The sequence below is a fragment of the Segatella sp. genome (assembly GCF_977051555.1).
On sequence record NZ_CDRSSE010000014.1, the window covers coordinates 1 to 57,671 of the forward strand.

The window sequence follows — 57,671 nt, forward strand, 5'->3', positions numbered from 1 at the left end:
ACAAAATAAAGAAGAAGACTTCTTGACAACTGAATACCATAATAATTTGATTCATGCTCAAAAGGAAGGAGGTAATCATGAATAATGGAATTTATAGAGTTATCCAGGAGGGAACTTCTCTTATGGGTAACCAATATCTAAATGAGGCAATGGTTAGAACATGGCTTGAATACTCATTGAAAATGCTTGATTTAGTTTGTGGCAACACTTTTACAAAATATCAATATTCTTCGTTTGCTTTTCAAGTAATGAATTCTCCAATTACGCCTTTTGAGAAATTGAGCAAGTGTGTGGAGTACTTGATTAAATTAGCATCGATGATTTAAGTAAAGGGCTAAATATTAAGTTAATAAGTCTTTCTTCAGATGATAATTTATGAAAAAAAATGATATTATAGAAAATACAGGGCATGATGCAAAAGGAGCAAAAGGTTTTGATTATCAGTTCCTTTATTTTATAAATCGGCTGTTGAAAATGGTCGAAAAAGGAGATGTCGTTTTCTACGAAAAGTATGATGATGTTTCTATGTCCTCAGATGAAGGCCTTGTATACTTCCAGTTGAAACATACTATTGGAGGTAGTAATCAAAAAACTGTTAATCTTAGCTTGCGTGATCAGGACTTGTGGAAAACCATAGCGGTTTGGATAGATATAACCAACAAACAGGATGAAGATAAGCGGATTGACTTTTTGGAAAGTAATAGTTTTGTCTTGGTAACAAATAAAAACTCCGTAAACAATTCTTTCTGGATGGAATTGCAGAAATATCAAAATGGTGATATTTCCTTTGATGATTTGAAGAAATTTTATACAAAAGTCTATGAGGAGACAAGAGAATCCAAACGAAAGGATGTAAATGCCCAAAAAGGAAAGACGACAAAGGGTTATATAAAATGTCTCATTGATTTTGATTATGCTGACCAATTATTGAAATCTATGAGTATTTGTTTTGAACCAGATTTGAAAAGAGAGATTCTTGAGTCATTGGAACTCAACAAGAATATTCCCCACAAAAATGTGGAAGAGGCTTATCAAGAGCTCCTTGGGATGATTAGAGATAAATACTATTCAGACCAAAAGGATTCCTATACTAGGGAGGAATTTTCCAAGGTTTTTGACAGAATCTGTCAAAAATACAGAGAACGTAAGTTTACTTTTAAGAGGAATACAATGACGAAGCTTCCTCCTCATTTGGAAGATCAAGTATTCATAAAGCAGTTGATGGATGTAGAAGATATTTCTCTTGAAGATGATCCTTTAATTGTTGAATACACAATGGAAAAATTTGATTATATCAATAGTATTAGAGTTGCAACTAAAAATGATGATGTTTCGGAAGAAGAAGTTGAATACGTCAGAGCTGATGCTGTAAGATATTGGCGTCAGAAATATCATCATTATATGGGACGTATCAATCCTGATGACAATGACAAAATTATAGAGAAAGCAAGCGACCTCTTAAATGATATAAGGGACAAAAATATATATTTTGTAGAGAAAGAAATAGAATCATATTTCTCTAATGGTTGCTTTTATTATCTCTCAGACAAAGACTCAGAACATGAACCGCAAATTGGCTGGCGACCTGGATGGGAGGAAAAATACAAAAACAATGGATAGACTATATAATAATGAGGCTATAGTGGGAAGTGTCATTTTGTTGTTGCTTAATAGCGGCGATATGGAGATGGCACGATTGAGCATAGTGGTTCCCATGATTATCAATGATAAGCTAAGAAATCGTTTATCAAGGTATACGGATAATACAATCGTTGAAAATGTAAAGCATTGCTATGCAGATTTGACATTGAACAGAATTTACCAAGAACTGCTGATTATTGAAATCAACAGTTTGGTTATGTTGAGTCAAGCTGATTTGCTTTTGGTGACAAAAGACAAGATTTCATTAACAGATAATGGTAAGGAGGTTATAAAAGAGATTAGAAAGAACAATAGTAAACGCTTGAAACGTATACTTAAAGTATATAATTTGATTTTGAATCGTGTAAATCAAGTAAGCACAGAACAATTGTATAAATCATTAAACATAAAGCTATGAATTTTTATATAAGGCAAATAAAATTATGGTTCAAACAAAATGTGGAGCCAAAGGTCTATGAGTTTGTACCTAACAAGATAAATGTAATTACAGGAGATTCTTCAACGGGCAAGTCTTCGATTTTGCGAATCATAGACTACTGTCTGTTGTCGGAACGCTCTACTATTGTGGAGGATGTAATCAATCAGAACATCAAGTGGTATGGGCTTGCTTTTTCTTTGAATAATGTTGATTATGTGATAGCTCGAAAAAATCCTCAAAATGAAACTGCAGAGCAACAAATGTTTTTCTCAGAAGGGAAAGAATTCCCTGAGGAGTTACAGGCAAATACCAATCGAGGAGAGTTGTTGTTGAAATTTAATGAGTTATTCCAAACTCCTAAAGCTACATTTAGAATAGATAAAAAGAAAACTGAAGTGAATTTGAATTTCCGTCATTTTCTGATTTTCTCTTATCTTACAGAGGACATCATTGCTACGATGAATACTTACTTTGATTCCAATTTCTTTGGTTCAAAAATTGATTTTGATTATTTTCTTGATGATTTCATCAAAATAGCTTTGGGTATAGAGGATGCAAAACAGGATGAACTCAAGAAAAAGTACGCAGAAGAGAAGAAAAAGATGGAGGCTGAATACAAGAAACGAGAGGACTATGCAAAGAAAAAGTTGACGTATGAAAAAACGCTTCTTCGTTTAAAAGACAAATTTGTATCTTTGGGTTTGGGAGAAAACAGTTTCTTTAATGATGTTGACATAATGCTCGGAATCGTGAAACAGGGCCTTCAGAAATTTGAGCAGTATAGCGATAATGACAAAATAATGAAGGATTTGGATGCTCTGAAGGAAAAGCGAAAGACGTTAACTGCCCAAATCGCCAAATACAATAGTTTGAAGAGAGAATATGAGCGTTATCAAAATCTTTCCAAAGAGCAAGGTGATAGTTTGGTGCCATTGAATTTTCTGAATAAACATATTGAGGAAGTGTTGGATTATGAAGATACGAAATTGCTTGTGCAGAATCTGAGAGACTCCTTGCTGAAAATTAAAGAAACCTGTGAACAAAAAATTGAACTACCTGAAAACTTTGAGCAGCACTACAAGGATTTGATAGCGCAAAAACAGGCTGTTGATTCCAAAATTGCACGGATGGACAAGCTGTCAAAAAATACCGCTAGTGTGAGATGGATGCATGAGGCTGTGAAATTGAGAGTAGAATTTGAAAATTTGAAGGAGCCAAAGTTCAAGGGATTAACGGATTCAGAATATATCAATTTACAGGATGAGGTAAATGACTTAAGCGATAAGATATCCAGATTTATTTCAAATAAATCCGAAATTGAAGCAGGTTTGGATGATGCTATCAACAAATACTATGGCTCGCAAATAGGTATATCTGCATCCTATAATTCTTGTCGTCCGCATTTTAATATTGAAGAGCGAATGTTGATGTTGAAGAGCCCGGATTCAAAATTCTATAAGCGCAACGTGGGTAGTAAATCAAACTATATGTTTATGCACTTATGCTTCTTTTTAGGACTTCATGACTTCTTGTTGCAGCAGAACAATGAATTCGTTCCGAATTTTTTATTTATAGACCAGCCAAGTATTCCTTATTATGCAGATAAAACCAAGCATAATGAAAATATCCAAAATGATGATGAGAAGAAGTTGCGTGATGCCTTCTGCTTAATGAATCGTTTTATGGATACTATTGTCGGCTTGAAGAAACTGAACTTCCAGATAATTATGATAGAACATGCAGACAGTAAATACTGGGATAATTTTAATTATTTTGAAACTCGATATGGGTTTACTGAAGACAAAGACTTTGGTTTAATTCCTGAAATTTTAGCACGAAAATCATGAAAATTAAATTAGGTAATATAGCGTATGCTGTTGTTCAGATGGTTGGCAACAAAACGAATGGTGAAGGTGTTGCATTCTCATCAGAAAAGATTGATTTGTGTGATATTAAAAATATTCTCTTTGAATTATTTGATAAATCGCTGAAATATGATGACCTAAAGCGTTTGGACTTTGTTGGCGGAGTGCAACTAAATCCTGTTTACAATTTCGTGTCATCCATTTTTGAAGACGAGAATTCTTTTATACAAGAAGCTAATAATTTAGCTACTTATCTCTATCAGCAAAGCCTCCATCCTTCAATCAAGAATGGAGAGTTTTACGTGATGAAGATTAATGATTGTATAGTAGATGGGGACAAGGTTGATGCCGTAGGTTTGTTTAAATCGGAACTTCATGATACTGTTTTAAAAGTTGTCAATAATGGCAATGGAATACAGATAATCCCAGAAAACGGAATGAGTTTGAAGAAACTGGATAAAGGTTGTGTTGTTTTCAATAAGAACCGCAATGACGGCTACGTCGTTGCGGTACTGGATAGCAATACTCATGATGCCAATTATTGGACGGAAGCTTTTCTTCATGCCGTATCATGCAAGGATAGTTATCATGATACAATGAACTATATTGACTTTTGTAAAGGCTTTATGGCAAGTGAAACTATGGAGACCGTATGCAAAGCAGATAAGGCTATTATGATGAATAAGGCTATAGAAACATTGAAAAGTTCGGAAGAATTGGATTTCTCGTCTTTTGTCAATCAGGCTTTTGGTGAAAAAATGAAAGGCCAGATAGACGCATTTAAAGAAGACTATGAACTTTCTCAAACAAAATTGCCAGATACCATATTACCTTCAAAAACAGCCGTAAAGAAACAGGCTACAACTAAAATTACTACAATAAAACTAGATAAGAACTTTGATATTAAAGTCAAAGGTGTCAAAGACTTGTTGGAGCAAGGCTATGATGAAAATAGAGGTATGAAATATTATAAACTTTATTACGAAGAGGAAAAGTAAAAAGTATTATGCTGAAATTCAAGTTGATAGATAAATGTTGGCAGAATGCAGTTGGGGAGTCAACTGATGGGGCAGATTTCTTTCTAGAAAAGAATGAATGGGATGATTATGGCTATCATACCATGTATCATTTGCACGCAACGAGTAAGTTGACCTCGGAAGGTCATGTTTATCTTGGATATATACGTATCATGAAACATGGACAGGAAGAACATGATATTTATCTTTTAAACAAACAACAAGGAAAACAGATTGTATTTTCAGAGCTTCCTAAAAACTTTGTTTCCTTGACAACATCTATCGATGTATTTAAGGGGTTGAACAAATATTTGACGCAAGAAGGAAGGCTACAATTTATTAAACAGATGCACCTTATACTAGATGAAGAGTCGGAATATTATAAATTGGTACATGAGGATGATTGTTTCACAGTTTCTTTGTTGCGAGACACAACAATGGACAATTACTCATTAAAGAAAGGTATTTCTTTGCTGATGGATAAAGCGACATATTATAATCTACAGCAACAATCAATAAAGATAAAGTTTGCAAATGTGGACGAATTTACGCCTCTGAATTTCTCATGCTTACCGAATTTTCAATCCAAAAACATTCCGAATGGAGTCATAACGTTCATAGGAAAAAATGGATCGGGTAAAAGTACCTCTATTTACAATCTTGCCAAATTGATGTATGCCTATCCCGACCAACGGTTTAGGCTGAATGAAAAAATCGGGAAGGTTGAACCTAATGATACAGGTATCAATAAATTGTTTTTGCTGTCATATAGTCCATTTGATAATTTTGTTCTCCCTGGTATTGGAGGAGAAGATTATAGAGTCATTCTTGAAGGGTTGAAAAATAATGATGGGCGTTTTGTCTTTTGTGGTATAAGGGATGTGGAGAGTGAGTTTGAAACGATATTGAAAAATCCTCAAAAAGAGACTTATGAAAAACTGTTTGAAGATACAAGATTGGACGCAACCTCGCTAAAGCCAATAAATGTTTTGGCAGACGAATTTATTCAAGCTATGAATGCTTTAGAGCATGATGTAAATCGAAACAAAATATGGGATGATATTGGGAGAAAAAGCCGTAGAAACTTTCCTGAAATAGAAGAATTGATGGATGCCTTTTTTATACTCGGTGACGAAGTTAGAAAAGATAATTTTCTTCATTTATCTACAGGATATAAATATTTCTTTCATTCCTTAGCTCACATCATTGCCTATATAGAGGAAGATAGTCTTATCCTGTTTGATGAACCAGAAAACCATATTCATCCTCCAATGTTATCGTTTATGATAAGCTCTTTGAGGAATATTTTGTCAGAATATCAATCGGTCATGTTGATTGCGACACATTCGCCTGTAATTGTTCAAGAAACTTTTGCCAAGAATGTTTTCGTTGTAAGACGATATGATGGTAAGACCGTTATATCACATCCGCAGATAGAAACTTATGGAGCAAATATTTCTGAGATAACAAGTGAAGTCTTTGATTTGACTACCGATATAACAAAGTATTATGATGCGTTTGAAAGTATTTATGACAAGTTGAAAGGTGAAGAAAATTGGCAGTCTGTAGATGATATGGTAAAGAGTATCGAAAAGTATTTGGATGGAGCAATTAGCTCTCAGATGCTTTCTTATCTTATAAACCTATATATTCAAGATCATACAAAAGAATAACAAAATATGTGGAAATTACACAAGCCAAAGCTTTCTGACGCAAAAAACGACATTATAGTTGTTGTCAGTCATTGTAATAATCTTGAAGAATCGGACAAAAGGAAAATGTCAAAGTTGTATGAAGATTATGATGTAGGTAATGGAGAAGTTTCTCCTCTTCAGCTACAACCATTAGAGGGGAAAAAAGAAATTATAAGGAGACAGTATGTAAAGACATCAGGGAAGCTACAAAATAAAGATGAGGACAATCATTTAGTTTACATAAGAAAAGAATTGATGAGAAATGTGGATAAATGTCCATATTGTAGTATCAATGCTCCTCAACAGCTTGACCACTTTATGGACAAGGCTCTTTATGGTCAATTGGCCGTTTGTCGATTAAATCTAGTTCCGTTATGTGGTACATGCAATCATAAGAAAGGAGAAATTTCATATAAGGAATTTACTCATCCGTATTATCAGAAATTCCCCCTGGTCCATTTCTGAAGGCTGACTGTCTGATTGTCAAAGATAGGGTTATGGTAAAGTTTTCTATAGATTCAAGAATTATAACTGATGCCGTATTGCGTAACAGACTGGAAAAACAGATGCAAAATTTAGATTTGTCAACTCGTCTAGGAAAGGCTGTTAATGAGTTCCTGTCTCAACTCTGTTTTAACATTTTGGTAGATAAACAAGAAGAAATTCCTATATATTTGAAAATACAATTGAAGAATTACGAACGGCTGTATGCAATGAATGACTGGAGATGTGCTACTATTCGTGGATTGATAAATTGTCCACAATTTAATATTGATGTAATCAATAATTATAAAAAGATAAAAGAACCTATAAACGGAATTGGTGCTTAAAATAAACTGAACGTTTTTAACAGAAAAAAAGCTATGATACAATCCTACGCAAAATACAAACAATTCAAGTCCTTGGTGGATGCCAAGGAGAATGGGAAAGCTGTGAGAAGCGGCTTGGACTTTCTGCGCTTCGTGGCAGAGGAATACTGCCGCTTGGAAGTGTATAACAACCAAGAATGTGATGGGGATGATTTCTTCACTTATCAAGTGGAGAAAGAACTGGCACAGGTGTTGAGAGACGAGGCTACTCCTATTGAATCTGTTGCTAAGGCACAGAAAGAGATGGCTGAGATTGAGAAGATGGAGGCTTACGATGACTATTGCCTTTGCTTCTTTGACCATATCCGTGAGGCTATCAACTTCAGATTGGCGGATGCGGATACTTATCTCGCTGACCTTGACAAGCAGATAAAGCATCATACATACGAATACAAGAGATTGGTGAATGACGAAAACTTTGACCAGTTGAGTTCTCTGTTCAGATTCGAGGAGTTGGGCAAGTTGCTCATCAAGAAGATAGAGTATCTGCGGACTCACGATAGAGAGAATGAAGAGGGTGCTATCTTGGAGGAATACAAGTATGTACCTGATGTCTGCTCCTTCAAAATCAATGAACTTCTCGAAAAGGGATTGGAGAATGATGTCTTGAAAGAGATAGACAAAACGATTGCAGTATATGGCGATGATGGATACAATACCACTGAACCTTGGCATCTGCAAAAGATAGAAATCTTGGAAAGACGTAATGACAAGGCTAGCGTTATTGAAGAATACCGCAGATTGTTCCGTCAGTTCTTGGTGGACAAGCGACCTTACTTCGAGAAATTGAAAGAGTTGGTAGCCAAGGAGGATTGGGATGAGTTTGTTGTGAAACTCTTTGGGGATATTCCACATATCACGGATGATGATTGTGGCGAAGTGTGTAACATGATTGTGGAGGAAAAGAAGTATCAGTGCCTCTTGAAGATTCTGATGGACAACAGAATGTCGTTCAGCCGAGTGGAACTCTTCAAAAAGTATGCGCATTATATGAGCGAGGAAGACCAAGCTACTTATACTGAGTATGTTATTGATGATTTGCGTAAGCACTTGAGTTATGCAAAATCGAAGAGTTATGGCTATATCGTGGATGACATCAAGGGTATGTACACTTGTTGTGATGTTTCCAAGAAACTTATCTTGGATTTTGTGGAGGAGGTAGAATACAATTATGGCAATCGTCCTGCTTTGATGCGATTGCTGAGAAACTGATTATTTTGATTTAAAACATATACTATGGTTATACTAAAGAATTTACCATTTAGAGATAAGCTTGACTTGGTTGCGATGATAGCGTATGATACCAAGAGAGTGATTCAAGAACATGCAAAGTTGATAAATGTGAGTTTGCCATCATCCTATCGCAAAGGTGAAATGGCGGAAGGACTTGCTACATTGTTTCAGCATGATCCTTTCTATACGGTCAACCAACTTCCGATGGACGAGCAGAAGTTAATAGCCCAACTCATCAATCTGAAATTTGACGAGTGTGTTGAAGTGCCAAGAAATAACGAAAAGCATCTTATGATGCAGAAAGTTCATTTGGTGGTGACATACGAGGATGGCAATACTTGGAAGTTATTTATGCCTGATTGCGTAAGGACAATACTAAGAGATACTACGGAAAGCCAGATAGGTGATATTCCCGGCATGATGGAATACCGCAAAGTATTGGAGAGTTTGACGGAATGTAACATCATGTTGCAGGAAGTGATGGACAAAGAGGCTGGCAAGATACCTATGTCACAAGCTTCCAAGCTGATTCTGAACCAACTGGAGAAGCAATATATAGAGAAGCGTGAGGAACTTCGCAAAATTCAAGCGAAATACTCATGGGCTTCTGATAAGAAAAATCCTGTACAGCAGAGTATCGCTGATGCCTTGATGTATATCGGATTTATGAAATTGGTATAACATCATTATTGGTTCTTAGACATTGTTAATGAAGGAAATCAAGCTTTTTGAACGATTCTACGACCGAAGCGAGTAGAACCGTTTTTGAGGGAACATTCCAATTGTCATGTTTGGATTGTTGCCCATAGAAGGGAGTTGGTTTCTCAGATAAAAGACACTTTGAATAAGTTTCTTTTGAATTTCAGTTCTTCGAAAATCACCCCGTCAAATCTTCTAAAATCACCCCGTCCCTCTTTACCCTTAAAGAGGGCTCCACCTCTCACCCCGACCCTCTCACCCTCAGGGGAGAGGGAGGAAACCGCCCTACTCGGTGCTCGGAACCGCTTCGCTCTAAGGATGGCGGACCATCAAAGGTCTCGCCAGATTGGGCGGGATGGGACCGCCTGGGGACTTTAAAAGGTAAAAAGGTAAAAGAAATCTGCGTCATCTGCGAAATCTGCGGAACGATCATGTCAGAACGAAATGAGAATAGGAGAGACTATTTTTGTATAATTTGCTGATAACTTGCAGATTTCTTGTGATTTTCTTGGTGGTTTCGAGGAAAAAGCGTAATTTTGCGGTAACAAACATAAAATGCAAAAATATGGAAGAAAATATATATGATATAAAAATGGTGGCTCGTTATATTGCTTTATCTTTGTTGACGAAGCAGATGACTGTTAGCCCTTTAAAACTCCAAAAGTTGCTTTATTATGCGCAAGCTTGGAGTATGGTGTTCTTTGGTCGCCAAAGACAACTGTTTGCAGATGTTCCTCAAGCATGGGTAAATGGTCCGGTTTACCCTACTATATATAATATGTGGAAGAATAGAAACATGTGTGAGCATCTTACGCCAGCAGATTTTGAAACAACAGAGGATGTTATGGATGAAGCTCTCGACGAGGTTACTAAGCAATTAGGGCTTGGCGATGATGAAATCCAATTGTTGGAACAGATAGTACTGAAATATGGTAGCAAATCACAGAATTACCTCATATTCTTGACTCACTCTGAATTGCCGTGGTGTGAGAAACGCGAGGGGCTGAAACCTTTTGAACGCTCGATAAATCCTCTGTCATTGGACACGATGTATAGCTATTATGCTGAGCGTCATGCCAAGAATGTAGAACGCAGAAAAAGTACGGTAACGGCATGAGTATAGAGATTTTTGATGATGACATCGAACAGTTGCGAGATGATTTATCTGTAGAACCTTGGAGTGTCATCAGTAATGATGACGTCAGGAATTCTTGTCAGTTACCGATTCGCATCAGCTATGAATTTGTTGATATGGGAGATTCAGAATATGGTTTTAATCAGAATTTCTCCGAAAAAGATACCTTTGAGTATTTTGGCTGTATGAAATATATTTCTGGTCGAACCATTGATGAACTTTTGATGGATGATGACTTTCGCTTACGTAGGCATTCTGCTTCACACAAGCCTTTGAAGTCGGCATTGGATAAATTGGAACTTGGTATAACTGATGGACAGCCAATCATCTTTCATTTTGGACTATATACGGATAAGAAGCAAATGGCTTCAAGAGAAAGTGGTGTTCGTTCGCCCAGAATATACTTTATGCAAGGGTTGTATGGTGTAATTTATCCTCTCTTCTTCGACCCTTATCATGAAATTACAAAATAGATTAAAATCCTGCACGGATAGAAAGTGGTATACACTTTAATTGCCTAATATCTGGAACACACAAAAGGTTTAGATTTTAAATTTTAATTATATACGATAAGATGGGTTGAGTTTTGAATAAAAGCTCGGCTCATCTTGTTGGCTTATTGCATTTTCATATTTTCCTATTTTACTCTTCTTTAGTCCCACAGATTGCACGGATTACACTGATTGTGGAATTGTGCGGGTGGGGACTGTTTGGGAAGAAATAATTTCTTTTGATGAAGAAAATCAAGCTTTATGACTACCAGCAGAAGATGCTGGAGGACATCATCAACGTGCTGACTTCTGCAGCTACCAGTACATTTTACAATGAAAATGGTAAGAAGGAGAAGGTTGGCAGTTCGGTGATGGTGCAGATGCCGACAGGTACGGGAAAGACCTACGTGATGGCGGCTGTGGTGAAATGGTTTCTTGATAACCATGACACGGGCGAAGTGTGGATTGTTGCGCACCGCCGTGAACTGGTGGAACAGATGCAGCAGACGCTGGACAGATTCTGCCTGGACTATGGGGAGAAGGAAATGGAGCTGAAAGCGAAAGTAAGGATAAGGGTGCTCTCCATTCAATGGTTGAACAGACATATCAGCGAACTGGAAGGGGCGGAGTGTACGCCTGGACTCATCGTAGTGGATGAGGCGCACCACGCCATAGCAGACTCCTATCAAGATCTGTTTAACAGGAACAGAAAGGCTCTGAAAATTGGTATGACCGCCACTCCATGTCGCATGAATAAGAAATCCTTCAGCAAACTGTTCGAGATATTGCTGAAATCTCCCTGTACCAACGACTTCATCCTGCGTGGTTATCTGGCACCCTACGACTACGTGGTTATCGGCAAGTACTCCAACGATCAGATGACCGTGAACCAGCTTAAAGGACGAGGCAGTGATGGCGACTATGCCATCAAGGAGATGAACGAGAAACTGAATATTCCGCAGACCATCCAACGCCTCTACGACAGCGTGAAGAAATATGCTGACGGCAAGAAGGGAATCGTATATGCCATTGACATTGTGCATGCCCAGGCGATAGCTGCCTGTTATAATGCGCTCGGAATGAAAAGTGTGGCACTGGACAGCAAGACGCCTGCCAAGAAACGCAAGGAGATGGTGGAGGCTTTCAGACGCAGCGAGATAGACTGTCTGGTGAACGTGAACCTCTTCGACGAGGGGTTTGACTGTCCGGACGTGGAGTTTATCCAGATGGCCCGTCCTACGCTGTCGCTAGCCAAGTATCTGCAGATGGTGGGGCGTGGGTTGCGCATCAACAAGGAGAACAAGGATAAGGTGTGCATGATTATCGACAACGTAGGTAACTACCGCAAGTTCGGCTTGCCTGACAAGCCTCGTAACTGGGAGAGTATGTTTGCTGGGTTGAGGGCTGGCAAGGGTATCATCCCAACCTATGTGAAGAAGATGCAGAACATCATTGCCGTGAATGATGAGATGATAACGGTGAAGAAGGCGAATACGGCAAGGAAGAAGATGACTGTCAAACAACTGAATGAATATCTGAAGAATGTAGAGCCTTTCCAGCAGGATGGCAGATGGGGACTGAGGGTGATGGACGACATCATCGTGAAACCCATTTATGCGTATATCTCTGACTTCGAAGGTGATTATGCCGAATGCAGAATAGGCAAAAAGAGATGTTTGTATGGTCTATTGGACAGGAGGGGTAATATCATCCTGCCTCCAGAATATAAAGACATATACGGGTGGAACGAACATTCGGTTGAAGTAAAAGGTAATGATGGTTACAGCAGGACCATTGAATTGTAACCGTAAACGGTATACCGTGATGGAGCGGTAGAATAAATAGAAAAGCCCCTGATGCGTGATGCATCAGGGGCTTTTCGTTTATTCTTCTGCCAGTTCTTTCATTGCATCGTTCAATGTATTGAAAAGAACGTTGATGTTTTCTTCTTCATTCTTGCACGCCTCCTTGAAGAGGGCAACAGGATCTTCGGTGCTGCTCTTGAGCGGAGTCTCGTTGAGCAGGATGTTGACATTGTTCAGCAGCATGCCGTGAAGGGTAGGCATGTGGAGCTGGTGCTGCTCGCCCTCCTTGCTGCCACACTTCAAGCCTGCGGCGTATGCCTTTACGATGATGCGGACCAGGAGATGGATGGCCATCGGCTCGTCGGCGAGACTGATCAGAATGCCGTGGGTATAATCGCGTACATGCTCTTCAAGAGTGGTAAACTTGCCTTGCAGAAGCCAGGTGAAGTTACGCTTGTATTCTGACTCCATCGCCTTGTACAGCGGGTTCGATTTGCAGGCTATGCGCAAGTAGTCGAGCATGGTTGGCTCAAAGGTCGGGTCAGCCTGTTTCATGCTGTCGAAGTTCTTCTTCATGCGCTCGTTGGCTTCCTCGGCAGTCTTGTAGTTGAGGCGTACGAGGATGGAGAACATGATGTCGAAGAAGTATTGGTTTACCTCGCCATAGTGCTCCAGCATCATCTGCTTAATCTGTTTCGGATCGTTCTTCTTGCTGAAGTCATTGCCTTCGATGGTAGCATCGATGATGCCACGTGCGTAAGCCTCGAAGAACCCTCTTACAAATGCAGCTACCGCCTGATAACTGTTGATTCTTTTGCTCATTTCTTGTCTGTGTTTATTGGCTGTTCCTGTTTGGGATTAACAGCATCTTATTCAAAAGTCTTAAATTCATACCCCTGTTCCAGGAGCCATTCTATAGCCTGAGGGAGCGCTGTCTTCAGCTTTTCAATGCTCTTCAGCGAGTCGTGGAAGGTGATGATGCTGCCATTGCGGGCATATCGCTTCACATTGTTCACCACATCTTCTGCCGTCATCCATTTGGAATAGTCGCGCGTCACCACATCCCACATAATCACCTTATAAGTGCGGTGTAGCCACCAATACTCACTTGGTCGCATCCAGCCGTGAGGTGGACGGAAGAGATGGGCATGGATGATGTCGTTAGCCTTGTTGGTGTTGAGCACGTAGGAGATGACACGGTGCTTGAAGGCACCGATATGGTTGAATGTATGGTTGCCTACCTGATGGCCCTCTGCCACAATCTGGTTGTAGAGGTCATGATGGCGCAATACATTCTCGCCTACCATAAAGAAAGTTGCCTTGATATTGTACTTTCTCAGGGTCTCTAAGATGAATGGCGTTGACTCAGGAATCGGACCGTCATCAAATGTAAGATAGACTGAATGGTCTTTCTTGTCCATTCTCCAGATGGCCTTTGGATATAACCATCTGAGCCATTTGGCTGGTTGCTCTATGAACATGGATAAAACAGGTTTATATGAATAATGAAAAGTTTGGTGTCGTGTTTCGCGACACCAAACTTTTTTCTATTTTTTACTGATTGCCTTCCGGCATTCTGCCACCTCTGCCATGATAGAGACGGTAGAGGTTGTTGAGCTGCTTCTCATACTTCTGCTCCAACTGTGGACTCACCATTCCGGCAGCCTCGCAGATGCTCTGCATAATCATAATCTGACGGATGCAGTCGTGCTCTGCCTGGAGGAAACGGTCGTTTGGCAGTGAGAGATAGTAGTTGAGGTATTGTGAAGCATTCTTCCATACCGCTTCAACATATTCCTTACCCTTGGCTTTCTGACCGGTCATCAGCCAGCCGCGAGCCATATCCAAGCCACCGCTCATATAGTCGAGCGTAACATTATAGGCAGGAATCTCGGTATCAGCCTTTTTCAGGATGTTGATAGCCTTCTGCTTCTTGCCTTCGGCGATGAGCTGCAGGGCTGTCTGGGCAAGCAGGCGACGGTGTGTATAGCACATGCGCATGGTTGTCTCGTCGATATAGAGTCCCTTCTGCTTCAGGTTGCCGAACTTGAATCGGGTCATGATGTTGTGGTAAGCCTTCTCTGTATCGAAGTTCTTGGCACCTGGCTTGTTGGTGGTGAACGGAGTGATACGGTTGACAAGTCCCTCCTGTACGAAGTTGTCGCCGAGGTTCATATAGTTCTCTTCGCCTACGGTGAGTGCCACGTAGAGCGGACGGGTCCAGTTGCACTGTGCCAGCATCTCGAGCATCATGAGGTCGCCCTTGTAGAGTGCGCTCTTGCCAGCAAGCGAGATGACCATCTTATCAGGTATCGTATCGGCAGCCATCAGCATGCCGCTCTTCTTTACAGCCTCCTTGTCGATGGTGACATAGAGGGTATCTGTAGGAATGAAGTGCATGTCAGGGTTCTTGCTGCGTACCCAATTCTTCAGGATGTTCTTGAGCTCGAACGGTTCGTCACCAAACTGCTTCTTGGCATTCTCTGGATCCTGCTTGTAGAAGTCGAGAATCTGCTTCTTTGCCTCAGGCTCAACAGATACATATTCGTTGGTACCTGAACAGAAGTCGAGACGTGGCCAGGTGATTGGCACGGATGGTGAGTTGTATGCAGGACGCATCATCTGATCGATATACCAGTCGGTCTGCAGGTAGCTCAGGTTACATACGCGGGCATCGGTTCCAACGCCTTCTACCTCCTGGTTGTACCAGAGTGGGAAGGTATCGTTATCACCATTGGTAAAGATGATAGGGTTGCCCTTCTCCTGGAGTGACATCAGGTAGTTCTGACCGAAGTCACGGCAGGTGTAACGGTTTGAGCGGTCGTGATCATCCCAGGTCTGTGATGCCATCTGGATAGGTACGAGAAGTGTTACTACAGCTACGATGGCTGTTACGGCAGTACCGCTGAGCTTCATCTTCTGCTTCAGAAGGTCGATGATGGCGAGTACGCCGAGACCGCACCAGATAGCGTATGCATAGAATGAACCGGCATAAGCATAGTCACGCTCACGTGGCTGCATAGGTGTCTGATTCAGGTAGATGACGATGGCAAGACCTGTCATGAAGAACAGGAAGAATACAATCCAGAACTGCTGGATTCCGATAGGGAGGAGTACTTCCTCTTCCTTGCCGTTTTTCATTACCTTCTTCTTGCGGGTATACCAAGCCTGCCAGAAAAGTCCGATGAGACCGAGAATCAGCGGCATGCAATAGAATACATTGTGTCCCTTGTTCTCCTTCAGATCGTCTGGCAATTTGCTCTGGTCGCCATAGAGTGAATCATCGATGAATGAGAAACCGGTAATCCAGTTACCATGTTCTGGCTCACCATTGCCCTGGATGTCGTTCTGACGGCCGGCAAAGTTCCACATGAAGTAGCGCCAGTACATGAAGTTGCACTGGTAAGAGAGGAAGAAGCGGATGTTGTCAAACTGTGACGGCATCTTCACCATCATGCTCTCGCCGCAGCGGTCGTATGGAATCTGTGTGCCTTCTACACCGCCCATCCAGTCTTCGTATGCCTGGGCATGAGCCGAACTGTACATACGAGGGAAGAGCATGTTCTGGGCATAGATATACTTATTCTTGTGACTTACTACGAAGTAAGAGTCCTTCTCATCAGCCGAAGCTTTCTCCTTGCGCTGGTAAACCGGTGCGCCTTCCTTCATAACAGGCTTGCACATGTTGCCGTCTACTTCGAGGGCTACCTGTGATGTATAAGCCTGCCCATAGAACAGAGGACGGTCGCCATACTGGTCGCGGCTCAGGTAACTTCCGAGGGTAAAGATGTCCTCAGGAGAGTTCTGGTCCATAGGAGGGTTGGCAGATGAACGGATCACGATGAGTGCATAGCTGGAATAACCAATCATCAGCATCAGCATGCAGAGCAAGGCTGTATTCTTGACGCGTGCTGAGATGAGAGGCAGGAGCTGCATCTTCTTCTTGGCGATGCCTGTAGCTTCGTCAACGCCTGCAACTACTTCCTGCTTGCGCTTGTAGTTGAGCGCGAACCAGAGGATAACCAGCACGATGATGCCGGTGATGGCAGCAGTCCAGCCATATCCGTAGAATGGGATGCCGAGCATGCCGAAACCGAGAACGAAGGCGATATTCTGCTTCTTCTCGTTCTTCTCTGATGCATTGCAGGTCTCGTAGATACCCCAGATGACAGAGGCTACGAGGCAGATGATGTATACGATTTCACCGGTATTGAACGGACAGCCGAGGGTGTTGACAAAGAACAGCTCGAACCAGCCGCCTACGGTGATGATACCTGGAACCACACCATACAGTACGGCTACCACTACGAGGAATGATAGGAACAGCGCCAGGAGCGAACCCTTGAGGTTGGCATGTGGCACCTTCTTGTAGTAATAAACCAATACGATGGCTGGGATACAGAGCAGGTTGAGCAGGTGGACACCGATACTCAAACCGGTCATATAGGCGATGAGCACAAGCCAACGGTCGCTATGAGGCTCGTCAGCATGGTCTTCCCACTTCAGAATCAGCCAGAATACCACAGCGGTAAAGGCTGAAGAGAACGCATAAACCTCACCCTCGACAGCAGAGAACCAGAAGGTGTCGCTGAAGGTGTAGATGAGTGCGCCCACCATACCGGATGCCTCGATGGCTATCAGCTTGCTGGTAGTCAGTTCTTTCCAGTCACTGATGACGAGACGGCGTGCCAGGTGGGTGATGGTCCAGAAGAGGAACATGATACAGACGGCACTCAAGAGTGCGCTCATCGTGTTCACCATCTTGGCTACCTGGGTGGTGTCGCTGGCGAAATGTGTGAAGAAATTGCCTAAAAGCATGAAGAATGGTGCCCCTGGTGGGTGACCGATCTCCTGCTTGTAAGCAGTCGTAATAAACTCAGGACAGTCCCAGAAGCTGGCTGTCGGTTCAATTGTGGAACAATAAGTGAACGCCGCAATGATGAATGCGACCCATCCGAAGATATTGTCCACTAATCTGTACTGTTTCATTATTGTTTAAACTTTAATGTATTATATTTCTTTCTGAATGCTTTCTCCGTTTCTGAATGCTTTCTCTGTGCCTTTCAAGGAAGGCACATTCCAGTTGCAAAGATAATAAAAAGATGAGATAATATGGATTTTTGCGCCTGTTTTTTAGGCATTATTATATAATAAGCCTATACATTTAAGAAATGCTCTTCCAGTTTCTCTCTCGGCATGTCTGCCGTATCGTGATAGTGGAGATGATGATTTACGCAGGCAATGTGCTTTACGTTATTGAGCACTTCGGCTACGTCATGGCTTACGATGATGATGGCGCACTCCCGGTTGATCTGCTCCAGCATCTCGTACATCTGCTTCTGGAAACGGCGGTCGATGTAGGTGTTGGGCTCATCCAGTATCACTACATCGGGTTTGGAAACAATGGCACGGGCGAGGAGTACTCGCTGCAGCTGTCCGCCGCTCAAGGCTGCGATATGGCGGTCTTTCAGTTCCGTCAGCTGCATCTGCTCCAGACAGTCGAGAACCTGGCGGTGCTGTGCCTGGGTGTATTTCGAAAAGAGGCTCTTGGTCTTGCTGAGTCCTGAGAGTACCACTTCATAAACGGAGATAGGGAATTGCTTGTCGAGGGAGTTGTATTGGGGCAGATATCCCATGCTGATTTCCCTTACTTCCTCTCCGTCTTTATAAAAGCGGATGCTGCCGTCTGTGGGTTTCATCAGTCCCAGAATGAGGCGCATGAGGCTTGTCTTGCCACCACCGTTGGGACCGATGATGCCAAGATAATCGTCTTGATAGACGGTGAGATTGATGTCATTGAGCACCTGCTTGCTGTCGTATCCGGCGGATAGATGCTCTATTTTTATAATTGGAGTCATATTATTGAAGTTTTTACTTCCCAACCACTATTTCCTTGCCTTGCACTGCGGCTGCCGCTTCCTGCATCGCCCAGTTCCAGTCTCCCTGCAATGGGTTGATATTCATTGCCTTGGTTTGGCTTTCGTTGATGAAAGTATTGGTGTTGCGGTTGGCAAATTCGGCCTGAATGAGACAATATTTTATCTTTTCTTTCCTTGCTCTCTCTATGAGGCTTTTCAGTTGGGCAGCGCTCGGCTCCCTGCCTTCCTCCTCAATGGCAAGCTGCTCCAACTGGTAATCACGGGCGAAGTAGGTGAGGATAGGGTGATAGATCACAAACTTGCGAACCATCTCGGGATGATCCTTGAAGCCCTTTCTGATGGTGCTGTCCCGCTTGTCGATGATTTTCAGCAGCGACAGATAGTTCTTCTCAAAGAACGGCTTGTTCTTCGGTTCCAGATTGCAGAGCGCCTTGAGGATGTTGCTCGCGATGATGCGGGCATTCTGACAACTCATCCAGACATGCGGGTCGATGTTGCCACCCGGAGTCTTGGCTGGCTTGATTCCCACGGAAGTATCTATCACCTTCATATCCGGAGCATTGTCCTGCAGTTTCTTCATCCAGGTCTGCTCAAAACCGATGCTGCCCACCTTCAGATAAATGGCACTCTTCGAGAGTTCCATCATCTGCTGGGCGTAAGGCTCGTAAGTTTCAGGATTGTTGCCGTTGGATACCATCACGTTGACATCCACCTTATCTCCGGCAATCTTATCAACGAAGAATTTGTAGGGAGGGATGGTTACGGTAACAGTAGGCTTGCCATCGCTGTTGGCGACAGATTCCTTTCCGTTACTTCCTGCGGTGTTACCTTTCTGCTGGTTGCCTTTACAGCCCGCGAAAACCACGCATAATATAATAAGGTATAAATACTTTCTCATAAACAGTCAATCTATATGAATCAATTCTTTGTTTTCTTCAAAGCTGGTTTAGAAGATGAAACTCAGTCCGTAAACTAGCAGTACATATCTCAGCACCTTTCCGATGGTGATGCTGATGACAGAAATCACGATGTTGGCTCTGGTCAGTCCCAAAACGATGGTGATGGCACTTCCCAACAGGGGCAGGAAGGCGAAGAATCCCATCCATGCGCCTCTGCCTGCCATGAAACGTTCCGCCTTATCCAGGCTTTCTTTCTTCACATGCAGGTATTTCTCTATCCATTCCATCTTACCCATTCTGCCCATACCGTAGTTGAACATGGAACCAAGCACATTGCCGATGCTACCGTAGATAACGAGGGGGAGAGGCTCTAGTCCGGCTGCCTGCAAGCCTGCCATGACAGCCTCGCTGCTGAATGGGAAGAAAGAACCTGCCAGAAAAGCTGCAGCAAGCATGCCCCAATAGCCCCAGTCGATTAAGAAACTGATAATCCAACTCATAGTAATATGGTTTCTGGTACGAGTATGTTATATGTCATGATAAGTACCAGCATGATGAGCAGCAGGATGAAGATGATGTTGGTAAACTTACCTCGGGTGAATGTGATGAAATGGGCGATAAGCGGTGCTGTGTTCACTATCAGGATGCTGCCCAGCTCCTGTATATGCTGAGGCTGCAGGATGATGAAGATGATGCTGGCAACCGAGATCATGATAAACGTTTCGTAAATCATGCGGGTTCGTATCTTGTCGCCGTAGCTGGTGCGTATGAAGTGGATGGAACCGATGATGGTGAGCAGGGTAACAAAACTCAGATTCAGTACCTGATGGTCGGTAACCTGCGAATAATCAAAGAGTTCGCTGTAGTTGATGAATTCACAGAAGTGATCAACCAACCCCTGTATGTTGTCGGTATAGAAGAAATAGCCGGCTGCAAACCAGTAGGGCACGATGAGACCTACGAGGGAAGCAAAGAATGTCTTTACGCTAAACGAGAGGGTAAACACCATCATCATGATCCATAGGATAGGCATGAAATAGCCTATCTGCACGAAAACCATCGATGCCAGACCGATGCAGGCAAAGGCGTAGAAAGTCCAGCCTGTTGAGCGTTTATGCTGATAGCAATTCCAGATAATGAGATAAAAGGCGATGAAACACATCGTCACAATACTGCTTTTTAAAGAGAGGTGGGGGAGACCTGCCATCGTCAGTAATGCCAGGAAACTGCAGGATACCATTCGGCTGTAGGTACGCATCAGGGCATTACGGTTGTTCAGTTCCACCATCAGCAGGGTAGACATGGCTGTGAAAGCAAATTCTACCCAGATATTGGATACCAATAAACCTACTGCAACCCAAACCAGTGTGGCAAGGGTTGCAGTAATAGGTAAAGAGTAGCGGCTAGCCGCTACTTTATTTTGAAAAGTTTTCTTTCGTAACATCTAATTCAACATTAAAAACTAAAGGTCCTGTCCGATATCAGAACGGAAGTACTTGTCGGTGAACTGGATCTTCTGTGCCTCGGCAAAGCTCTTCTTCAAGGCTTCTTCCTTATCCTTGCCGTAGCTGCTTACGCAGATGACACGACCACCGTTTGTTACTACCTGACCATCCTTCATGGCAGTACCGGAGTGGAATACTACTGAGCCTTCCACATCATCGATGCCCTGGATAGGATAACCCTTCTTGTAAGCCTCTGGATAACCGCCGCTTACGAGCATCACGCAGACTGCTGCACGTTCGTCAAACTCGATGTTGCGCTTGTCCAAATCGCCTGCTGCTACACCCTCGAAGAGGTCTACGATGTCGCTCTTCAGACGGAGCATCACACTCTCTGTCTCTGGGTCGCCCATACGGCAGTTGTACTCAATCACCATAGGCTCGCCTTCTACATTGATCAGACCGAAGAAGATGAATCCCTTATAGTCGATATTCTCCTCAGCAAGTCCTTCTACTGTAGGACGGATGATGCGCTCGTCCACCTTCTGCATCCACTCCTTGGTAGCGAATGGTACAGGGGTAACACTACCCATACCGCCGGTGTTCAGACCGGTATCGTGCTCGCCGATGCGCTTGTAATCCTTCGCCTCAGGCAGAATCTTGTAGTTCTTGCCGTCGGTCAATACGAATACAGAGCACTCGATGCCGCTGAGGAATTCCTCGATGACTACGCGTGCTGAAGCGTTGCCGAACATACCGCCGAGCATCTCCTTGAACTCCTTCTTAGCCTCTTCCAGGGTAGGGAGGATGAGAACGCCCTTACCGGCGCACAAACCATCTGCCTTCAGTACGTAAGGAGCCTTTAGCGTCTCCAGGAACTTCAAGCCTTCCTCTACGTGCTCGCCGTCGAAAGTCTCATACTGGGCAGTAGGGATGTTGTGGCGCTTCATGAACTTCTTGGCGAAGTCCTTGCTGCCTTCCAGTACGGCGCCAGCCTTTGATGGACCGATGACAGGGATGTTCTGGGTGCGAGGATCGTTCTTGAAGTCATCGTAAACACCCTTTACCAATGGGTCTTCCGGACCAACTACCACCATATCAACGCCATTCTCGACTGTGAAGTTCTTGAGTGCTTCAAAGTCGTCTGCCTTGATATCTACGTTCTCGCCGACATTCTGTGTACCGGCATTACCAGGAGCGATGAAGAGTTTCTCACACTTCTCGCTCTGAGCGATTTTCCATGCTAAGGCGTGCTCGCGGCCACCGCCTCCTAACAATAAAATTTTCATTTGCTGTAAGTTATTGTTTGTTATTGATGTAGGAGTAAACTCCCCTTTTCGGGTGGATGTTTACTCCTAGATATTTACTTGAGATAATCGAAGAAATAGTTGCTGATGCGCTCATGCAGATGAGTGCTCTGATGACCTCTCATGTTGTGAGGCTCGCCAGGATAGACGAAGAAGTCTGGCTGGGTGCCTGCTGCGATACAAGCCTTGAGGAAGGTGAGGCAGTGCTGTGGCACTACAGTCACATCGTTCAGGCCCTGGATAATCTGCAGCTTGCCCTTCAGGTTCTTTGCCTGATAGAGCAGGGAGGTCTTCTTGTAACCCTCTGGGTTGGTCTGTGGAGTGTCCATATAGCGCTCGCCATACATCACCTCGTACCAGTGCCAGTCGATTACCGGACCGCCTGCTACGCCTACCTTGAACACATCAGGATAGTTGGTCATCAGCGAGATGGTCATGAATCCGCCGAAGCTCCAGCCATGTACGCCAATCTTGTCGGCATCCACATAAGGCAGAGTCTTCAGATATTCCACACCCTTCATCTGGTCCTTCATCTCCACCTGACCCAACTGGCGGAAGGTAGCCTGCTCGAAAGCCTTGCCACGGTTCTCGCTTCCACGGTTGTCGAGGATGAAGAGCAGATAGCCCTTTTCTGCCATGTAGGTTTCCCAGCCACGGCTAGAGTAGTTCCAGCGGGCGTCTACGTTGTGGGCATGAGGTCCACCATATACATATATGATGGTAGGATACTTCTTGTTAGGGTCGAAGTTTACCGGCTTCACCATTCTCCAGTAGAGGTCTGTTTCGCCATCGGCAGCCTTGATGGAACCGCAGCTGTACTCTGGCACATTGTAGCCTTTCCAAGGGTTCTCGGCAGTGAAGTAAGCGGTGCGCTTGCCGTTCTCGGTGTTCACGAGGGCTATCTTGCGAGGCACGGTAGGAGTAGAGTAGTTGTCGAAGACATACTGTCCGTTCTCGCTCAAAGTGGCGCTGTGCCATCCCTTGCCGCAATCATCTACCAGCGTACGTTTGCCGGTCTTTGTATCTACGGCAAAGATGTTTCTCTGGATAGGCGATTTCTCGTTGGATGCGATGATGATACTCTTGCGCTTGCTGTTGAAGCCGAGCACTTCCATCACTTCCCATTTACCGGAAGTCAACTGCTTGATTTCAAGCGATTCTGTGTTGCTTGCCATACGGCTGCCGTGCTTGCCCAGGGTGCAGATGTAGAGATGGTTGTAACCATCCTTGCGGGTCTGCATGATGAAGCTGTTGCTGTCCCAAGGCAGGAACTGGATTGGGTGGCAAGGTTCTACATATTTCTCATCGGTCTCGCGATAGAGTTCGCCTGTCTTCTCGCCGGTTTCTGCGCTGTAGGCAGTCAGACGGCAATCGTTCTGGTCGCGGTTCAGTTCGAACATATAGATGGTCTTGCTGTCCGGACTCCATGCGATGTTGGTGAAGTAGCAGTCGGTTGGATCGCCAGCCTTCAGATAGATGGTCTTGCCGGTCATGCAGTCGAACACGCCTACGGTTACCTTGTGTGAAGTCTCGCCTGCCATCGGATACTTGTCTGGTGCAGGTGTAGCGATGCAACTCTGTGTTTCAGGATGATTGAAACCGATTTCCGGGATGTCGACCTGCGGATAGTCGGTTACCATACTCTGGTCCATGCGGTAGAAGGCGAGCAGTTCGCCGTTCGGACTCCAGAAGGTTCCCTTGCTGATACCGAACTCATCGCGGTGAACACTCTGTCCATAAACGATTTCGCGGCTTCCGTCGTTTGAGATCTGGAAATCGTGCGATTTCTTCTCTCTTGTCAGGGCGTTGCCGGTTACATCGAAGGTACGCACATAGAGGTTGCTGCCCTTCAGATAGGCGAAGGCGTTCTGCTGGGCGTTAGCCTCCAGGAGGTTGTCGCCGTCAGCAAAATCCATCTCGCTCACCAGCTTATGCTTCTTGAAGTCTACGGTATAAGTCTTGCTGCCGTTGCTTACCATCACGATGCTCTTGCCTGCAAAAGGGAAGAGAGCATTGTAGAGGGCTCTTACCTTGATGTCCTTGGTAGGAGCAATCCACTGGTTGATGTCGTTGATGCTGAAGAGTTTGGTCTCCTTGCCAGTCGCCTTGTTGACGAGATAGCAGGCGTCCACATCCTGGCGAACGAGCTCATTGCCCCACCAGGTGCACCAGCGGTTCTTAGCCACCATGTTACGATAGTTGTTGCCGCCGAAGTTCAGGTCTTCCAGCGTAAAGGTTTTCTCGCCTTTCTGGGCAGGAACCACGCCCTGAGCCTGTAAGTCGGTTGCATTCATAGCCATCATAATCATAGCAGCAAAAGATAATTTATAAATTGAATTCTTCAGATTCATTCTATTCTTTCTTTATCGGGGTAACCCCCATACGTCGTGAAACACGACGCATGGGTCGATATGTCTTTAATCCTCGTCGTCGAAGTCAACGCTGAAGTTCTTCTTGCCTCCGCGCTTGCCTCCGAAATCACGGCCACCACGCTTGTCGCCCTTGAAGCCACCGCGCTTGTCGCCTTTTTCGAAACGCTTTCCGTCGCGCTTGCCACCGAAGTCTCTGCCTCCCTTGCGGTCGCCCTTGAAACTGCGGCTGCCACGCTTGTCATCGTCATCATCGTTGCGTCTGCCACCGCCACCGATACGTGAACGGCCGCCCTTGTGGAACTCAGCACGCTTCTTCTCGAAGTCTTCCAGACGGTGAGTATGGAACTTGAAAGAACGGATATCGTCCTCCTCGTTTTCAGTCTCCTCGCTTACACGCTTCTTGAATTCACGCTCCTTCTTGAAACGGTGCTTCTGAGCCATCTCGCTCTTCTCGCGCTCTGTCTTCACAATACCGCCTTCAGAACGGAAGTCCTTCATCTTGCCGTCGAACATCACATACTTGCGGAATTCGCACTCCAAGCTTCCGTTGAATACAGGAATCTTGATAGATGGTTTCAGACCAATCTGCTCGAAGCACTCCTCGCGGTAGCTCAATACCCAAGCCTCGTTGCCGGCAAAAGCCTTCTTGAAACGCTCACCTATCATCTTGTAGGTGTTCAGAAGGTTAGGGGTAGAGATGCGCTCGCCGTATGGAGGGTTCATCACGATGATGCTCTTCTCGGCTGGCTGGGTGAAGTCCTTGAAATCAGCCTGTGAGATGGTGATGTCCTTGGTAAGACCGGCAGCACGTACGTTGAGATTAGCTGTGTTTACAGCCTTCATGTCAACATCGTAACCATAGATATGGTGCTCGAAAACGCGCTCCTGAGAATCGTCGTTATAAATCGTGTCGAAGAGATCCTGATCGAAATCGTTCCACTTCTCGAAGGCAAACTCCTTGCGGAATACACCTGGAGAGATGTTGCGGGCGATGAGGGCAGCCTCGATGGCGATCGTACCTGAACCACACATCGGGTCGATGAAATCGCATTCGCCCTTCCAGCCAGTCATCAGAATCATACCTGCAGCGAGAACCTCGTTCAGCGGAGCCTCTACCTGCTCCTGGCGGTAGCCACGGCGGTGCAGACTCTCACCACTCGAATCGAGACTCAATGTGGCATTGTCTTCTGCAATGTGGATGTTGAGGCGGATATCCGGGTTAGATACGCTGATATTTGGACGTGTACCCTGCTGCTCGCGGAACCAGTCAACAATCGCATCCTTTACCTTGTAGGTTACGAAGCGTGAGTTGCGGAACTCCTCTGAGTAGACTACTGAGTCAACAGAGAAAGTCTTCTTCACGTCTAAGATGTCATCCCACTTGATCTTCTGGATCTGATCATACACCTCTTCAGCGCTTCTAGCCTTGAAGTGCTTGATAGGCTTTAAGATACGGATGGCTGTGTGCAACTGGAAGTTAGCACGATACATCATTTCCTTGTCGCCTGTGAAAGACACCATGCGGCGACCGATCTGTACATTATTGGCACCCAACTGGGTGAGCTCTTCAGCCAAGACAGGCTCGAGGCCCATGAAGGTCTTGGCAATGAGTTCAAATTCCTGTTCCATTATTGAATTCTATATCTAATAAACTTTGTTTTTCTTTTTTATATTTCTTTGTTTTCGGTTTCATATCCTTGGTAACCCATACGTTGGCTCCCACTACGCAGCCTTCTCCGATGGTGATGCGGCCGAGGATGGTGGCATTGGCGTAGACGATGACATCATCTTCGAGGATAGGGTGGCGAGGAATTCCCTTGATAGGGTTGCCGTCCTTATCGAGTGGGAAACTCTTGGCTCCGAGGGTTACACCCTGGTAGAGCTTCACATTGTCGCCGATGATGCAGGTAGCTCCAATCACCACACCCGTACCGTGGTCGATGGTGAAGTGCTTGCCGATGGTAGCCTCCGGGTTAATATCAATACCGGTTTCAGAATGGGCTAGCTCAGTCATCATACGTGGAATGAGCGGCACTCCCAGTTCGTGCAGTACGTGAGCGATGCGGTAGTTGGTAATCGCCTTGATAACCGGGTAACAGGAGATGATTTCTCCGTGGCTCATGGCAGCCGGGTCGCCCTCGTAGGCAGCCTCTACATCGGTAGCCAGAATCTTGCGCAGTCTTGGAAACTCCATGATTGCCTTGGCTGCAATCACGCCTGCCTTGGCACGCTGATGCTGCAGTTCTGCCTGGGTTTCCGTTTCGCAGTCGTTGGCGAAGCAGAGACCGGCGAGGATCTGCTCTGACAGCATCTCATAGAGCTTTTCTACTCTTACTCCAATATGATATTTGATGGTTGAGATATTTACAGAAGAATTGCCGAAATATCCCGGAAAGAGGATAGAACGGGACAAACTGATGATTTCTTCGAGCGCCTTGCCCGAAGGAAGTGGATTCCCGTCTCGATGCTGATGGAAGAGACCTCTCAATGATTCGGCGCTCGAAAGCTCCTCGATGGTCTCTGTCAGCTGATGAGTTAATGTATCTTTACTCATTTTCTTAATGTCTCAATAAAATTTGAGTGCAAAGATACGATTATTTTCTTGAATGACAAAGAAATAGCCACGGTTTTTTGTATTTTTTTTAGTGATTCTTTGAGGGATGAAAGACGGAGAGACCCATGTACGGTGTTTTGCCGTACATGGGGCTGGCTTGTCTTATTTTGCGATACTGTCCAGGAAGAGGAGCAGTCGGTTGGTGACATTTACCTCTGAAACTCCGGAATCGAAGTCGAGCGATACGAGGTTGAGCATTGGGAACCGGTCGTGGAGACGTTTCTCGATGCCTTTGGAAATCACGTGGTTAGCGATGCAGCCGAAAGGCTGGAGCGAGATGATGTTGTTCACGCCGTCGCGGATGTAACCTACGATGTCGGCAGGCAGAAGCCAGCCTTCGCCAAACTGGGCTGCGAGCGAAACCAGTCCCTTTACGTCCTTCGCATCATCATAGATATTGGTGAACGGACGGAAGTAGCGGAACTTGCCGGCTGCCTTGTTTACCTGGCGCAATCTTCTGCCAACCAGCGCCTGGTAAGCGCCCTTGATGATGAAATCGGGCACTTTGGTGCAACTCAGCCGCATGTGTTTCTGTATCTCTACATTCACAAATTCCTGCAGGAAGAAGGGGGCGAGCAGAGGCGGAACCACCTCAATGCCACGCGAAATGATGTTCTGCTCCAGGAACTGATGGGCGAAAGGATTGAACTTCAGGAAGATTTCGCCTACGATTCCTACCTTCGGCAATGTTCTGTCGAGGGTCATCTGGTCGAATTCTTCGGCTGCCTGTTCCAGGAGCTGGATGAGTTCCTTGGCTGAATTGCGGGCGATAGGGCCGTCTATCAGCTGCATGTATTTATCGCGCAACTCTCTGGCAATGCCCGGTTTACGCTCTCTTACGATACAGGCGTTATACATCTCGTTGATCGCGTCGCCGTAGAAAATGGCGGTAACGATAATCTGACTGTATTTCAGCCAAGGCACATTGAAGCCGTCCTGCTCGTTGTAGTCTTGCTTGTCGTCTGTTGAGCCTGATGCTTCGCCTGTTGAGGCTGTTACACCGAGCGTAAGCAGCGGAATGTCCTGAAATCCGTTCGAAATCATCGCTCGCTTGATGAGACCGGCGTAGTTGGTCGCGCGACACTGGCCGCCCGTCTGACTCATCACTACCGCCGTATTGTTTAGGTCGTATCTGCCTGATTTCAAGGCTTTAATGATGTCGCCGACGATAAGGGTTGCCGGATAGCAGACTTCGTTGTTGGCAAACTTCAGACCGAGTTCGGCACTTACCTCATCGCTCATCGGAAGCACCTCTACATCATAGCCTATCAGTTTCAGGATAGGCGGAATGATAGGGGTGAGGTATTCGGTCATGAAAGGTGCGAGAATCTTGCGATGAACGTCCTGCTTGGTGAACACCTTGGTCTGGTGTAAATGTTGAATGTTGAGTGTTGAATGTTGAGTGTTGAGTGTTGAATGTTGAATGTTGAGTGTTGAATTCTTCACTCCCTTCAGGCTTTCTATCAGCGAGCGGACACGGAGTTTCAGGGAGCCGATATTGCTCACGTCATCTATCTTCAAGAGCGTGAATGGCTTGTTGTGGCGCTTCATGATGTCGCGAATCTCGTCCTGGATAAAACTGTCAGGGCCGCAGCCGAAACTGGTCATCTGTACGAAATGAACCTCATCGCCCTGTTCGGCAGCCCATTGCGCAGCCTTCAGAATGCGGTTCATATACGCCCATTGTTTAACGAGATAAGTCTCTGGCTGGCAGTTGTATGCTTCGTTATTGTCTGATGAGCCTCTGGCGATATCTTCGTTGATGACGTTGACTCCCAGGTTGGCAATCATCTCGCTCAGTTTGTGCTGAATCAGCGGGTCGGTATGATAAGGACGGCCAGCCAGGAGAATCGTAAGTCCCTTCTTCTGCTTCAGAATCTCCCAGCCCTGTTTCTTGATTTCTGCAGCATATACTGCCTGGGCATAGAGAGCCTCTCTCAGCGCTTTGTGGGCAGTCTTCTTGCTTACTCCCAGTTGCTTGAGATAATCGGTAATCTGTTTTTCCAGCGCCTTAGGTTGGGCAAAGTTGATGACAGGCGTATCGATTGGTTTCTTCAGGTTGATGACCGACTTGATGACATCGCTGTAGCCCGAAACGACCGGACAGTTGAAGCTGTTCAGCGTATTCTTCGGGTCGTCATTATGTTCATAAACCACGTATGGCATGAGGATGCGGTCAACCTTCGGGTTCTCGTTGAGTTCCTTCAGATGACTGTGAGCCAGTTTTGCCGGGAAGCAGATATTGTCGCTCATCACCGTATTCAAGGCTCCTTCATACTGGCTGAAAGTGGAATCGGAAGAGAGAATCACGCCAAATCCGGCTGCCCGGAGCAGCGCATTCCAGAACGGATATTCCTCATACATGTTGAGGATGCGAGGAATGCCTACCCATCTACCGCGAAACGCGGTAGCAGGTGGGTTAACTGTCTCTCTATCAAACAGTAAACGGTATTTGTATTCGTAAATATTTTTGCCTTTTATCCCGTTTGCTCCCTTGTTGTTGAACACACGCTCACACTTATTTCCGGAGTAGAACCTGTTGCCGCCGGCAAAGGTGTAGCGGGAAACATAACAATGGTTTTCGCAGCCTTTGCATTGCAGTTGCTTGGTTTCGTAATGAGCCAGATTCTGCAGATCATCGATGGTTCTAGATGAGACAGGGTGCTCGTCTTCTGCAGATGTGCGATGATTGTAATCAGCCGCCGCATGAAGGGCGCAGCCGTAGGCGCCCATCAGTTCAGGCATGTTGCTTCGTGCTACTTCGGTATGGGTGAGCAACTCAAAAGCTCTTACTACCGCATCGTTTCTCATCGTACCTCCCTGTACAACGATTTTGCCTCCAAGGTTCTCATTACCATGGAGTTTCAGTACCTTATAAAGACAGTTCTTGATGACCGAATAAGAGATTCCGGCAGAAATATCGGCTACAGAAGCACCCTCTCTGAGCACCTGTTTCACCTTCGAGTTCATGAAGACGGTGCAGCGGGTTCCGAGGTCACAGGGAGCCTTCGACTGGCAGGCGAGTTGGGCAAAATCGCCTACAGAATACCCCATATTGTTGGCAAAGGTCTGGATGAATGTTCCGCAACCAGAACTGCACGCCTCGTTCAGTTCCATGCGCACCACAGCCCCTTTCTCAACGAAGATAGCCTTCATGTCCTGTCCGCCGATGTCGAGGATAAAACTGACATCAGGCATGAGTGAAGCCGCCGCTCTTTCGTGCGCCATTGTTTCGATAATGCCGTTGTCGAGAGCGAAAGCCGCTTTGATGAGTTCTTCGCCGTAGCCTGTAGAGCAGGAGCCAACGATTTCCAGTTCAGCGCCTCGCAATGCTGCCTCCTGCTTCAGGGCGTTCAGTCCATCCGCTACCGCCTTGATCGGATTTCCCAGATTCAGGCGGTAATTGGTAAAGACAATATCTCCCGTAGGCGTCTCCGCATTCACCCTTACCGCAACAATCTTCGTCGTAGTAGAGCCCGAGTCAATACCAATCACAACCTGCTGTTTTCCTTTATTCAGCGGTTTGGTTTCGGTAGCGAATTTCGTTTTTGATTTGAGCCATTCCTGGTGCTCTTTCTCGTTTTTGAACAGGGGCAGCAGACTGCTGGTCCATTCCGTTTGTATTTCTTTTTTCATCCGACTTCTGAGAACAGATACTGAGGCTGCAGAATCTGCCGATTTAGCCCGGTAAGCACAGCCCAGAGCCGGAATGAGATTGCTGTTTCCTGATACGATGAAATCGTTTGGAGAGAGATGGAGATAATCGCAGAAAGCCTTGCGGAGAGCCGGAAGAAAGGTCAGCGGACCGCCGCAGAGCAGAATAGGAGCCTCGAAACTGATGCCGTGAGAAAGCGTAACCACCGTCTGTACGGCGATGGAATGGAAGATGCTGGCTGCAATATCTGCTTCGGGCAGATTGCGCGCCATCAGGTTCTGGATGTCGGTCTTGGCAAATACGCCGCAGCGGGCAGCCATCGGATAAACGTGTTCTGCCTTCATCGCCAACTCGCTCATCTTCTGGTTCTCTACGCCCATCAGCACACTCATCTGGTCGATGAAAGCGCCCGTTCCGCCGGCACAGTTGCCGTTCATGCGCAGTTCCATATTTCCGTTTTCCTTGAAGAAGATAACCTTCGCATCCTCGCCGCCGATATCGATGAGCGCCTTCGCCTCAGGATGAGCCGTACGGGCATAGACCGATGCAGCCACCACCTCCTGTACAAACTCCGCCTGGAGCTGTTCGGCAGTAGCCATTCCTACGCTTCCCGTTACGCAGATTCTTGCCTCTGCATCGCCGGTAAGGGCTAAAATCTCATCGAAATATTGCGACACAAGTTCGTTGACACGAGCGTTGTGGCGTTCGTATTTTGAGTAAATTACCCGGTTATCGCTGTCGATAACGGCTATTTTGGCTGTCGTAGAGCCAACGTCCAATCCTATGTAATACGTCTTATCCATTTCTCTTATCTCAAGTATTTTCTCTTATCTTCTAGTATCTTCTTGTCTTCTAGTGGCTTTTCCCAAGTTCCATCTGCTCTCTTCTCATATCCCTGAAAGCGCTCCAGGCTATCGGAACCGCTACGGCAAACGAGCAGAAATCTGCCCACATCTGACACATCTCCACGCCCAGCAGTCCGAAGAAATAGGGGAGGATGAAGATGAGCGGAATGAAGAACAGCCCGCTTCGTGCCGCCGCTACGATATTGGCTCTCACCGGTTTACGGATGGTCTGCATCAACATATTGGTGAGCACGATGGTGGCTACGAGCGGAAAACTGAGCACCTGCCATCGCAAAGCCACCGAACCTACGGCTACAACCGCCGCATCATCGCGGAAGATGCTGATGATGGAAGTTGAGAAGATGAAGCCGAGGATGGCACAGACGGCGAGGAAAACCGTGCCGCATCTGATGCAGAAAAAGAAGGCTTCCTTTACGCGGTCGTAAAGCTTGGCGCCGTAGCAGAATCCGCAGAGCGGCTGGAATCCCTGTCCCAGACCGATGACCATCGCATAGGTGAAGAAGGAGATGCGGGTAACGATGCTCATGCCCGCAATGGCTGCATCGCCAAAAGCACCTGCCGCCACATTGAGCATCAGCGTAGCGATACTTCCCAGACCCTGTCTCGACAGCGAAGGGGTTCCGCCGAAGATAATCTCCTTGGCAAAGGCGCGGGTAGGGGTGAAATTGCGCAGATGGATGCGGATGTTCTCGCCTTTATGCGTCATCCAGAAGAGCATGGCGCAGCCGAAACACTGGCTGATGAGCGTGGCTACGGCGGCTCCCGTAATGCCCAGCTGGAAGTAGAGGATGAACAGTGGAGCCAGAATCAGATTGAGCAGCACACCCGACATGATGCCCTTCATCGCATACATCGTATTACCCTGGAATCGCATCAGATTATTCAGCGTGAGCGAGGTGGTCATAAAGGGAGCACCCAGCAGGATTATGCCCAGATAACGCTCGGTGTAAGGAAGAATGGTGGGCGTAGAACCCATCAGAAGGCAGAGCGGTGTGAGGAAAAGATGGCCCAGGATGGCGATGAGGAGACCGGTAAGAAAACTCAGCACAAAGCCCGTGGCTGCCATCTTCTGTGCCTCTTCCGTATGCTTGGCGCCCAACTGTCGCGAAACATAATTGCCCGCTCCGTGACCGAAGAAGAAACCAATCGCCTGAATCACAGCCATTGCTGCAAAGGAAACGCCTACCGCTGCCACACTCTGCGTGTTGATGCTGCCCACGAAATAGGTGTCGGCGAGATTGTACATGCTCGTCGACAGCATACTGATAATCGTTGGTATGACCATCGTAAAAATCACATGATGCACAGGGGCATGTGTGAGGAACGTATAGTTGTCTCTTTTCTCTTTCTTCATAACTTTATGATGCTCTTTTGGGGCATTTCAACCTGCAAAGGTACATAAATATCCACAAAGTTGGACAATTATGAACCAACTTTTATAAATTTATAAGAAAAGAGTTGCATTATTCATAAATTTATTGTATTTTTGCACCGCAATTGAATATATATACATAAAACAATATACTAATGAATGATGAGATAAGAATCATACCGATAACGACTAAAAAAGGGCTGAAAACCTTCATTCAGTTTCATTATGATCTCTACAGAGACCATAAGTTTGCCATTCCTTTTTTGCGTTTCGACGAGATGAATACGCTGGACCCAAAGAAGAATCCTGCCTTCGAATTCTGCGAGGCTCAATACTTCCTGGCGGTTGACAGCGAGGCTCGTATCGTAGGTAGAATTGCTGGCATTATCAACCATCGTGCCAACGAAGAGTGGAACAAGAAGCAGGTTCGCTTCGGCTGGTTCGATTTCGTGGATAATGTAGCGGTTTCCTGTGCCTTGTTGCGCGCGGTAGAAAACTGGGGCAAGAGCAAGGGAATGAACGAATGCGTAGGTCCGCTCGGATTTACGGATATGGACCGTGAGGGCTTGCTCATCGAGGGCTTCGACCGGAAGTCTACGATGTATATCAATTACAATTATCCTTATTACAAGACGCATCTGGAGAGTTATCCGCTCTATGAGAAGGATAACGACTGGCTGGAGTACCGCATCAGGATTCCGGAAGTGACGCCGGCTAAGTTTGCCAAGACTGCCCAGATGATAGAGAGCCGATATAATCTGCATGTTCATAAGTTCACCCGCCGGGAACTGACCTCGGGAGGAATGGGCAGGAAGGTGTTCGAAATCGTGAACGAGACTTACAAGAATCTCTATGATTTCCAGCAGCTTACGGAGAAGCAGATAGATGAATATGTAAATACTTATATCAAGAAGGCTGACTTGAACCTGGTAACGGGTGTGGTAGATGGCAACGCTGGCAACAAGCTGGTAGCCTTCGGTGTTTCCTTCCCTTCGTTTACCGATGCGCTGCGCGAGATAGGCGATGGCAAGCTTTTCCCTACGGGTTGGCTGAAGGTGCTGAAGGTTCTGAAGTGGCACAAGACGGATACGGTAGATTTGCTCTTGATAGGTGTTCTTCCGGAATATCGCAAGAAGGGAGCCAACGCGCTTATTTTTGCCGATCTGATAAAGCAGTATCGCCGTTATGGCTTTAAATGGGCTGAGGCAATGCCGCAGATGGAGACCAATACCGGTGTTCAGAGCCAGTGGCAGTATCTGGAGAGCGAGCAGCATCGCCGTCATCGCTGCTATAAGAAGAAGATTTAAAAGTCTCTGTTTTGAGCCGTTTAGGCGTAAAAAAGATAGAAAATGGGCTAAAAAGTTAAAAAAACTAACTCATAGTTTTGTGGTTCTCAACTCATAGCTTTCCGGTTAGCAACTCATAGTTTTCCGGTTGAGAAAATGAAGAATGCATCGCGATAGGATGAAAAATGGCTGTAAAATGGCTGTTTTTTTCCATCGCGATGCATTATTTTTTGCGTCGCGACGCAATATTATTTCCGTCGCGACGCACCAATTCTTCCGTCGCGACGCATTAATTGCCCCCTCGTGAGGCATCATTGAAGCCTCCCGCTGGTCATCATTTAAGCCTCTTATCTGTCTTAATATAAGGCACTTCTCCGTCTTAATATAAGACGCTTGCCAAGAAAAAAAGATGCGCTCTGGAAAGAGAAAATTAAGATGGGGGTTAACAGGTTAACAGTTAACACCCCAAAAATGCATACTTCCATCCACACACTTATATAAAAATAAGTATATATATATTATTATATAATAAGGTGCGCGAGGGGGACCATGCAAAAAACAGCTGTTAACTGTTAACCCTGTTAACCCCCCAATGAAAAGTTGATAGTTAAATATAGTATTCTGCCGAATCTACCAAACCGGCTCTCAGCGCATATTTCGTAGCCTCGTGAACGTTGTTTACGCCCAGCTTGCGGAATATGTTCTTGCGGTGGGTATTGACCGTATGGAAGCTGGAAAAACGCTTCTCGGCTATTTCTTTCGTTGTCATTCCCAGCGCAATGTCCTTCAGAATCTCTGTCTCGGTCTTGGTGAGGTTGATTTTCTCCTGCTCCTCCTGTTTCGGAGCCAGAAGTACCTCCATCATGCGCTGGCAGACAAAACGGTTGCTTGCCACGCAGAAACGTATCGCCTCCTTGATTTCCATTAGCGAACACTCCTTCAGTAATACGCTGAACTGCGTACTGCTGGCGATGAGAATCTTGACAAAATCGGCACTCAAATCCTCACTGAACAGTAGCCAGCGCGTATAAGGGAAACGCTGGTTTAAAATAAGTAACTCGGCAGCATCATTGATGTCGAAAAGGGTGTAGTCGAGTATTACAACCGTATCCTCATTCTCCTTTAAGGCAAGCATCAGGTCTGCCTTGTCTTCGATGGTCCGGGTTTCCAAACCCTCTATCTTACTGATCACATAGCTCAATCCGGCTCTTGTGATGTCCTGTTTGTCTGCTAATAGAATCTTCATTGTGTTTACTCTCTTATATGTTGTTTATATATGTACGCAGATGCCTTGATGCAGTAAAAATACTGCATCAAGGCATCTTTTTTTCTTATTAGAATGACATGAGGAAGCCCATACGGATGCCCCATTTTGAGATGTTTGCATGGTCATAATAGTTGAGGCGGCGCACATAATCGATTCCGAAGAACTTGAAGATGTTGTGCACGCCGGCTACAAACTCCCAGTATGGCGTCTTGCCAAAGGTATAGGAGTTGGTAGGGAACTTGAAGAGCTTCTCATCATTGAGGTTCTTGCTTGGGTCGTTCTTGCTGGTCAAATCGCCCCAAACACCCTTGATGGCTACATATTCACGCCACTTCAGCTTCTTGATGAGCGGAATGCGGTTGAGCAGCTTGCCGTTCATATCCCAGGCTACTGACCAGAACAGCTGGCGGTCGCTCAGGAACTCCCAGTCCTTCATCATGCTGATGGTTGCCTCCTGCTCGAAGAGAGAGAGGTTGACCGGTGGCTGGATGAGCATGGTGAAAGGCACTTTGCTCCACTGCGCCTTGCCCACGATGTTGAAATCCATATAACCGAAGCTTCCCAGCCACTGGCGCTTGTAAATGCCCAGCGTGGTGAGGTTGCTCTGATACTGGCCGCCCATGAATCCGTCTAAGCCCATGGTGTGGCGAAGCGAAATCTCAGGACTGTCGAGGTTGATAGGCAGACGCTGCTGCTTGGTGTTGACATAGGTGACACCCGGGTTGTAATCTAAGCCTACACTTGCCTCTGTGGTGCGTATCTTGCGTATTTCCTCGCCGTTGCTCACCCTGAAGTAGTGGAGATTGCCCACGGTGCGGTTGCTCTGCCAGCGGAGGCTGGTGTCGAAGCGGAAACCCCAGTCGGTTTCGTAGGTGAAGGTCACCTTCTGGCGGTGATACTGATACATCTGGTCCTGCGTAGTGGCACGGAGGGTCATGAAGAAGTTGTCCTTGTTGTGCAGCAGGTTATCATCGGATGGAGATGTAATATCATGCCCCAGTTCGAAGGTAAGCTTGCGCATCGGGAACTCGAACGGACTGTTCTTCTTCTTGTTGAACGAATAGGTGAGCACATGGCCGTAATACCACTTGTTGCTCTTCAGACCATAGGCGCCGTAACCATCCCAGAAGAAGTGTGGGTTGAGGGCTGCCATCGTTCGGCCCGCCAGACGCAGGCGCACACCGTCTACGTAGTTGTTGGAGAGGAACGTGTTGATAGGTCCGAGGTCGAAGAGGCTGCGGCGGTCGTTGATGATGCTGTCTCTTTCAACACCCAGACTGTCTTTCACCGTTACCTTCTTGCCCTTGGTATGAGCCACTTCCACATAGTTCTCCATCAGGGCTCTCACACCGAAGATGATGTATTTGAATCCCTTGGAGTTCTCCATGCGGTGGATAAAACTGTCCATCGATGATTCACTCTTCGTGAGGTCCACCTGTCGGTATTTGTTCCAGTAAGCCTCATCGCGGTTCATCGCATCCATATCGTGCCTGATTTTCGCCTTGCCCTTGAAGAGCTGCTTCGGCAAGGCATCGAAGGCATAATCGGTGATTCGCGTGTTTCGCACCACTAGCAGGTCCTGAAGGAGCTTGTTGACGTGCAGTTCGGCTATCATATCGTCTTTAGAGAGCACCCACTCGCCGTTGTCGAGCTTGGTGTACTCCTGTTCAATCTTCATGTCAGTAACCCAGTTTACATCGCTGTTGTGAGGCATGTAGAGGTTACATTTCTTCACGTGCAGGCTGCTGTCGGCAAGCACATAGAGCTCGCCTCGGAATCCGAAGTCCTGACTGTTGGCTGGGATAAACTGCAGATGGTAGCACAGGTCTCTTTCCACATACACCGTATCTTCGATGTAATAATGGTAGAAGCTGATGGCAGTTCTGCCGATAGGAGACGGGAAGGGATACTGCAGCAGGCGCACGTAATCATCGTAGATGTCCACATCGGTGAACACCTCTTTCAGGGCGGTGTTGAGAATCTCTCCGGTCTGGATTACCTGTCCGATTCCATTGCTCTGCTGACCCTTGATGATGTCCTTTTCGGTCTTCGGATCTTTGCGGTAAATATGCTGTGAAACCGTCTCGTCGATGCTGACAGGCAGGGTGAGCTTTCCGTTGTACGGAGAGGTTTCTACCTGGTCGAGGAGATACTGGCGGCGCTGGAAGAACTTGCTTTCGAGCTGTTCTTTCTTCAGGTCGTTGAGCGCGAGCGTAATCTTCTGATACTTATCATATTGCACATAGTCGTGGTTGCTTAAATCGCTCTTTTTCTTGGCAGCAATCACGCGGCGCATCAGTTCTACGGCAGGATTATCCTTGCGCTTGTAGCGGCCTTTTTTCGATTTTACCACCACTTCGGTAAGTTTGTGGGTGTCGTCTTTCAGTTTGATTTCCAGGAAGTTGGTCTTCTCGTCTACCTTTACCGTGGCGCTCTTGTAGCTCAGTGCGCTGACGGTGAGCATGAGTCCCGGTTTCTTATCGATGGTAAACTTACCTTCTCCGTTGCTGGAAACCGCAATTTTATGCCCTTTGTATTGCACGCTTGCATACGGAACGGCAAAACCGTCGTCATCGATGACACGGCCTGTTATCTTCTGCTGGGCCATCATCTGAAGCGTAGAAATCATCAGAAGTATGACCGTAAAATACAACTTTTTAATACCTTTCATTTTTATACCTTATTATATATAGGGGCTCTCTGCCCATGATTTAATCTATTCAGGGTGCAAAGTTATAACATTATTCGTAAATAGACGCAAAAATCTATTCATTATTTCAGTTTTTTATGAGATTTTCAGAAAAAGGCTTTCATGCAGTTCTCTCTGCAGCCTGTTCCTGCTCTTCGTGGTGAAAGGCTGAGTGGTATAAAACCCCTTCATATTGCTCTATTTCACCTTATTATCTGTCAATATATGATGAAATTCCGAAAAATTAAGAAAACTATTTGGTTAATTTAATTTTTTAGCGTAATTTTGCACACTGAAATTTAAAGAAGAAACGCCCTTCTGCGGGCTTATTAAATATCAAGCGAATGAATAACAAGGGAAATCTTACCGACGAGCGGCCTCCTTTGCTGCCCGTCATCATAGGCACCGGTTTCGGCAGTGGCTTCTGGCCTTGGGGACCGGGCACGGCTGGCTCTGTATTGGCAACCCTCATCTGGGCTGCCCTGGCTTACGGGCTCGGTATTACGGGCGAGAGTCTGCAGAGCATCACCTTCTTTCTTGTCATTGTTTCTACCATTCTGGGCACTTGGGCAACGGCGCAGTTGCAGCCTTACTGGGGCGAGGATCCGAGCCGCGTGGTGATAGATGAGATGGCTGGCGTGTGGATTCCCCTCTCGTTGCTGACTCCGCTCACGGCTCAGGGCGAAGTGAAAGATGCCTGGTGGTGGGCATTGGTGGCACTTGTCCTCTTCCGCTTCTTTGATATGGTGAAACCGCTGGGAATCAAGAAACTGGATAACAGGCAGGGCGCCTTCTATGTGATGGCAGATGATCTGCTGGGCGGCTTCTATGCAGCCGTTTCATTAATCATCATCAAGATTATTCTGGTTTCGGCAGGAATCATCTAAAACAGCTTATCGTGCATTTCTTAAACAGACAATAAAACAAATAGATAAAAATATGAATTATAGAGATTTCTTACAAAAAGTTATCTATGCCATCATCAATCCACTTATCAAGGGGATGATAGCAGTAGGTATTACTCCTAACATTGTCACCTTCGTAGGATTTCTGGGCAATATCGTGGCAGCCGGTTTCTTCCTCGATGCGGCATGGAAGCTCGGAACAGAGCAGGCTGACTATGCATCTTGCATGGTTACTGTAGGATGGGGTGGATTCATCATCCTCGCTGCCGGTCTCTTCGATATGATGGATGGCCGACTGGCACGTATGAGCGGCAAGAGCAGCCTCTTCGGTGCACTCTGGGATTCTACACTCGACCGCTACAGCGAACTGGTAAGTCTCTTTGGCATCTGCCTCATCTTCGTACGTATGCAGGGCGATATGACCTGGTTCTGGATGAGCGTAGTAACCTTTGCTGCGATGATCGGTTCTGTGATGGTAAGTTATGTCCGCGCCCGTGCCGAGGGTTTGGATATTGAGTGCAAGGTGGGTTTCATGCAGCGTCCTGAGCGCGTTGTCGTTACCGCCGTTACAGCGATGATTACCGGCTTTACGGGCAATATCTGGTGGCTGGCAGGCGGAATGATTCTGATTGCCGTACTGGCAAACATCACCGCTTTCTGGCGCATCTGGCATTGTTATGTCGTGATGAATGCTCATAAATAATAAACTCAAGTTCTATCCATAAAAAATAGAAAAAAAGTGTTTAGTATCTATCTGATTATCCTCTTGGTTGTACTCGCAGCCTGGAAGAAGACACGCCGTTTTGCCTTCTATTTTCTGCCTTGGTTCCTCTTTGGAATCATCTACGATTCGATGCGCCTTTATCCTAACTATATGGTGAACGATATTGATGTGGCGAATCTCTATCATGCAGAAAAGTCGCTCTTCGGCATTGCTGCTTCATCCAGTGCAGAACTGCAGGCTGTAGCCGACCATACCCAGCTGATGATTCCGGGCGAATACTTCAAGGTTCACCATTGCGGTTTTGCCGATTTCTGGGCAGGCATCTTCTATCTCTGCTGGGTTCCGGTGCCAATCGCCTTTGCCCTTTATCTTTATCTTACGAAACAGCTTATATGGTTCAGACGTTTCTCCTGGGCTTTCCTGCTGGTGAACATCATCGGCTTCATCGGCTACTACCTCTATCCGGCTGCTCCGCCATGGTATGCTATGAACTATGGCTTCAAGGCTGTGCTCAATACACCGGGCAATGTGGCTGGTCTGGGCAGATGGGACGAAATGACCGGACTGCACGTGTTCCACGGACTCTACGGCAAGAATGCCAATGTCTTTGCTGCCGTGCCTAGTCTGCATGCTGCCTATATGTTCCTCACCACGATTTATGCTGTGATGAGCCGCAAGCGCTGGTATACGGTATTGCTCTTTGCCTGCATCTGTCTGGGAATCTGGTGGACGGCAGTTTATTCCGGTCATCATTATATCATCGATGTCATGTTGGGTATTCTTACTACGATAGTAGGCGTACTGCTTATGGAATCCAAGAGAATATGGGCAAGATTAAAGAAGAACTCGTAACCTTCGGCAAGGCGGAACTGACAGCCTCCTGTGCCTCAGTGGTAGACTTCGGACTGGCATTCTTCCTCTCAGATATCATTGGCATTTATTACGGACTTGCCAATGCGCTGGGAGTGATAAGTGGCGGCATTACCAACTGCATTCTGAATTACCGCTATGTGTTCGGCGATTCCAAGAGTAAGAAAAAGAGTGTAGCCTGGCGCTACTTTATCGTCTGGGGCATCAGCTGGATGCTCAATTCGGGCGGCACTATCGCTCTGACCGAATTTCTGAATGCGCACGAGCATATTCAGTTGCATTACATGATTCCGAAGAGTATAGTGTCTCTGCTGGTGGCGATATTCGTAAACTATCCGGGACAGAAGAAATTTGTTTTTAAGCAGAAATAACCATATCAGATGGGGGCAGTATTCAGTATTTGCCCTCATCTTTTTTTGTATCCTGTCAGCTCATCTGTTGGCTTTGGGGCAAAAAAAAGAGTTTGGATTGTCTCCCGACATTCCAAACCCACGCTTGTTTCTAACTAACTTATTATCAACTATTCATTACTTTTCAGTTTGCAAAATTACGAGTTTTTTCCTTATAAAATAAACTTTTTCGAAAAAATAATAACGTAAACGTTTGCGCATTCGAAAGATTTTGTTATCTTTGCAGAGAATTCACTAACTTTGCAGTCTGAAAAGACAAAATATGCAGAGTTTGTGGATGCAAAAATGAATGTCAATAATAAGCGTAAACTAAATATGAAACAACGAAGAACATCCTTGAAAGACCTCGCCGACCAGCTTGGCGTTAGCATAGCAACCGTATCTAGAGCCCTGCGCAACAGCCATGAAGTAGGAGAGGAGATGACTCAAAAGGTGAAAAACCTTGCCAAGGAACTCAATTACCGTCCAAACCCCTTTGCACAAAGCCTCAGAAAAGAAGCACCAAGGGTGATTGGCGTGATTGTGCCCAACTTAGTGACCCATTATTATGCTGCCGTGCTGGATGGCATAGAAGATTATGCTGTAAAAAATGGCTACTCGGTAATCAGCGCCAACAGCCACGAGAATACAGAACATGAGAAGCGAGCTGTAGAAAACTTCCTGAATATGCATGTGGAAGGCATCATCGCCTGCCTGGCACAGGATACGGTTGACTATTCTCACTTCGAGCAGTTGCATAAGATGGGAGTGCCACTGGTGTTCTTTGCCCGTTGCTGTCTGGATGATAAGTTCTCCCAGGTAGTAGGCAATGGTGATGTTGCAGCCCAGGAGGCTACCCAGCACATGATAGATACCGGTTCGCGCCGCATCGCCTTCATCGGCGGTCCAAACCATCTTGATATGGTGCGCCGCAGAAAACACGGTTATCTGGAGGCGCTGAGAGAGAACCGCATCCCTATCGACCGTGACCTCGTAGTTTGCGACAGAATCGATTTCGATGTGGCCCGAAACGCTACCCTCCGTCTCCTCGAAAAGGAGGACAGACCTGATGCCATTCTTGCCTTTAACGATATTATCACCTATGCCGCCTTCGATGCTATCAAGGAAAAAGGGCTCCGAATACCAGAGGATGTTGCTATCATCGGTTTTACCGATGGTGATACTGCTGCCTTCGTTACGCCGAAACTCTCGGCTATCATGGACAAGGCACACGAACAGGGAACCACAGCCTGTGATCTACTCATGAGAAGTATCAATGGAGATGATAGAATCTACAAAAAAGTGGTACCGATGATTCTGAAAATACGCGAAAGTTCTGAAAAAAACGACATGAAATAAAACCTATTATAGAAATAAAAAATCTTTTCAGATAAATATATATAAACCTACGATTATGATGATAAAAAAACAAAACTACTTGAAACATGCCATCGTGCTGTTTCTGCTCTTGCTGCTTATGCAGCCGGGTAGGGCATGGGCTGCCTATGAGAACGTAGAATTCAGCAGCCTCACCAATCATGATGGACTTACGAACAGTCAGGTGGGTGCCATCCTCAAGGACATCAGAGGCTACATCTGGTTCGGTACCCAGTCGGGACTGTGCCGCTTTGACGGCTTCCGTATGAAAACTTTCTATTATAGCAACACTGATGATAAGTCGCTGCCTAACAATTCGGTAGATGAACTTCAGCAAGACTATGATGGAAATATCTGGGTGCATACCTCTGTGGGTTACAGCATCTACAAATATGATGAAGAGCAGTTTAACCGCAAACCGGAAGAATGGCTCAAAAACATCCACGTGCAGGGACCTCCTTATAAACTCCTGATAGATAAGGATAAGAACATGTGGATAGCTGTCTACGGACAGGGACTCTACTTTCATAATGCCAAAACCAGGAATACCTACCTTTTTAAATTTACCAAAAAGGCTCAGCCGGGCTGTCTGAAAGAGGGAAATATCAGTAAAATAACCGAGGTTGACGGCGATGCGCTCATTACCTATGGTGATGGTACAATCTGCCGTGTCAACGGACAGAAACAGAAGGTTCTCTGGTCCAATTCCTTCCTTGCCACCCATAAAGCTGCCGGTGATAATGGCGCCTATACTTTCTATGATGGTATAGGTGGTTTCTGGGTTTCTGTAAGTAATGCTAATTACGTGTATCAGTCTAAAACCGGAAAATGGACCGATGCACGTTCTTATCTTACAAACATGGGCATTGATATTCCTTGCCCAACCCATATTCTGATGCGCGATATAGCCCGTGATAAGGCAGGCAATCTCTGGGTGGCTTCCGACCATAACGGTCTCTTCTTCGTTGATTTCAAACGCAAAATCTGCCGTCAATATGTTCATTCTGAAGCAAAGGGAAGTATCGTTGACAATTCCCTGCAGAAGGTTTATGTGGATGATGAGGGAGCTATCTGGGTAGGTAGTTACAAGAATGGCGTGGCTTATTATTCGCCTGACGCTCAGAAATTCACAACTGTTCCGCTTGGTGATGTGTGTACTATCACGCAGGATCTGAATGGTAATCTCTGGTGCGGAACCAATGATAGCGGTATTGTTTGCTACAGTCCGCTTACCGGACAGAGCTGGCGATTCTCACAGGCAGAAACCGGTCTGGCTTCGGATATTGTGGTCAGCAGCGTAACCATGGCTGATGGTACGATGTATTTCGGAACCTTCAATGGTGGACTTGCCCAATATAAAAACGGCAGATGGAAGAGTTTTCAGGCAGCTCCTGGCGGTCTTGCCAATAACAGCGTCTGGTGTCTTGCCGAAGATCCGTATCATCGCCTGATTATCGGAACCTTGGGCTCAGGCTTCCAGATTTATAATCCTGAAAGTGGTAAGTTTACAACCTACAATGTTCAGAACTCAGGCATATCCAGTGATTTTATCAACTCGCTCTTCCTGCCGAATAAAGATGAAATCCTGATAGGTCATTCGCAGAACTATTCTATCTTTAATTTCGGAACCCGGAAGGTAACCAATGTGAATACAACCAAGGACGGACAGCCTTTCCCTAGTCCTTCCTTGAACTACATGATGAAGGATAGCCGCGGCTTTCTGTGGATGGCTTCGCCGGCGGGAATCACCATGTATGATGAGGCTTCAGGGCAGTTGGAGTCAATCAATGACCTCAATGGTACGCAGGGCACGGTGGGCTGCATGGTGCTCGAAGATAAGCAGCATAACATCTGGCTGGTTTCTGAATTTATCGTTACCCGTGTTACGCTGACCAAGAATAACCAGGGCCAATGGGACATCACGATGATCAGCTTCAATTCGCTCGATGGCTTGCAGAGCCGCCAGTTTAACCAGCGTTCTGCCTGTCTGATGAGAAATGGATCCATCGCCATCGGTGGTCAGGATGGTATTAATATCATCAATCCTGCCAAGATCCGTCCTGCACAGAAACATGCACATGTCCTGTTTAGCGGTTTCGTACTCTTCGATCATCCGCTCAAGGCAGGTGAGGAGTTTGAGGGAAGAGTGCCTCTGGAAAAATCGCTCGATACGAATCCTGAACTGGATCTCAGTTATAAGGATAAGGCGTTTACCATACAGCTGGCTTCCGACCAGGTAAGTATTCCGGCACGTTGCCGTTTCCTCTATCGCATGAAGGGACTTGATGACAAATGGATGCTGACACCGGAAGGACGTCCGGAGGCAACCTTTACCAATCTCTCTTCGGGCAGCTATGTCCTGGAAGCAAAGGTGGTGAATGCGGATGGTAGTGTGAGCGAAGAGGTGAGCACGCTGAAGATTCATATTCACCCGCCTTTCTATCTCTCTATCTGGGCGTTCATCGTATATATTATATTAATAGGTGTAGCTTTCTATCTCTACCGTAAACGTATGCTCGAAAAGCAGCGTGTAAAATTCGAACTCCAGAGCAAGGAAGACAGTATCAAGAAGACCAAGGAGTTGAACGAACTCAAACTCAACTTCTTCACCAATGTGAGCCACGAACTCCGTACACCGCTCACCTTGATTATCTCGCCGCTGGTAAATATGATTCGGGAAGAAAGAGAAGAGTCTAAACGCAGGAAGCTGGAGATGATTCATCGCAATGCTACCCGTTTGCTCAATCTGGTAAACCAGATTCTCGACTTCCGCAAGATAGACCAGAACAAGGAGAAACTTACGCTGTCGCATATCGACATCGTGAGCTTCGTGGATAATATCTGTACTTCGTTCCGTACTTTGGCAAACAGCAAGGTAACGCTTGCCTTCGATTCTACGGTGCCTAGTCTGCAGATGTCGTTCGATGCTGATAAGGTAGGAAAAATCGTGAATAACCTCTTGAGCAATGCTTATAAGTTTACGCCAGATGGAGGATTTATCACCGTTTCTCTGAGCATCGCACTCCGCCAGCGTGTTGGCGACAAGGATTCGGATATGCTCCGCATCTCTGTATCTGATACTGGCAAGGGCATCAGCGATGAGGAGAAGGAACATGTGTTTGAGCGTTTCTATCAGGTCAATGGCACCGAAATGCAGCCTCAGGGTGGTAGCGGAATAGGCTTGAACCTGGTTAAGAAGTTTGCCGAACTTCATGGCGGTAAGGTGGATGTTACAGATAATCCAAGCGGAGGAACCATCTTTATGGTTGACCTTCCGATAGAGAGCAGTACAACCTCCAATTCTACGGCACATCTCGGTTCGCTGCGTGCAGCACCTATCATAACCACGGTGCATCAGGCAGATGATGATGATCCTGATGCTGGTAAGAATGTTCTCTACGGAATGAGTAAACATGTGCATCAGCCAGGTGAATCGATGATCAAGAAACCGGTAGTACTCCTCGTTGACGACAGCGACGACTTCCGTGAGTTTATGAACGAAGTATTGACAGACTATACGGTTGTTGAGGCTGTCAATGGTCAGGATGCCTGGAACAAGATTATCGACCGTCGTCCAGACATCATCCTGAGCGACGTGATGATGCCTGTGATGGATGGTAATGAACTCTGCCGGATGTGTAAGGACAATGACGAAACAACAGCCATACCTTTCATCATGCTCTCTGCCCGTATGGGAGATGAGCAGCGCAAGGAAAGTCTGAAGTGTGGTGCTGACGAGTATATTGCCAAACCATTCGATATTGATATGTTGAATCTCTGTATTCTGAACCTCTTGAAGAAACGCAAGAACGTAAGCACAGAATATGTAATCACAGAGGCCGACCGCAAATTTATCGATGAGGTGAATGTTTATATCCGCGATCATATGAGCAATCCTGAAACATCGGTAGAATCGCTGAGTACTCATCTTAGCATTTCGCGCGTACAATTATATAAGCGCATGATTTCGCTGACGGGTATTACACCTTCTGAGTATCTCAGAACCAAGCGTATCAAATTTGCAGAGCATCTCCTGCGCTCGGGCGACTTGAACATCAGTGAAATAGCCTATAAGGTGGGATTCAATAATCCACGTTATTTCACTAAATACTTCCAAGACGCGTATGGCGTTACGCCGTCTCAATATCGTAAGAATCTATCAGAATCAGAGTAATTTACGCATCTGATTAACATTTTATACACATACATAAAACATTTGCGCACAAAGATACGGGAATTTTCTCGTATCTTTGCCGCAGATTTTTAAACTTTCCTTTAAACGTATAAAATGAGACTAACTAAAACATTATTGATTTCAGCAGTGCTGCTGATGAGTGCCACAGGCATGCAGGCAGCAGGTTTCAACCAGAATGGTAATTATCTCACTGTTCAGTTGAAGCAACACCAGAATTTTGGTCCTAGTCAGATTCGCCTCCAGGTGGTGAGCGATAAGATTATCCGTGTTCAAGCTACAGCCGAACAGAGTTTCCGTAACAAACAGAGTCTGATTATTGTGCCTCAAAACAGCAAGGCAAACTATAAGGTGGAAGAGCAGGGAGACAATCTCATCATTACCACTGCAGCCATGCGTGCTGTCATGAACGAGGCTACGGGTCAGATTACTTTCTATGACTTGAAAGACAATGTCCTTCTCAATGAGGTGGCTCAGGGCGGAAAGACATTCAAGCCGTTTACTGTGCCTGACCGTGAAATCGGTGTAGACATTGCCAAGGTTCCTGAAGCACAGAAGCATGGATGGTCATGGCGTGCGCTCTTCAACTCTCCAGATAACGAGGCGTTCTATGGTCTCGGTCAGCATCAGAGTGAGGAACTCAACATGAAGGGTAAGAACGAAGACCTCTTCCAGTATAATACTAAGGTGAGTGTGCCTTTCGTCATCTCTAATAAAAACTATGGTATCCTCTGGGATTCTTATTCTTATTGCCGTTGGGGTAATCCGGAAGATTATCTCCAGCTGAACCGTGCCTTCAAACTCTATGATAAAGATGGTAAGGAAGGTCAGTTGACAGGTACTTATGTGGATAAGAACGGTAAGAAGATTGTCCGTGGCGAAGATAGCATTTACTTTGAGTATGCAATGCCTGAGACTTCTGAAATCTGCAACCAGACCGACAAGGGTGGTATTCAGAACCTGCCAAAGGGCTTTGCCCTGAATGGTTCCAAGGTGGTTTACGAGGGTTATGTGGAAGCTCCAAGTAACAGCTTCTATCAGTTTATCCTCTATTATGCCGGCTACATGAAGATTTATATCGATGGCAAACTGGTAGTTCCTGAGCGCTGGCGTACAGCCTGGAATCCGAACTCTTATAAGTTTGAAACTCCTATCAAGAAGGGCGTAAAGACTCCTATCCGCATCGAATGGCAGCCTGATGGTGATGTTTCTTACTGCGGTCTTCGTGTAGCAGCTCCTCGATCTGAGGCTGAGAAGAACCAGTTGAGTATCTGGAGTGAGATGTCACCGGATATGGACTATTACTTCATCGCAGGTCAGAATCTGGATGAGGTGATTTCAGGCTACCGTACTTTGACAGGTAAGGCTTCGCTTTATCCTAAGTGGACCCTCGGTTTCTGGCAGAGCCGTGAGCGCTATCAGAGCAGCAAGGACATCGAAGAGAACCTGAAGAAGTTCCGTGACCTGAAGATTCCTGTAGACAATATCGTTCAGGACTGGAACTACTGGAAACTGGATTCTTGGGGAAGTCATGAATTTGAGGCGGCACGTTATCCTAACCCACAGGCAATGCTCGACAGCGTACACGCGATGAACGGAAGATTCATGATTTCAGTATGGCCTAAGTTCTATGATACTGTCAAGAACTATAAGGAACTCGACAGCAAGGGCTGGATGTATCATCAGGCTATCAAGGATGATATTCACGACTGGCTCGGCTTCCGCGGTTCATTCTATGATGCTTACTCAGATGGTGCCCGCAAGATGTTCTGGCGCCAGATGGACGAGAATCTCTATACCAAGTATAAGTTCGGAATTGATGCCTGGTGGATGGATGCATCTGAACCAAACGTTCGCGACTGTACTCCGATGTGGTACCGCAAGGCACTTTCGGGTCCTACAGCTCTGGGTACATCTACCGAATATTTCAATGCTTACAGCATCGTGAATGCTGATGCTATCTATAACGGACAGCGCAGCGTGAACCCTAACCAACGTGTTTTCCTCCTGACCCGTTCTGGTTTTGCCGGTGAGCAGCGTTACAGTACAGCTACCTGGTCGGGCGACATCGCTACCCGTTGGGAAGATATGCGTGCCCAGATGACAGCCGGTTTGAACTATTCTATGGCAGGTCTTCCTTTCTGGGGAATGGACCAGGGCGGTTTCTGTGTAGAAAACCGATACGTAGCTGCCCAGCAGGAGTTTGATAAGACCGGTAAGGAGAATGCTGACTTGAAGGAATGGCGCGAGTTGCAGGCGCGTTGGAACCAGTTCGGCTGCTTCGTTCCTCTTTATCGTACCCATGGTCAGTGGCCTACCCGTGAGGTCTGGAACATTGCACCGGCAGATCATCCAGCTTACAAGACCATCGTTGCTTACGATAAGCTCCGTTACCGTCTGATGCCTTACCTCTACAGTATGGCAGGTATGGTTCACTTCAAGGATTACACCATGATGCGTGGATTGGTAATGGACTTCAACGGCGATGACAATGTTTACGACATCAAAGACCAGTGGATGTTCGGTTCTGCCTTGATGGCCTGTCCTGTAGGCGAGTATCAGAAGTATAGCCGCAATGTTTATCTTCCTAAGCAGAAGGGCTGGTATGATTTCTATACAGGTAAGCACTATTCCGGTGGACAGACTATCGTAGCCGATGCACCTTTCGATAAGATTCCTGTCTTTGTTCCAGAGGGTTCTATTCTTCCTGTGGGTCCTGAGATGGAGTGGAGTGATCAGAAGAAGGCTGAGCTCATCGATCTCTATGTTTATGCAGGCAAGGACGGTTCTTATACACTCTATGAGGATGAGGGAACCAACTACAACTACGAGAAGGGTAAGTATGCTATGATCGATTTCAAGTATAATGATGCTCAGAAGACCGTTACTATCGCTGCCCGTAAGGGTTCTTTCGACGGTATGCTCCAGAAGCGTCGCTTCAATATCGTACTTGTTAGTGATAACAACCAGCAGGGCATCAGCCTCGCCAAGGCGCCTAAGGGCAAGATGGTGAAGTATGCTGGTAAGGCTGTTACTGTAAAACTGAAGTAATATGAAGAAGATATTTGCTTTAGCAATCTTTCTATTGGGCGCTCAGTCGTTGAGCGCCCGTGATAGCCAGTCTTTTGATAAAGGCTGGCTTTTCACTTTAGCAGATAGTGCTGGAATGTCAAAGTCGGATTATTCAGACCGACATTGGCGAAGTTTGAATCTTCCTCACGATTGGGCGATAGAGGGCGATTTCTCTCCTTCGAATCCTTCGGGAGCCAGTGGTGGTGCATTGCCGGGCGGCATCGGGTGGTACCGTAAGCATTTCTCGGTAAATCCGAAGGAAAAGTATGACCGATTTACCATCACCTTTGATGGCGTATATATGAATTCTACCGTGTATATCAATGGTCATAAACTCGGAACCCGTCCTTACGGATACAGTACATTCGAGTATGATCTTACACCTTATATTAATAAGAAGGGTGATAATGTCATTGCCGTGAAGGTGGATAACAGCGACCAGCCTAACAGCCGCTGGTATTCCGGTTGTGGTATTTACCGCCATGTTTGGCTCACCAAAACCATGAAGTCGGCTTATATTCCTCAATGGGGGCAGTATGTGGCAACTTCTCCACAAGGTGATGTCAGGGTGAAGGTAGATTTCGCAGCTTCCGGCAATAAGATGAAACTCTCTGTCCGTAACACCATCTATGATGCTGCAGGAAAGATGGTAGCAAAGAGTCAGGGTGTTCAGGAACAGAAACTCAAGGTGAAGAATCCGCATCTCTGGGACATAGGAAAGGGATATCTCTATACCGTGAAGAGTGAGCTGGTAGTAAACGGGAAGGTAGTGGATGTAGCGACGACTACTGCCGGTTTCCGTGATGTAAAGTTTGATGCAAAGAAGGGTTTCTTCCTCAATGGCAAGAATCTCAAGATAAATGGTGTCTGTGAGCATCATGATTTCGGTTGTCTGGGTGCTGCTGTCAATGAAGATGCAATGCATCGCAAGCTTGCCATCCTTCGCGAAATGGGTGTGAACGCTATCCGAAGCAGCCATAATCCTCCGGCACCGGAACTCCTGAATATGTGCGATTCGATGGGTATCCTCGTAATGGATGAGAGTTTCGACATGTGGCGCCGCAAGAAATCGAATGGCGACTATGCCCGTTTCTTCGATGAATGGCATAAGAAAGACCTGTCTGATCTCATCAAGCGAGATAGAAATCATCCAAGTATCATCATGTGGAGTATCGGTAATGAGGTACTCGAACAATGGTCGGATGCGGCTGCTGATACGCTCAGCTTAGAGCAGGCTAACTTGATTCTGAATGCCGGTCATGATGCTTCAACCTTGGCACATAGCGATGAACTGAGTGTCAATTCGCTTCTTACCCAGCATCTTGCCAAAATCGTGAAAGAGTATGATCCTTGGGGCACACGCCCTGTTACTGCTGGCTGTAATGAGCCTGATCCGAAGAATCACCTCTTTAAGAGTGGGGCTATTGATGTTATTGGTTTCAATTATCACCATCAGTGGGTGAAGGATGTGCCGAAGAACTTCCCTGGCAAGCCTTTCATTATGTCGGAGAGTGTTTCTGCCTTGCAGACCCGTGGCTACTATATGATGCCTAGCGATAGCATTTATACAGCACCAAAGGAATGGTGGTTGCCTTATACTGATCCATCGTTTATGTGCTCGGCTTATGATAATTTCCATGCCTCATGGAGTAGTACCCACGAAGAAACATGGGATGTAGTGAAGCACAACGACTTTGTGGGCGGACAGTTTATCTGGACCGGTTTCGATTATATCGGCGAGCCTACTCCTTATGCTTATCCTGCCCGTAGCAGTTATTTTGGCATTATTGATTTGGCGGGTCTTCCAAAAGACAGCTATTATATGTATCAGAGTGAGTGGACTCAGAAAGATGTGCTGCATCTCTTCCCTCATTGGAACTGGCTGCCGGGACAGACCATCGATATGTGGTGTTATTATAATAATGCCGATGAGGTGGAACTCTTTATCAATGGCAAGAGCCAGGGCATCCGTAAGAAGACGGTCTATGGTGCAAAGAACGAAGGCGATGCTTTCAGGAAGAGTACTGAATATCACGTGATGTGGCGAGTTAACTTTGAACCGGGAGAAGTGAAGGTTGTAGCCAGAAAGAACAATCAGGTTCTTAGAGAGCAGGTTATCAAGACAGCAGGGGCTCCTCATCATCTTGTGTTGAAGAAGACCTATCAGGGCTGTCAGGCTTATGGCACTTCAGATCCGACCACCTTTGTCGAGGTGAATGTGGTAGATAAAGATGGCAATCTCTGTCCGAACGCAGACAACCAGATTTTCTTCTCTGTTTCTGGTGAACAGGAGGCAAATACCCCAAACAACCAGAAAACACCAAAAATTCTGGGAACAGATAATGGGTGTCAGACTTCTTTGGAGCGTTTTACCGATTCCCATCGCAAGGCTTTCTTCGGAAAATGTGTCGTTGTGATTAAAGGAAAGGGAACGCTCAAGGCACAGGCAGTAGACTTAAAGGATGCTTCTGTAGCTTTGTGATTGTAGTAATGTTTTGAAAATCAAAACGTTAAGGATTTATATTGCGAAGAAGGATACACTCTTTCGGTGTATTCCTTTTTCGCTCTTAAAAACGAAAAAGGTTTTGAAGCATTGGGACCCAAGGGATTTGGGTATCTCTATTATACTAGTAATAGAAATTTAGCTTCAAAACCTGCGGCAAAGATACATCTTTTTTTCGAATAAAAAAACTTTTTCGAATAAAAAATATAAAAAACTTGCTCTTATCAAAAAATATACGTAACTTTGTAAACGATAAGGCATCAAACCCAATCAGCAATCATGAAAAAAGTAATTGTAGAATTTCCTCACGATGCTGGAGCATGAAAGAAATAACAGAGATAAAACAATAAATATAAAAACAAAAAAAATAAAATGAAAATTCAAATAGAACAGGCTACGCCAGACAAGGCTTCGCATATCGCATCGCTCATCATGGAGGCGATGAATGCACAGTGTTGTCAAAATTTTGCTGGTCCTCAGCATACATTGGTTGATTTTCACCGTATGATGACTAAACTTGTAGAGATGGAGGACAGTCAGTATAGTTATAAGAATACATTGGTTGCTATGTCTACTGATGGCATTCTTGTCGGCATCTTGGTTGCATACGATGGTGCTGATGTCAAAAGATTACGTAAGCGCTTTATTGAGGCTGCAATCGTGGCTTTTGGAATAGACTATTCGGCTATGGATCTTGAAACTGAGGAAGGTGAGTTCTATTTGGATAGTTTGGCAGTCTCTAACCAATACCGTGGAAAAGGTATTGCATCTAAACTGTTGGAGGCTGCAATCTCTCGCGCAAGAGAGCTGGGACTTCCTGCTGTAGGCTTGCTTTGTGATAAAGGCAATCCGAAAGCGGAGCGCCTCTATACGAAGGTTGGTTTCCAATATGTCAATGATACCACTTGGGGTGGTCATGCAATGAAACATCTTCAGTATAAATTGTAATCTGACGGGGCAAACTGTGCAAACGTTTGCCCAATAAAAAGTATAGAAATCAACAGAAAATGTGCTGTTTATTGCGCAAACTGTAGTATCTTTGCACCATAAGTTCATAACGAATAGGTTTTTTGGTTTTTAGAAAAGATATTTTATTAGTTTTTGTTGATTTAATAATAAAAGCTCGGTCTGCAGTGATGCAACGCCGAGCTTTTGTATTTTTACTCCCATTCTGGGTAATTTCTTTCTGTATCTTTTATTCTAATTCCTCTATTTCTTTTTCGTCCATATCTTTATCTAACTGGTCTCTCCAAAGATACTTTCTGGTTTCATGTACTATGATACCACTCAGGCAGAGCAGAGAGATAAGGTTTGGTATGGCCATCAGGGCATTCATGCAGTCGGCTATGTTCCAAACCAGTCCCAGACTGATGACACTACCCAGGAAGATAGTAGCAATATAGACTATGCGGAAACAGAGCATCCACTTCTTGCCTTTCAGATATTCTACACACCGTTCTCCATAATAACTCCATCCCAATGTTGTACTGAAGGCAAATGTTGCCAGTCCGATGGTCAATATCGGAGCTCCGATATATGGAATCTTACTGAAGGCAGCCTTGGTGAGTGCTGCTCCGTTATGGTAGTCAATGTCTGGGTATGCTATGATACTTGAGGTGATGACAAGACCTGTAAGGGCACAGATGATAACCGTATCCCAAAAGGTACCGGTAGATGATACCAATGCCTGACGAACAGGGTTACGAGTTTGGGCTGCTGCAGCAACGATGGGTGCCGAACCCAGACCACTTTCGTTAGAGAACAATCCGCGGGCTATACCATAGCGGGCTGCAATCATCATGGTACTTCCTGCAAAACCGCCGCCAGCTGCCTTTGTTGTGAATGCTGAGTCTATAATTACGTGGATGGCAGGCAATAAATAAGCATGATTTACACAGAGAATGTAGATGCAGCCTAATACATAAAAGAGTGCCATGAAAGGTACCAGCATGCCGCAAACCTTGGAGATGCTGTTCACGCCTCCAAGAATCACTGCTGCTCCTAACGCCGTAACAATAGCACCTGTAATGTAAGGAGAAATGCCGTATTGGTTCTCTACCAGGGTTGAGATGGCATTAGCCTGTACCGTGCTACCGATTCCGAATGATGCCAATGCGGCAAAGAGGGCGAACAGGACAGCAAGCCACTTCCAGCCCAATCCTTTTTCCAGAGCATACATAGGACCACCCAACATCGTGCCTCGCTTGGTCTTTACGCGATATTTTACGGCGAGTAATCCTTCGGCATATTTGGTAGAAATACCAAAGACACCGGTTAACCAGCACCAGAGTACGGCTCCTGGTCCGCCAAGAGCGATAGCTGTAGCCACACCGATGATGTTACCGGTACCAATTGTGGCTGCCAGTGCTGTTGCCAGTGCTCCGAACTGTGAAACATCTCCTGTGGCATTCTTGTCTTTCTTTACAGACAGTTTGATTGCCTTGAATATCTTGCGTTGTGGAAAGCGCAAGCGGATGGTCAGAAAGATGTGGGTTCCCAACAGCAGGATAATCATAGGCCATCCCCAAAGGAATGAACTAAATGCGGTGAAAAAATCGTTTATTGCATCCATCTCTTAAAAATTTTATGTTTATCTTATATCTATATTTTATACCTAATAACGGAGTTACCTGTATATTATAACCTTGTTATTTCTCAAACTCTATCTTCACGTTTTTGAATCCCATTGCTTTCAGCATTTCTCTAAACTGCGTTTTGGCATTCGCCTGTGCAGTATAGATATTGGTGCGATTTAAGCAACGTTTCTTCATAGCCTGATAAGCACGCTCATACATCGCCTGTCTGTCGCTGCCTGTCCATTTGCCTTCTTCAAAGAAACTCTTGGTCTTCGCTTCGTCTATGAAGTTATGGTCCAGCAGTTTGATAGGAGGCAAAGTGCATACGATGCTGTCCTGGCTGGCTTGTAGCCATCCCTCTTTTACATCCTTCATATCGATACCCAAGCGCAACGTTCCGTAATAGATACGTACCAGTTGGTCGTCGCCAAAAAATCCACGGCGTATTGTATCTATCAGTTCTTCATCACTTACAGATAGAAATTCCCATTGACCGATATTCTCGATACTTTCTACCTGAGTGGGTGAGAGGGTAGTCTTATCTTCCTGTATCACGCTGACCTCGTTGTCTTTGGTAAGCCAATAGAAGACTCCACCCAGAATAAGGATCAGTGCTAATAGTACGATGATTTGTATTCTTTTCATATCATTATTCTCCTCGCTTAGTGATTCTTTTCAATCGTTGTCTTATCCAGAAGAGTCTTCAGATCGTTGAAAGTGAATTTCTTCCTGAAACTGATTTTGATATTCTCTTCAGCGAATCCCATGTCCTGTAACATCGGAATCAGGGTGTTTGCTGCACTTTGGCATGCCTGTTCCAAAATATCTAAGTTCGGGATATCGCGAATAATACTTTCCCTGCCTTGTTGTTCGAATTGTGACAGTTCTGCATCACTGTAGTTCTTTCTGGTGAGTGAAACGAACTGTCTTACTCCTTCATGATTGATTTTACTGCTGGTGAGTATCACTTTAGGGTCCGGCAAGATGATTTCTATCTTGTCGCCTTGTCGGTTTACGTTCTTAGCAGAGAATCCTGAAAAGTCTACATAAGCTTTTAATGTCGCATCCATCGGAATGGCCACCTTGCGGTTTGAGCCGGGAACATGAATATTAAAATCTTTCTTGAACAGTGAGCCCTTCAGATTGAGCTGGTCATCATGTGTTATAATCTTATGTACATGAGCTTCTGCTGTATATAGGCGATTGCATTTCTGTATCTGCATCACCATCACAGGTATTGTGTCGATGACTTGCTCCTTCTTTTCTGTTTGCTGATGCGAACATGAAATGAAGGCAAAAAATACAGAAATGATAAATATTAACCTCTTTTTCATACTTAATGTCTTTATTATACTGCAAAGGTACGGCAAAATGTTTGAAAAACAAAACAAAATCGTGTTTTTTGATGTTCTTTTGCTAAGAAACAAAAAAATAATGCAGAAAAAGCAGTTTTTTTATATATTGATTAAACCTTTTCATTTTCTTTTCGTCAAACTAACGATTAGAATTCATAAACTGAACTTTTATTATATCGTGTAAGATTCAATAGGAAATTTATTAGTTAGTATTTAGGTATGTTGAGGCGTCTGCTTGTGAAAGTAGGCGCCTTTTTGCATCTGATTTGGTCTCAGAATATAGATTTTTGTTCTTTTCTTTGGCTATTCCAAAAGAAAAACGTACTTTTGCAGTAAGAAAAAATAACGAAATGAAACGAATTGATTATATATTAATAGGTCTTTTGGCTATTTCAAGCTTGACGGCTTGTACCGAAAAAAAGAAGAGTAATATCATTATTGCTCCTAAACCGGTGGCTAAGGTTGTGAATAAAGCTACTCAGAAAATGAGTGATTATGAGCAGACCAGGGAGGCTGACTGGGTTGGTTCCCATTATAAAGTGGTGGTGAAGCGTAGTTCTGACAAGGAACTTCCGGTTCTCCAGTTGGACGAAAACACCAAGTATTATGATAACAGAATTTCGGTTAAGTTATTGAGAAGCGATGGTTCTGAATTCTTTAGCCGTACTTTCACAAAGAAAGATTTCACATCCTATATTGACAAACATACACAGGACATGGGTGCTTTGCTTGGTATTGTGTATGTGAAAGCAGAAGGTGATTATCTTTACTTCGCAGCAAGTGTTGGGTCGCCTGATGTTACAAGTGATGAATATGTCCCTCTGGTACTTAAGATTTCCCGAATGGGGAGTATCTCTATATCAAAGGATGAAAAGTTGGATACCAACGCTTCTGCTGAAGAGGAAGAAGATGGGGTATAAAGCGGTTCTTCCGTTAAATGTATGAGTATTTATTATGTTTATTCTGAAATTATTATTGTACTTTTGTAAGCGTATTCATTATAATAATGTATATATCAGCAGGCATTAATTCTTCCATTTTCTTTTGCGAAAGCAGAAGTAAAAGAATATGGAGAGACTATTTCGCAAGGCTGGTACGTCGGTATTGAGGGTGGAATGCCTTTCGACTTCTCTACTTTCTCAAGTTACCAACCAGACTTGGAAACCTTAATAC

General features: G+C 45.4%; 41 protein-coding genes. 23 read left to right on the plus strand and 18 right to left on the minus strand.

Translation table 11 applies throughout. The features are described from left to right. Window positions 1-375: 375 nt before the first annotated feature. The 12 genes from ACWJAO_RS05180 to ACWJAO_RS05235 all read left to right on the plus strand — a co-directional run bounded on the left by ACWJAO_RS05180 (window position 376) and on the right by ACWJAO_RS05235 (window position 12,887). Window positions 376-1,620 carry a hypothetical protein gene (locus tag ACWJAO_RS05180; protein ID WP_449139482.1) on the plus strand — a complete coding sequence of 415 codons (1,245 nt, stop codon included), beginning with the start codon at window positions 376-378 and terminating at the stop codon, window positions 1,618-1,620. Then, entirely contained in the window at window positions 1,613-2,059 is a 447-nt protein-coding gene (locus ACWJAO_RS05185) for a hypothetical protein (protein ID WP_264912185.1), read from the plus strand. Before ACWJAO_RS05180 ends, ACWJAO_RS05185 begins: the two co-directional genes overlap by 8 nt. Continuing rightward, the gene (locus tag ACWJAO_RS05190) at window positions 2,056-3,927 is read left to right on the plus strand and encodes a DUF3732 domain-containing protein (protein WP_449139483.1); all 1,872 of its coding nucleotides are present in this window, start codon (window positions 2,056-2,058) and stop codon (window positions 3,925-3,927) included. The genes ACWJAO_RS05185 and ACWJAO_RS05190 overlap by 4 nt, the downstream gene beginning before the upstream one ends. Then, the gene (locus ACWJAO_RS05195) at window positions 3,924-4,943 is read left to right on the plus strand and encodes a nucleoid-associated protein (protein ID WP_449139484.1); all 1,020 of its coding nucleotides are present in this window, start codon (window positions 3,924-3,926) and stop codon (window positions 4,941-4,943) included. Before ACWJAO_RS05190 ends, ACWJAO_RS05195 begins: the two co-directional genes overlap by 4 nt. An 8-nt stretch (window positions 4,944-4,951) precedes the next feature. Continuing rightward, window positions 4,952-6,634: an AAA family ATPase gene (locus ACWJAO_RS05200; RefSeq protein ID WP_449139485.1), complete on the plus strand. Its 1,683-nt coding sequence runs from the start codon at window positions 4,952-4,954 to the stop codon at window positions 6,632-6,634. Between the two features lie 6 nt (window positions 6,635-6,640). After that, window positions 6,641-7,120, plus strand: a complete 480-nt coding sequence (locus ACWJAO_RS05205; RefSeq protein ID WP_449139486.1) for a hypothetical protein — start codon at window positions 6,641-6,643, stop codon at window positions 7,118-7,120. A 32-nt stretch (window positions 7,121-7,152) separates the two neighbouring features. Continuing rightward, window positions 7,153-7,485 carry a hypothetical protein gene (locus ACWJAO_RS05210; protein ID WP_449139487.1) on the plus strand — a complete coding sequence of 111 codons (333 nt, stop codon included), beginning with the start codon at window positions 7,153-7,155 and terminating at the stop codon, window positions 7,483-7,485. A gap of 33 nt (window positions 7,486-7,518) precedes the next feature. Then, entirely contained in the window at window positions 7,519-8,736 is a 1,218-nt protein-coding gene (locus tag ACWJAO_RS05215; protein WP_449139488.1) for a hypothetical protein, read from the plus strand. 24 nt (window positions 8,737-8,760) lie between these two features. After that, window positions 8,761-9,438: a hypothetical protein gene (locus tag ACWJAO_RS05220; protein WP_449139489.1), complete on the plus strand. Its 678-nt coding sequence runs from the start codon at window positions 8,761-8,763 to the stop codon at window positions 9,436-9,438. A gap of 583 nt (window positions 9,439-10,021) precedes the next feature. Then, window positions 10,022-10,573: a Panacea domain-containing protein gene (locus tag ACWJAO_RS05225; RefSeq protein ID WP_449139490.1), complete on the plus strand. Its 552-nt coding sequence runs from the start codon at window positions 10,022-10,024 to the stop codon at window positions 10,571-10,573. Then, on the plus strand, window positions 10,570-11,064 hold the full coding sequence (locus ACWJAO_RS05230) for a hypothetical protein (RefSeq protein ID WP_449139491.1): 495 nt from the start codon (window positions 10,570-10,572) through the stop codon (window positions 11,062-11,064). The genes ACWJAO_RS05225 and ACWJAO_RS05230 overlap by 4 nt, the downstream gene beginning before the upstream one ends. A gap of 260 nt (window positions 11,065-11,324) precedes the next feature. After that, on the plus strand, window positions 11,325-12,887 hold the full coding sequence (locus ACWJAO_RS05235; protein WP_449139492.1) for a DEAD/DEAH box helicase family protein: 1,563 nt from the start codon (window positions 11,325-11,327) through the stop codon (window positions 12,885-12,887). Between the two features lie 78 nt (window positions 12,888-12,965). Here the strand turns inward: ACWJAO_RS05235 and ACWJAO_RS05240 are convergent, their stop codons facing one another. From ACWJAO_RS05240 to ACWJAO_RS05300, 13 genes are all read right to left on the minus strand, one after another. Next, complete coding sequence (locus ACWJAO_RS05240) at window positions 12,966-13,709, minus strand: hypothetical protein (protein ID WP_449139493.1); 744 nt, start codon at window positions 13,707-13,709, stop codon at window positions 12,966-12,968. Window positions 13,710-13,756: 47 nt separating this feature from the next. Beyond that, window positions 13,757-14,368, minus strand: coding sequence for a polysaccharide deacetylase family protein (locus tag ACWJAO_RS05245; RefSeq protein ID WP_449139494.1), 612 nt, complete (start codon window positions 14,366-14,368; stop codon window positions 13,757-13,759). Between the two features lie 73 nt (window positions 14,369-14,441). Then, on the minus strand, window positions 14,442-17,876 hold the full coding sequence (locus tag ACWJAO_RS05250) for a glycosyltransferase family 117 protein (RefSeq protein ID WP_449139495.1): 3,435 nt from the start codon (window positions 17,874-17,876) through the stop codon (window positions 14,442-14,444). A gap of 167 nt (window positions 17,877-18,043) precedes the next feature. Then, entirely contained in the window at window positions 18,044-18,745 is a 702-nt protein-coding gene (locus tag ACWJAO_RS05255; RefSeq protein ID WP_449139496.1) for a metal ABC transporter ATP-binding protein, read from the minus strand. 13 nt (window positions 18,746-18,758) lie between these two features. After that, entirely contained in the window at window positions 18,759-19,664 is a 906-nt protein-coding gene (locus tag ACWJAO_RS05260) for a metal ABC transporter solute-binding protein, Zn/Mn family (protein ID WP_449139497.1), read from the minus strand. A gap of 48 nt (window positions 19,665-19,712) precedes the next feature. Then, the gene (locus tag ACWJAO_RS05265) at window positions 19,713-20,165 is read right to left on the minus strand and encodes a YqaA family protein (protein WP_449139498.1); all 453 of its coding nucleotides are present in this window, start codon (window positions 20,163-20,165) and stop codon (window positions 19,713-19,715) included. Beyond that, the gene (locus ACWJAO_RS05270; RefSeq protein WP_449139499.1) at window positions 20,162-21,109 is read right to left on the minus strand and encodes a hypothetical protein; all 948 of its coding nucleotides are present in this window, start codon (window positions 21,107-21,109) and stop codon (window positions 20,162-20,164) included. Before ACWJAO_RS05270 ends, ACWJAO_RS05265 begins: the two co-directional genes overlap by 4 nt. An 18-nt stretch (window positions 21,110-21,127) precedes the next feature. Continuing rightward, complete coding sequence (gene purD / locus ACWJAO_RS05275; protein WP_449139500.1) at window positions 21,128-22,396, minus strand: phosphoribosylamine--glycine ligase; 1,269 nt, start codon at window positions 22,394-22,396, stop codon at window positions 21,128-21,130. A 74-nt stretch (window positions 22,397-22,470) separates the two neighbouring features. Then, a complete protein-coding gene (locus tag ACWJAO_RS05280) occupies window positions 22,471-24,714 on the minus strand; it encodes a DPP IV N-terminal domain-containing protein (protein WP_449139526.1) in 2,244 nt (747 codons plus the stop codon). A 117-nt stretch (window positions 24,715-24,831) separates the two neighbouring features. Beyond that, window positions 24,832-26,415 carry a THUMP domain-containing protein gene (locus ACWJAO_RS05285; protein WP_449139501.1) on the minus strand — a complete coding sequence of 528 codons (1,584 nt, stop codon included), beginning with the start codon at window positions 26,413-26,415 and terminating at the stop codon, window positions 24,832-24,834. Then, window positions 26,399-27,340, minus strand: a complete 942-nt coding sequence (locus ACWJAO_RS05290; protein WP_449139502.1) for a serine O-acetyltransferase — start codon at window positions 27,338-27,340, stop codon at window positions 26,399-26,401. Before ACWJAO_RS05290 ends, ACWJAO_RS05285 begins: the two co-directional genes overlap by 17 nt. Before the next feature lie 162 nt (window positions 27,341-27,502). Beyond that, complete coding sequence (locus tag ACWJAO_RS05295) at window positions 27,503-31,858, minus strand: acyl-CoA dehydratase activase-related protein (RefSeq protein WP_449139503.1); 4,356 nt, start codon at window positions 31,856-31,858, stop codon at window positions 27,503-27,505. 49 nt (window positions 31,859-31,907) lie between these two features. Further along, window positions 31,908-33,275, minus strand: a complete 1,368-nt coding sequence (locus tag ACWJAO_RS05300) for an MATE family efflux transporter (protein WP_449139504.1) — start codon at window positions 33,273-33,275, stop codon at window positions 31,908-31,910. Between the two features lie 173 nt (window positions 33,276-33,448). Between ACWJAO_RS05300 and ACWJAO_RS05305 the strand changes: the two genes are divergently transcribed. Beyond that, window positions 33,449-34,600: an N-acetyltransferase gene (locus ACWJAO_RS05305; RefSeq protein WP_449139505.1), complete on the plus strand. Its 1,152-nt coding sequence runs from the start codon at window positions 33,449-33,451 to the stop codon at window positions 34,598-34,600. A 586-nt stretch (window positions 34,601-35,186) separates the two neighbouring features. On the opposite strand, the gene ACWJAO_RS05310 is transcribed toward ACWJAO_RS05305, so the two are convergent. Continuing rightward, window positions 35,187-35,825: a helix-turn-helix transcriptional regulator gene (locus ACWJAO_RS05310; RefSeq protein ID WP_006847727.1), complete on the minus strand. Its 639-nt coding sequence runs from the start codon at window positions 35,823-35,825 to the stop codon at window positions 35,187-35,189. 88 nt (window positions 35,826-35,913) lie between these two features. After that, entirely contained in the window at window positions 35,914-38,517 is a 2,604-nt protein-coding gene (locus ACWJAO_RS05315) for a DUF5686 family protein (RefSeq protein WP_449139506.1), read from the minus strand. Between the two features lie 362 nt (window positions 38,518-38,879). Between ACWJAO_RS05315 and ACWJAO_RS05320 the strand changes: the two genes are divergently transcribed. From ACWJAO_RS05320 to ACWJAO_RS05360, 9 genes are all read left to right on the plus strand, one after another. Next, window positions 38,880-39,422, plus strand: coding sequence for a phosphatidylglycerophosphatase A family protein (locus ACWJAO_RS05320; protein ID WP_006847723.1), 543 nt, complete (start codon window positions 38,880-38,882; stop codon window positions 39,420-39,422). A 52-nt stretch (window positions 39,423-39,474) separates the two neighbouring features. Beyond that, window positions 39,475-40,143 (plus strand): CDP-alcohol phosphatidyltransferase family protein, encoded by a 669-nt coding sequence (locus ACWJAO_RS05325; protein ID WP_287842218.1) that lies wholly within the window; start codon window positions 39,475-39,477, stop codon window positions 40,141-40,143. Between the two features lie 36 nt (window positions 40,144-40,179). After that, a complete protein-coding gene (locus ACWJAO_RS05330) occupies window positions 40,180-41,016 on the plus strand; it encodes a phosphatase PAP2 family protein (protein WP_449139507.1) in 837 nt (278 codons plus the stop codon). Further along, a complete protein-coding gene (locus ACWJAO_RS05335; RefSeq protein WP_449139508.1) occupies window positions 40,989-41,405 on the plus strand; it encodes a GtrA family protein in 417 nt (138 codons plus the stop codon). Before ACWJAO_RS05330 ends, ACWJAO_RS05335 begins: the two co-directional genes overlap by 28 nt. 354 nt (window positions 41,406-41,759) lie before the next feature. Next, window positions 41,760-42,782, plus strand: a complete 1,023-nt coding sequence (locus ACWJAO_RS05340; RefSeq protein ID WP_449139509.1) for a LacI family DNA-binding transcriptional regulator — start codon at window positions 41,760-41,762, stop codon at window positions 42,780-42,782. 55 nt (window positions 42,783-42,837) lie between these two features. Next, window positions 42,838-46,974: a hybrid sensor histidine kinase/response regulator transcription factor gene (locus tag ACWJAO_RS05345; protein WP_449139510.1), complete on the plus strand. Its 4,137-nt coding sequence runs from the start codon at window positions 42,838-42,840 to the stop codon at window positions 46,972-46,974. A 114-nt stretch (window positions 46,975-47,088) separates the two neighbouring features. Then, a complete protein-coding gene (locus ACWJAO_RS05350; protein ID WP_449139511.1) occupies window positions 47,089-50,043 on the plus strand; it encodes a TIM-barrel domain-containing protein in 2,955 nt (984 codons plus the stop codon). A gap of 1 nt (window position 50,044) precedes the next feature. Beyond that, on the plus strand, window positions 50,045-52,546 hold the full coding sequence (locus tag ACWJAO_RS05355; RefSeq protein WP_449139512.1) for a glycoside hydrolase family 2 TIM barrel-domain containing protein: 2,502 nt from the start codon (window positions 50,045-50,047) through the stop codon (window positions 52,544-52,546). Between the two features lie 393 nt (window positions 52,547-52,939). Then, window positions 52,940-53,515 carry a GNAT family N-acetyltransferase gene (locus ACWJAO_RS05360; protein ID WP_449139513.1) on the plus strand — a complete coding sequence of 192 codons (576 nt, stop codon included), beginning with the start codon at window positions 52,940-52,942 and terminating at the stop codon, window positions 53,513-53,515. A gap of 247 nt (window positions 53,516-53,762) precedes the next feature. Here ACWJAO_RS05360 and ACWJAO_RS05365 read toward each other — a convergent pair whose 3' ends face one another. The 3 genes from ACWJAO_RS05365 to ACWJAO_RS05375 form a co-directional block, all read right to left on the minus strand. Beyond that, the gene (locus tag ACWJAO_RS05365) at window positions 53,763-55,139 is read right to left on the minus strand and encodes an alanine/glycine:cation symporter family protein (protein ID WP_317604971.1); all 1,377 of its coding nucleotides are present in this window, start codon (window positions 55,137-55,139) and stop codon (window positions 53,763-53,765) included. 76 nt (window positions 55,140-55,215) lie between these two features. Continuing rightward, window positions 55,216-55,788 carry a DUF4230 domain-containing protein gene (locus ACWJAO_RS05370; RefSeq protein WP_449139514.1) on the minus strand — a complete coding sequence of 191 codons (573 nt, stop codon included), beginning with the start codon at window positions 55,786-55,788 and terminating at the stop codon, window positions 55,216-55,218. A gap of 17 nt (window positions 55,789-55,805) precedes the next feature. Further along, window positions 55,806-56,477, minus strand: a complete 672-nt coding sequence (locus ACWJAO_RS05375) for a DUF4230 domain-containing protein (protein ID WP_449139515.1) — start codon at window positions 56,475-56,477, stop codon at window positions 55,806-55,808. A gap of 371 nt (window positions 56,478-56,848) precedes the next feature. Here ACWJAO_RS05375 and ACWJAO_RS05380 point away from each other — a divergent pair, with 371 nt between their 5' ends. Beyond that, window positions 56,849-57,418 carry a DUF4738 domain-containing protein gene (locus ACWJAO_RS05380; protein ID WP_449139516.1) on the plus strand — a complete coding sequence of 190 codons (570 nt, stop codon included), beginning with the start codon at window positions 56,849-56,851 and terminating at the stop codon, window positions 57,416-57,418. The last annotated feature ends 253 nt before the right edge of the window (window positions 57,419-57,671 follow it).

What these genes read in the sequence shown, in the direction of transcription:
- ACWJAO_RS05180 (WP_449139482.1), top strand. Translation starts at nt 376, where the DNA reads ATGAAAAAAAATGATATTATAGAAAATACAGGGCATGATGCAAAAGGA.
- ACWJAO_RS05185 (WP_264912185.1), top strand. Translation starts at nt 1,613, where the DNA reads ATGGATAGACTATATAATAATGAGGCTATAGTGGGAAGTGTCATTTTG.
- ACWJAO_RS05190 (WP_449139483.1), top strand. Translation starts at nt 2,056, where the DNA reads ATGAATTTTTATATAAGGCAAATAAAATTATGGTTCAAACAAAATGTG.
- ACWJAO_RS05195 (WP_449139484.1), top strand. Translation starts at nt 3,924, where the DNA reads ATGAAAATTAAATTAGGTAATATAGCGTATGCTGTTGTTCAGATGGTT.
- ACWJAO_RS05200 (WP_449139485.1), top strand. Translation starts at nt 4,952, where the DNA reads ATGCTGAAATTCAAGTTGATAGATAAATGTTGGCAGAATGCAGTTGGG.
- ACWJAO_RS05205 (WP_449139486.1), top strand. Translation starts at nt 6,641, where the DNA reads ATGTGGAAATTACACAAGCCAAAGCTTTCTGACGCAAAAAACGACATT.
- ACWJAO_RS05210 (WP_449139487.1), top strand. Translation starts at nt 7,153, where the DNA reads ATGGTAAAGTTTTCTATAGATTCAAGAATTATAACTGATGCCGTATTG.
- ACWJAO_RS05215 (WP_449139488.1), top strand. Translation starts at nt 7,519, where the DNA reads ATGATACAATCCTACGCAAAATACAAACAATTCAAGTCCTTGGTGGAT.
- ACWJAO_RS05220 (WP_449139489.1), top strand. Translation starts at nt 8,761, where the DNA reads ATGGTTATACTAAAGAATTTACCATTTAGAGATAAGCTTGACTTGGTT.
- ACWJAO_RS05225 (WP_449139490.1), top strand. Translation starts at nt 10,022, where the DNA reads ATGGAAGAAAATATATATGATATAAAAATGGTGGCTCGTTATATTGCT.
- ACWJAO_RS05230 (WP_449139491.1), top strand. Translation starts at nt 10,570, where the DNA reads ATGAGTATAGAGATTTTTGATGATGACATCGAACAGTTGCGAGATGAT.
- ACWJAO_RS05235 (WP_449139492.1), top strand. Translation starts at nt 11,325, where the DNA reads ATGAAGAAAATCAAGCTTTATGACTACCAGCAGAAGATGCTGGAGGAC.
- ACWJAO_RS05240 (WP_449139493.1), bottom strand. Translation starts at nt 13,709, where the DNA reads ATGAGCAAAAGAATCAACAGTTATCAGGCGGTAGCTGCATTTGTAAGA.
- ACWJAO_RS05245 (WP_449139494.1), bottom strand. Translation starts at nt 14,368, where the DNA reads ATGTTCATAGAGCAACCAGCCAAATGGCTCAGATGGTTATATCCAAAG.
- ACWJAO_RS05250 (WP_449139495.1), bottom strand. Translation starts at nt 17,876, where the DNA reads ATGAAACAGTACAGATTAGTGGACAATATCTTCGGATGGGTCGCATTC.
- ACWJAO_RS05255 (WP_449139496.1), bottom strand. Translation starts at nt 18,745, where the DNA reads ATGACTCCAATTATAAAAATAGAGCATCTATCCGCCGGATACGACAGC.
- ACWJAO_RS05260 (WP_449139497.1), bottom strand. Translation starts at nt 19,664, where the DNA reads ATGAGAAAGTATTTATACCTTATTATATTATGCGTGGTTTTCGCGGGC.
- ACWJAO_RS05265 (WP_449139498.1), bottom strand. Translation starts at nt 20,165, where the DNA reads ATGAGTTGGATTATCAGTTTCTTAATCGACTGGGGCTATTGGGGCATG.
- ACWJAO_RS05270 (WP_449139499.1), bottom strand. Translation starts at nt 21,109, where the DNA reads ATGTTACGAAAGAAAACTTTTCAAAATAAAGTAGCGGCTAGCCGCTAC.
- purD (WP_449139500.1), bottom strand. Translation starts at nt 22,396, where the DNA reads ATGAAAATTTTATTGTTAGGAGGCGGTGGCCGCGAGCACGCCTTAGCA.
- ACWJAO_RS05280 (WP_449139526.1), bottom strand. Translation starts at nt 24,714, where the DNA reads ATGGCTATGAATGCAACCGACTTACAGGCTCAGGGCGTGGTTCCTGCC.
- ACWJAO_RS05285 (WP_449139501.1), bottom strand. Translation starts at nt 26,415, where the DNA reads ATGGAACAGGAATTTGAACTCATTGCCAAGACCTTCATGGGCCTCGAG.
- ACWJAO_RS05290 (WP_449139502.1), bottom strand. Translation starts at nt 27,340, where the DNA reads ATGAGTAAAGATACATTAACTCATCAGCTGACAGAGACCATCGAGGAG.
- ACWJAO_RS05295 (WP_449139503.1), bottom strand. Translation starts at nt 31,858, where the DNA reads ATGGATAAGACGTATTACATAGGATTGGACGTTGGCTCTACGACAGCC.
- ACWJAO_RS05300 (WP_449139504.1), bottom strand. Translation starts at nt 33,275, where the DNA reads ATGAAGAAAGAGAAAAGAGACAACTATACGTTCCTCACACATGCCCCT.
- ACWJAO_RS05305 (WP_449139505.1), top strand. Translation starts at nt 33,449, where the DNA reads ATGAATGATGAGATAAGAATCATACCGATAACGACTAAAAAAGGGCTG.
- ACWJAO_RS05310 (WP_006847727.1), bottom strand. Translation starts at nt 35,825, where the DNA reads ATGAAGATTCTATTAGCAGACAAACAGGACATCACAAGAGCCGGATTG.
- ACWJAO_RS05315 (WP_449139506.1), bottom strand. Translation starts at nt 38,517, where the DNA reads ATGAAAGGTATTAAAAAGTTGTATTTTACGGTCATACTTCTGATGATT.
- ACWJAO_RS05320 (WP_006847723.1), top strand. Translation starts at nt 38,880, where the DNA reads ATGAATAACAAGGGAAATCTTACCGACGAGCGGCCTCCTTTGCTGCCC.
- ACWJAO_RS05325 (WP_287842218.1), top strand. Translation starts at nt 39,475, where the DNA reads ATGAATTATAGAGATTTCTTACAAAAAGTTATCTATGCCATCATCAAT.
- ACWJAO_RS05335 (WP_449139508.1), top strand. Translation starts at nt 40,989, where the DNA reads ATGGGCAAGATTAAAGAAGAACTCGTAACCTTCGGCAAGGCGGAACTG.
- ACWJAO_RS05340 (WP_449139509.1), top strand. Translation starts at nt 41,760, where the DNA reads ATGAAACAACGAAGAACATCCTTGAAAGACCTCGCCGACCAGCTTGGC.
- ACWJAO_RS05345 (WP_449139510.1), top strand. Translation starts at nt 42,838, where the DNA reads ATGATGATAAAAAAACAAAACTACTTGAAACATGCCATCGTGCTGTTT.
- ACWJAO_RS05350 (WP_449139511.1), top strand. Translation starts at nt 47,089, where the DNA reads ATGAGACTAACTAAAACATTATTGATTTCAGCAGTGCTGCTGATGAGT.
- ACWJAO_RS05355 (WP_449139512.1), top strand. Translation starts at nt 50,045, where the DNA reads ATGAAGAAGATATTTGCTTTAGCAATCTTTCTATTGGGCGCTCAGTCG.
- ACWJAO_RS05360 (WP_449139513.1), top strand. Translation starts at nt 52,940, where the DNA reads ATGAAAATTCAAATAGAACAGGCTACGCCAGACAAGGCTTCGCATATC.
- ACWJAO_RS05365 (WP_317604971.1), bottom strand. Translation starts at nt 55,139, where the DNA reads ATGGATGCAATAAACGATTTTTTCACCGCATTTAGTTCATTCCTTTGG.
- ACWJAO_RS05370 (WP_449139514.1), bottom strand. Translation starts at nt 55,788, where the DNA reads ATGAAAAGAATACAAATCATCGTACTATTAGCACTGATCCTTATTCTG.
- ACWJAO_RS05375 (WP_449139515.1), bottom strand. Translation starts at nt 56,477, where the DNA reads ATGAAAAAGAGGTTAATATTTATCATTTCTGTATTTTTTGCCTTCATT.
- ACWJAO_RS05380 (WP_449139516.1), top strand. Translation starts at nt 56,849, where the DNA reads ATGAAACGAATTGATTATATATTAATAGGTCTTTTGGCTATTTCAAGC.